Origin of the sequence: Aeromonas sp. FDAARGOS 1404, from assembly GCF_019047085.1 — a bacterium.
GTDB lineage: Bacteria > Pseudomonadota > Gammaproteobacteria > Enterobacterales > Aeromonadaceae > Aeromonas > Aeromonas veronii.
In genome coordinates, this window is sequence record NZ_CP077237.1 from 690764 (window position 1) to 748434 (window position 57671).

45 protein-coding genes (2 of these 45 running past the window's edge) are annotated in these 57671 nt (G+C 60.2%); 25 read left to right on the forward strand and 20 right to left on the reverse strand.

From position 1 onward, the window contains the following. The 7 genes from I6L34_RS03060 to I6L34_RS03090 all read left to right on the forward strand — a co-directional run. Positions 1-1033, forward strand: partial view of an MATE family efflux transporter gene (locus I6L34_RS03060; RefSeq protein ID WP_216955609.1) — the 3' portion only. The gene continues 329 nt to the left of window position 1, outside the view; 1033 of the gene's 1362 nt are visible here — the last part of the coding sequence; its start codon lies beyond the left edge, outside the window; its stop codon occupies positions 1031-1033. Then, on the forward strand, positions 1030-1641 hold the full coding sequence (locus I6L34_RS03065) for a hypothetical protein (RefSeq protein ID WP_058058846.1): 612 nt from the start codon (positions 1030-1032) through the stop codon (positions 1639-1641). Before I6L34_RS03060 ends, I6L34_RS03065 begins: the two co-directional genes overlap by 4 nt. Before the next feature lie 275 nt (positions 1642-1916). Beyond that, entirely contained in the window at positions 1917-2132 is a 216-nt protein-coding gene (locus tag I6L34_RS03070) for a YdcH family protein (RefSeq protein ID WP_005337763.1), read from the forward strand. A 162-nt stretch (positions 2133-2294) separates the two neighbouring features. Then, complete coding sequence (locus I6L34_RS03075) at positions 2295-3488, forward strand: extracellular solute-binding protein (RefSeq protein WP_075115230.1); 1194 nt, start codon at positions 2295-2297, stop codon at positions 3486-3488. Continuing rightward, entirely contained in the window at positions 3485-5623 is a 2139-nt protein-coding gene (locus tag I6L34_RS03080; RefSeq protein WP_058058844.1) for a diguanylate cyclase, read from the forward strand. The genes I6L34_RS03075 and I6L34_RS03080 overlap by 4 nt, the downstream gene beginning before the upstream one ends. A gap of 138 nt (positions 5624-5761) precedes the next feature. After that, positions 5762-6421: a YceH family protein gene (locus I6L34_RS03085; RefSeq protein ID WP_005337766.1), complete on the forward strand. Its 660-nt coding sequence runs from the start codon at positions 5762-5764 to the stop codon at positions 6419-6421. A gap of 85 nt (positions 6422-6506) precedes the next feature. Then, positions 6507-7064, forward strand: a complete 558-nt coding sequence (locus tag I6L34_RS03090; protein ID WP_058058843.1) for a HutD family protein — start codon at positions 6507-6509, stop codon at positions 7062-7064. Between the two features lie 116 nt (positions 7065-7180). On the opposite strand, the gene azu is transcribed toward I6L34_RS03090, so the two are convergent. Then, the gene (gene azu, locus I6L34_RS03095; protein WP_058058842.1) at positions 7181-7621 is read right to left on the reverse strand and encodes an azurin; all 441 of its coding nucleotides are present in this window, start codon (positions 7619-7621) and stop codon (positions 7181-7183) included. A 335-nt stretch (positions 7622-7956) separates the two neighbouring features. Between azu and I6L34_RS03100 the strand changes: the two genes are divergently transcribed. From I6L34_RS03100 to I6L34_RS03150, 11 genes are all read left to right on the forward strand, one after another. Beyond that, positions 7957-9003, forward strand: coding sequence for an FAD:protein FMN transferase (locus tag I6L34_RS03100; protein WP_216955611.1), 1047 nt, complete (start codon positions 7957-7959; stop codon positions 9001-9003). 159 nt (positions 9004-9162) lie between these two features. Further along, positions 9163-10809 (forward strand): tetratricopeptide repeat-containing response regulator, encoded by a 1647-nt coding sequence (locus I6L34_RS03105; RefSeq protein WP_005361691.1) that lies wholly within the window; start codon positions 9163-9165, stop codon positions 10807-10809. A 66-nt stretch (positions 10810-10875) separates the two neighbouring features. Further along, positions 10876-11838, forward strand: a complete 963-nt coding sequence (locus I6L34_RS03110) for an ion channel (protein ID WP_058055878.1) — start codon at positions 10876-10878, stop codon at positions 11836-11838. A 251-nt stretch (positions 11839-12089) separates the two neighbouring features. Next, positions 12090-12896 (forward strand): exodeoxyribonuclease III, encoded by an 807-nt coding sequence (gene xthA, locus I6L34_RS03115; protein WP_005337776.1) that lies wholly within the window; start codon positions 12090-12092, stop codon positions 12894-12896. A 399-nt stretch (positions 12897-13295) separates the two neighbouring features. Beyond that, a complete protein-coding gene (locus I6L34_RS03120) occupies positions 13296-14495 on the forward strand; it encodes an efflux RND transporter periplasmic adaptor subunit (RefSeq protein ID WP_216956862.1) in 1200 nt (399 codons plus the stop codon). A gap of 9 nt (positions 14496-14504) precedes the next feature. Further along, on the forward strand, positions 14505-17615 hold the full coding sequence (locus I6L34_RS03125; protein WP_216955612.1) for an efflux RND transporter permease subunit: 3111 nt from the start codon (positions 14505-14507) through the stop codon (positions 17613-17615). 116 nt (positions 17616-17731) lie between these two features. Then, positions 17732-18484 (forward strand): ABC transporter substrate-binding protein, encoded by a 753-nt coding sequence (locus tag I6L34_RS03130; RefSeq protein ID WP_075115236.1) that lies wholly within the window; start codon positions 17732-17734, stop codon positions 18482-18484. A gap of 57 nt (positions 18485-18541) precedes the next feature. Beyond that, the gene (locus I6L34_RS03135) at positions 18542-19042 is read left to right on the forward strand and encodes a hypothetical protein (protein ID WP_058058838.1); all 501 of its coding nucleotides are present in this window, start codon (positions 18542-18544) and stop codon (positions 19040-19042) included. Positions 19043-19338: 296 nt separating this feature from the next. After that, the gene (locus I6L34_RS03140; protein ID WP_216955614.1) at positions 19339-20862 is read left to right on the forward strand and encodes an efflux RND transporter periplasmic adaptor subunit; all 1524 of its coding nucleotides are present in this window, start codon (positions 19339-19341) and stop codon (positions 20860-20862) included. Between the two features lie 76 nt (positions 20863-20938). After that, positions 20939-24067, forward strand: a complete 3129-nt coding sequence (locus I6L34_RS03145; RefSeq protein WP_216955616.1) for an efflux RND transporter permease subunit — start codon at positions 20939-20941, stop codon at positions 24065-24067. A gap of 44 nt (positions 24068-24111) precedes the next feature. Further along, the gene (locus I6L34_RS03150; RefSeq protein WP_040067936.1) at positions 24112-24465 is read left to right on the forward strand and encodes a copper-binding protein; all 354 of its coding nucleotides are present in this window, start codon (positions 24112-24114) and stop codon (positions 24463-24465) included. 118 nt (positions 24466-24583) lie between these two features. On the opposite strand, the gene I6L34_RS03155 is transcribed toward I6L34_RS03150, so the two are convergent. The 5 genes from I6L34_RS03155 to I6L34_RS03175 all read right to left on the reverse strand — a co-directional run bounded on the left by I6L34_RS03155 (position 24584) and on the right by I6L34_RS03175 (position 29429). Beyond that, a complete protein-coding gene (locus I6L34_RS03155; RefSeq protein WP_058055872.1) occupies positions 24584-25501 on the reverse strand; it encodes an iron-siderophore ABC transporter substrate-binding protein in 918 nt (305 codons plus the stop codon). An 83-nt stretch (positions 25502-25584) separates the two neighbouring features. Next, the gene (locus I6L34_RS03160) at positions 25585-26388 is read right to left on the reverse strand and encodes an ABC transporter ATP-binding protein (RefSeq protein WP_216955618.1); all 804 of its coding nucleotides are present in this window, start codon (positions 26386-26388) and stop codon (positions 25585-25587) included. Continuing rightward, positions 26388-27425, reverse strand: coding sequence for an iron chelate uptake ABC transporter family permease subunit (locus tag I6L34_RS03165; protein ID WP_216955622.1), 1038 nt, complete (start codon positions 27423-27425; stop codon positions 26388-26390). Before I6L34_RS03165 ends, I6L34_RS03160 begins: the two co-directional genes overlap by 1 nt. Before the next feature lie 7 nt (positions 27426-27432). Further along, positions 27433-28449 (reverse strand): iron ABC transporter permease, encoded by a 1017-nt coding sequence (locus I6L34_RS03170; protein WP_216955625.1) that lies wholly within the window; start codon positions 28447-28449, stop codon positions 27433-27435. Between the two features lie 176 nt (positions 28450-28625). Continuing rightward, a complete protein-coding gene (locus I6L34_RS03175; RefSeq protein ID WP_216955626.1) occupies positions 28626-29429 on the reverse strand; it encodes a siderophore-interacting protein in 804 nt (267 codons plus the stop codon). Positions 29430-29751: 322 nt separating this feature from the next. Between I6L34_RS03175 and I6L34_RS03180 the strand changes: the two genes are divergently transcribed. Then, the gene (locus I6L34_RS03180; protein ID WP_216956864.1) at positions 29752-31269 is read left to right on the forward strand and encodes an HD domain-containing phosphohydrolase; all 1518 of its coding nucleotides are present in this window, start codon (positions 29752-29754) and stop codon (positions 31267-31269) included. Between the two features lie 94 nt (positions 31270-31363). Here the strand turns inward: I6L34_RS03180 and I6L34_RS03185 are convergent, their stop codons facing one another. Both I6L34_RS03185 and dnaQ read right to left on the reverse strand, forming a co-directional pair. Further along, on the reverse strand, positions 31364-32629 hold the full coding sequence (locus I6L34_RS03185) for a TIGR03503 family protein (RefSeq protein ID WP_216955628.1): 1266 nt from the start codon (positions 32627-32629) through the stop codon (positions 31364-31366). Beyond that, a complete protein-coding gene (gene dnaQ, locus I6L34_RS03190) occupies positions 32626-33360 on the reverse strand; it encodes a DNA polymerase III subunit epsilon (protein WP_088869726.1) in 735 nt (244 codons plus the stop codon). Before dnaQ ends, I6L34_RS03185 begins: the two co-directional genes overlap by 4 nt. Positions 33361-33439: 79 nt before the next feature. On the opposite strand from dnaQ, the gene rnhA reads away from it, so the two are divergent. After that, a complete protein-coding gene (gene rnhA / locus I6L34_RS03195; RefSeq protein ID WP_021231230.1) occupies positions 33440-33904 on the forward strand; it encodes a ribonuclease HI in 465 nt (154 codons plus the stop codon). Here rnhA and I6L34_RS03200 read toward each other — a convergent pair. Then, positions 33892-34614: a methyltransferase domain-containing protein gene (locus I6L34_RS03200; protein WP_216955630.1), complete on the reverse strand. Its 723-nt coding sequence runs from the start codon at positions 34612-34614 to the stop codon at positions 33892-33894. The two genes, rnhA and I6L34_RS03200, sit on opposite strands and share 13 nt — an antisense overlap. Before the next feature lie 72 nt (positions 34615-34686). Here I6L34_RS03200 and gloB point away from each other — a divergent pair, with 72 nt between their 5' ends. Beyond that, entirely contained in the window at positions 34687-35451 is a 765-nt protein-coding gene (gene gloB, locus I6L34_RS03205; RefSeq protein ID WP_216955632.1) for a hydroxyacylglutathione hydrolase, read from the forward strand. Between the two features lie 70 nt (positions 35452-35521). Then, on the forward strand, positions 35522-37075 hold the full coding sequence (locus I6L34_RS03210) for a LysM peptidoglycan-binding domain-containing protein (protein WP_216955634.1): 1554 nt from the start codon (positions 35522-35524) through the stop codon (positions 37073-37075). A gap of 149 nt (positions 37076-37224) precedes the next feature. Here the strand turns inward: I6L34_RS03210 and astE are convergent, their stop codons facing one another. Together astE and I6L34_RS03220 are read right to left on the reverse strand one after the other, a co-directional pair. Beyond that, on the reverse strand, positions 37225-38250 hold the full coding sequence (astE, locus tag I6L34_RS03215; RefSeq protein ID WP_216955636.1) for a succinylglutamate desuccinylase: 1026 nt from the start codon (positions 38248-38250) through the stop codon (positions 37225-37227). 295 nt (positions 38251-38545) lie between these two features. Next, a complete protein-coding gene (locus tag I6L34_RS03220) occupies positions 38546-38755 on the reverse strand; it encodes a DUF1127 domain-containing protein (protein WP_113739172.1) in 210 nt (69 codons plus the stop codon). A 525-nt stretch (positions 38756-39280) separates the two neighbouring features. Between I6L34_RS03220 and I6L34_RS03225 the strand changes: the two genes are divergently transcribed. Next, positions 39281-40174: a DNA replication terminus site-binding protein gene (locus I6L34_RS03225; protein ID WP_213388934.1), complete on the forward strand. Its 894-nt coding sequence runs from the start codon at positions 39281-39283 to the stop codon at positions 40172-40174. 140 nt (positions 40175-40314) lie between these two features. Here I6L34_RS03225 and I6L34_RS03230 read toward each other — a convergent pair whose 3' ends face one another. From I6L34_RS03230 to I6L34_RS03240, 3 genes are all read right to left on the reverse strand, one after another. Beyond that, positions 40315-44190, reverse strand: a complete 3876-nt coding sequence (locus tag I6L34_RS03230; RefSeq protein ID WP_216955637.1) for a DEAD/DEAH box helicase — start codon at positions 44188-44190, stop codon at positions 40315-40317. 423 nt (positions 44191-44613) lie between these two features. Beyond that, positions 44614-45699: an ATP-binding protein gene (locus I6L34_RS03235; RefSeq protein ID WP_216955638.1), complete on the reverse strand. Its 1086-nt coding sequence runs from the start codon at positions 45697-45699 to the stop codon at positions 44614-44616. Beyond that, on the reverse strand, positions 45696-46424 hold the full coding sequence (locus I6L34_RS03240; protein ID WP_139428363.1) for a response regulator: 729 nt from the start codon (positions 46422-46424) through the stop codon (positions 45696-45698). Before I6L34_RS03240 ends, I6L34_RS03235 begins: the two co-directional genes overlap by 4 nt. Before the next feature lie 157 nt (positions 46425-46581). Here I6L34_RS03240 and I6L34_RS03245 point away from each other — a divergent pair, with 157 nt between their 5' ends. Further along, on the forward strand, positions 46582-47739 hold the full coding sequence (locus I6L34_RS03245) for an efflux RND transporter periplasmic adaptor subunit (RefSeq protein ID WP_216955639.1): 1158 nt from the start codon (positions 46582-46584) through the stop codon (positions 47737-47739). A 15-nt stretch (positions 47740-47754) separates the two neighbouring features. Further along, positions 47755-50889, forward strand: coding sequence for an efflux RND transporter permease subunit (locus I6L34_RS03250; RefSeq protein WP_216955640.1), 3135 nt, complete (start codon positions 47755-47757; stop codon positions 50887-50889). Positions 50890-51282: 393 nt separating this feature from the next. On the opposite strand, the gene I6L34_RS03255 is transcribed toward I6L34_RS03250, so the two are convergent. The 6 genes from I6L34_RS03255 to galU all read right to left on the reverse strand — a co-directional run. Further along, on the reverse strand, positions 51283-51786 hold the full coding sequence (locus tag I6L34_RS03255) for a hypothetical protein (RefSeq protein WP_139460329.1): 504 nt from the start codon (positions 51784-51786) through the stop codon (positions 51283-51285). 113 nt (positions 51787-51899) lie between these two features. Further along, positions 51900-53144 carry a capsule biosynthesis protein gene (locus tag I6L34_RS03260; protein ID WP_216955641.1) on the reverse strand — a complete coding sequence of 415 codons (1245 nt, stop codon included), beginning with the start codon at positions 53142-53144 and terminating at the stop codon, positions 51900-51902. A gap of 14 nt (positions 53145-53158) precedes the next feature. Next, on the reverse strand, positions 53159-55261 hold the full coding sequence (locus I6L34_RS03265; protein ID WP_216955642.1) for a capsular polysaccharide biosynthesis protein: 2103 nt from the start codon (positions 55259-55261) through the stop codon (positions 53159-53161). Positions 55262-55351: 90 nt separating this feature from the next. Then, complete coding sequence (locus tag I6L34_RS03270) at positions 55352-55645, reverse strand: hypothetical protein (protein WP_152564621.1); 294 nt, start codon at positions 55643-55645, stop codon at positions 55352-55354. A 160-nt stretch (positions 55646-55805) separates the two neighbouring features. Next, positions 55806-56621 carry a galactosyltransferase-related protein gene (locus I6L34_RS03275; RefSeq protein ID WP_254202962.1) on the reverse strand — a complete coding sequence of 272 codons (816 nt, stop codon included), beginning with the start codon at positions 56619-56621 and terminating at the stop codon, positions 55806-55808. 251 nt (positions 56622-56872) lie between these two features. Then, positions 56873-57671: the 3' portion of a UTP--glucose-1-phosphate uridylyltransferase GalU gene (galU, locus tag I6L34_RS03280; protein WP_302054758.1), read on the reverse strand. The gene runs 38 nt beyond the window's last position; only the last 799 of its 837 coding nucleotides appear in the window; its start codon lies off the right edge, out of view; the stop codon is at positions 56873-56875.

A 57671-nucleotide genomic window follows, 5' to 3' on the forward strand; every position in this document is an offset into this window, starting at 1 on the left:
GGCCAGCACCATGCTGGCGCTGATGAACCTGCCTGCCAATCTGATGAGCGACGGGACGCTTTACTTGCAGATCATCGGTCTCTGCCTGTTACCGGAGGCCGCGGCCCTCTGTCTGGCTGCCACCCTGCGCGCTCACGGCCACACCCGTCAGGCGATGTATGTGACCCTCATCGTCAACCTCATCACCTTCGTCGGCAACCTGCTGCTGCTCTACGGCTGGTTCGGCCTGCCCCAGCTTGGCGTCGCCGGTGTCGCCATCAGCACAGTTGCCGGGCGTCTGGTGGGCGTGGTGCTGCTGGTGTGGCTGGTAGCCCGCAAGACCGGCATTCGACTGGTGGTGCGCGATATCGTCCACCCCAGCCGGGAGATGCTGGGCAAGGTGCTCCATATCGGCCTGCCGGCGGCAGGGGAGAACCTCTCCTGGATGCTGCAGTTTATGGTGGTGACAGCCTTTGTCGGACTGCTGGGTGACAAGGCGCTGGCGACCCAATCCTACTTCTTCCAGATCTGCCTGTTTATCCTGTTGTTTGGCCTCTCCATCGGCCTTGGCAACGAGATCATCATCGGCCATCTGGCGGGAGCAAGACAGTTCGATCGCGCCTATCAGCAGCTGCTCAAGAGCCTCAAGCTGGGGCTGGCGGTCACCTGCGTCATCGCCGTGGCGGCGGCCCTCAATGGCCGCACCATCATCAGCCTCTTTACCGATGATGCCGACATCATCACCCAGGTGGCGCAACTGTTTCTCATCAGCCTTATCCTCGAACCCGGCCGCACCTTCAATCTGGTGGTGATCAACGCCCTGCGGGCCACCGGGGATGCCCGTTTCCCCCTCTACATGGCGTTGCTCTCCATGTGGGGAATTGCCGTGCCACTCTCCTATTTCCTCGGTATCATGCAGGGTTATGGACTGGTCGGTATCTGGCTGGCGCTGGCCTGCGACGAGTGGGTGCGCGGTCTGGCCATGTTCTGGCGCTGGCGCAGTCGTCGCTGGCAAAACAAAATTCTTGTTGAAACAAAAGCGGAATCACAATGAAGAAGATAGGACTCTTGCTGGCTGCCATCCTGCTCAGCCCCCTGGCCATGGCACAAACTGCCCCTGCCGCTCCCAAGGCTCAAGCCACCCAGACCTGGTATGTGGCCCCCATCGCCATCGATGAAACCAGCGACGCCCAGAAGGCGCTGACCAAGGACTTCATGGCCCAGATGATCAAGACCATCAAGATCAACGAGTACCAGACCGGCAAGGCGGTGGGCAACACCAAAAAGCCCAAGTGGCTGATCCGCACCAAGCTGATCCCCGCCAGCAACGAGCCGCTGGTCGGCAAGAAACACCCGCAGGGTCTCACCTACGGCAAGGGCAATCCGACCCAGGAGATCGTCGGCGAGCTGCTGATGAACGGCACCCTGGTGGCCCACATCGGCCAGGGCTGGCGCGAGCCTATCGTCCCGGGCACGCCGGTGGCTGACAAACTCTCCATCGCCAACTATCGCTACGCCATCGGGGATCAGGCCAAGTCGGCGGACCTGGAGGAGCTGGCCGCCCAGATTGGCTTTGAGGCGGGCAAGGTGATCCACCGCGAAGGCAAGCCGCTGCCCGAGAAGAAAAAGAAAAAAGAGCAGGCGGACGAAGAGAAAGAGTAACGTCGCTGCATCCATAAAAAGGGGCCAGTCGGCCCCTTTTTTGATCCTGCACCCTCACGCCAACACTGCCCCTGTTGTGACTTGTCGCACAGTTTGGCTCACCATTTAGATTGATAAATCACTTATCTTGTTTTGATTCAACAAGTTATAAATATCCCGCCGAATACTCCAAATCATTGCCCCCAAATCCGATCAGGATCACATTTATCCCCGGCACTAAGGGGTAGCTTTGGTCTTACAGGCACAATCAAACGAAACCAAGGAGGCTCCATTACATGTTCCCAGAGTACAGAGAACTCATCTCGAAACTGAAGAGCAGTGATGTCCATTTCCAGAAGAAGTTTGACTTGCACAACGACCTGGATGCGGAGATTAGAAAGTTGGAAAAGCATCACGCCAGCGACTATAGCGCCGAGGTGAGAGATCTGAAAAAACAGAAACTCAAACTGAAAGAGGAGATATACGACATCCTCAAACAACATCCACAATAGATGCCTCGAAGAATATGCGGATAAGCAATTTATCCCCCAGCCCGGCCCACGCGCCGGGCTTTTTGTTGTTTCAGTCAATTAGTTGACACCCGAGCCTACCGATCTTGCCGGTAGTTTGTTACATTTTTCCCTTGGAATTCAGGGAATAACGGTGATGATAACATGAGCAGAAAACGATCTTTTTATCATCTCTTGCTGCTTTGCCTGTTCGCATTGAGCCACCCCCTGCAGGCTCAGGAGCCTGAACTGGAGCTGTGGCACTCCCAGCAAGCCGGTTACGTGATCGACGACGTGATCGCCCGCTTCAATCAGGAGGGGAACCACAGAGTGCGGGTCACCCAGATTGAGCCGGGCAAGATCAAGGCGGATCTCCTGCTGGCGGCTCAGGCCAGGGGGCTGCCCGATCTGATGCTGATCCCCTCCGATTTTATCGGCCTCTATCGCCAGATGACCCTCGCCCCGCTCCCGGCAGAGTGGTTTTCCCCCACGCTGATGGCCAGCGCCTTGCGTTATGTCACCCTGGATCGGCAACGCTGGGGCATGCCCATGATGCAGGGCAACCATCTGATGCTGTTTTACAACAAGGCGCTGGTCTCGACTCCGGTGACCCAATGGCAGCAACTGACTGCTATCACCCCGGCCCTCAAGGCCAAGGGGGTCTACCCCGTCAGCTGGCCCTATCACGACATGTACTACTTCGCCGCCTTTTTACACACCTTTGGCGGCTCGCCGGTGACCGAAGGGCGCATAACCCTCGACAACCCGGCCATGGTGCAGGCACTGGAGGCCTACCGCACCGTCGCCAGCGAACAGTGGGTCGATCCCGAGTGCGACTATGACACCGCCCTCGCCCGCTTCAATGAGGGCAAGAGCGCCTACCTCATCAATGGGGACTGGGCCTTCAACGATCTGGTGAAGAACATGGGGGATAAGCTGGGCGTTGCCCTGCTGCCTCGCTGGCAAAGCCATCCCATGCACTCCATGAGCGGCGCCTACGTGATGGGAGCCTCCCGCTGGGCGATGGATGATGAGGATCGGCAACCCGTCATCAAAGCACTGATGGCCTTTATCCAGCGTCAGGATATTCAGCAGTTCATCTATCATCAGGGGGCGCTGCTGCCGGTCAATCAGCAGGCTTTTACCGCCATCAGCCGCCGTCCCACGCCTCAGGAAAAAGTGCTGCTGGAGCAGTTCACCCTCAGTACCCCCATGCCCTCCGACAGCGCCATGTCCATCGCCTGGCAAGCGATGGAGAAAGGGTTCGAGCGCTTTAAAGAAGGGATCAGTGCCGCCGACACCGCCCGCTATATGCAGCTGTTGGCCGATCAGCAGTACCGGCAGGTCAAAGCACCATGAAACATCGCACCTTTCGGCTCGGCCCGACCCTGATCATCATCCTGTTCACCGTCGCCCTGCTGCCGGCGCTGCTGGCTAGCACTGTGCTGCTGATCCGCCAGCACCAGATCATCGCCCAGAGCGAGCAGTCGCAGCTGGAGCGAGCCCTCACCAGCATGACCCGCGAGGCCCGCTTTCGCAGCGAGCTGATCGGCACCCAGCTCAATCAGCTCAGCCAGGATCGGGTACTCCATCAGGCCCTCGACAACTTCCTCTTCTCCAGCCATGCCCGGCTGGCGCTGGCCACCTTTGTCAAATCCAACAGCCTGATCACCTCGGCCTACCTCATCGATGACAAGGGGTTGGTGGTGGAGTACATCAATGGCCAGGCCTCCCACCTCGAGTCGGGCAACCTGATGCCGCAGCTGATGGCCTGGGGCAAGACCCGCGAGGCAAAACAGGGCAAGCATCTGCTGCTCCCCGTCGATGATCCCGTGCTGGTCGACGACATGGAGCAAAACCGCAGCGGCGGGCTGGCGCTGGTAGCCCCCATCTATCGCAACCACCAGCGCGCTGGGGTGATGCAGACCCCTTCCGGCTTCGTGATGGCCATTCTCCCCTGGCGGCAGATGGCCCAGTTGCTGGAACCCTATCTCAAGGGGAGCGAATATCTGGTGATCTCCCAGGGCGAGAACCGTCTCTACGAAGGGGCTCACCAGAGCGCCAACGCCATGGATGACAGGGAGCCAAGCAAGATGGCGCAGCCCCTGGCTATTGGCTGGCCCCAGCTGGAGCAGGAGATCACCCCCACCATCACCCTCTACAGCTACAGCAATGACAGGGTCAGCGAGCTCAATAAATCCCAACAGCTGCTGACCGTCAGCATCGCCGTCATGTTGCTGCTGGTAGCCATCGGCTGCGTCTGGCTCACCCGCTGGCTCACCCGACCGCTGCGATCGCTGGCCGCGCTGGTGCGCAGCTATGGCAAGGGCAACTACCAGCAACGGCAGGCACCGCTGCGCTTTGTGGAGTACGACGAGGTGCGCCAGCTGCTGCAAGAGATGGCCAGCACCATCTCGGATCAGGTGCGGGCGCTCTATCAGCAAAATGAACAGCTGCAGCAGGCCAATAGCGAGAAAGAGGCCTTCAACCAGCGGCTGCTCGGCTTCAACGACGAACTGGAGCAAGAGGTTGCCTCGCAAACGACCGCCCTGCGCTCGGCCCTGAGCCGGGAGGAGCGCAGCCGCCATATCCTGCAATCCTGGCTGCAGTTCGGTCTGCACCAGCAGCTGGATATCGATATTGCCGAGCTGGCCAGCTCCGCCCTGCTGCAGCTCTCGCAGCTCTATCCCGGCCACCGCTGGGGACTGGTGATCCGCCGCGATGGCCAGCCCCACTACTCCCTGACCCAGGGGGTCGATGCCCCCTTGCGGGATGCCCTGCAGGAGAAACTGGTTCAACTGATGGATGAGGAGGTCAAACACTCCGAATGCCAGTGGGATAACGCACTCTGGAAGATCATGACCCTGCCCGGTAGCCAGAGCGGCGTGCTGTTTGGCTATCTGATGGTGAGCGCCGAAGGGCTGGAGTCCGAAGACAGGGCCATCTTGCGGCTGTTTGCCAAGCAGTTGGCGGTGGGCATCGAGGGGCGCCTCTTCACCGACGAGCTGGCGCGGGTCGCCCGCACCGACAACCTCACCGGGCTGCCCAACCGGCAGGCGTTCGAAGAGACCTTCCACCACTATCAAGCGGTGCTGGCACGCCATCCCGAACGTCACCTCGCCCTCTTCATGCTCGATCTCAACGGCCTCAAGCGCACCAACGACCAGTATGGGCACGAGGCGGGCGACGCCCTGCTGATCCAGATGGCTCGCCAACTGCGCACCCTCTGCCGTCAGGATGAGAAGATTTTCCGCATCGGCGGCGACGAGTTCGTGCTGCTGGCGGAGGCGGATCACCTCGCCAGTCAGCTGCTGGCAGGCAGGTTGGAGGCAAGCCAGCAGCACGCCATTGTGCAGCATGGGGAGCACAGCTTCCCGCTGCGTTTTGCCATCGGCTGGAGCAGCAGCGACCAGACCCCGCTAGCGGAGCTGAGCCGGGTGGCTGACGACGCCATGTATGCCAATAAGGCGCGCTTCTATCAGGGGCAGCGCTAAAAGCGGAGACCTCTGGCGTTGGCGAGCCTTTCGCCAACGCCCTGATCAGCTCGCAAAAATGGCGCGCAACGCTAGACGCGGCGCGGACCATGACTAAGATAGGGGCTCTTGATGCCTCGATTTGGAAGGGAGTAGGAAATGGAGTTAGTACTTGGCCCGCTGGAAGCCCGCGTCATCGGCTGTCTGATTGAAAAAGAGATCTGCACCCCGGATCAATATCCCCTCTCCCTTAATGCACTGGTCAACGCCTGCAACCAGAAGAGCAACCGCGAGCCGGTGCTGGAGCTCTCCGAGCTCGATATCCGCGCCGTGGTGGACGAGCTGATCCGCAAGCGGCTGGTGGTCAACACCGCCGGCTTCAACGCCCGGGTGCCCCGCTATCAGCACAGATTCTGCAACACCGAATTTGGCGAGCTGAAATTCAGTGCCCAGGAGCTTGGCATCGTCTGCGAACTGCTGCTGCGCGGCCCGCAAACCCCTGGGGAGCTGCGCTCGCGCACCAACCGCCTCTGCAGCTTCGATGATGTCACCGAGGTGGATGCGGTGCTGACCCAACTCATCGAGCGTGGCCCCTACGTGGTCAAGCTGCCGCGCGAGCCGGGCAAGCGCGAATCCCGCTACGCCCACCTGTTTAGCGGGGAGGTGGATATTCAGGCGATGATGGATGCCGCTCCCGCCGCGGCCTATGCCTCCCCTGCCGCCGACCGTCTGAGCGAGCTGGAGCTGGAAGTGAGCGAGCTCAAGAGCCGTCTCGCCGCCATGGAAGCGCGGCTGGCAGCACTGGATGGTCAGGGCTGATCGCCTTTACCATCGCTACTCTCTATCAGGGAGCCGGGGCTGATGTCCCCGGCTCCCTGCGTTTTTTCATCGTAAGGAAGTGCCCGTGATCTCCCTGATTAAAGAGTCTGACCACCAGAAGATGCCCTGGAAAAACCAGCAGGGCACCACCAGCCAGATCCTCATCTCCCCCAAGGGGAGCAGCCTTGCCAAACTCGACTTTGACTATCGACTGAGCTCGGCCCCCATCAAGAGCGCGGGCCCCTTCTCCCCCTTTCCCGGCTATCAGCGCATTTTGCTGCCGGTGAGCGGGGCTGGCTTTGTGCTCAACGGTCACCCCTACGCCACCTTCGAGGCGGCGCACTTTAGCGGCGATGAGGAGACCCACTGCGAGTTGCTGAAAAAAGAGGTGACCGATCTGGGGCTTATCTACCATCCGGATCGCATCAGCGCCAACGTGCGGGTACTGAACCTCCCCTTCCCGCTGACCCTTACCCTCGAGCCAGAGAAGACCTACCTCTGTCACCTGCTGAGCGGCCAGCTGGCCGTGCAGGGCAAAGAGGTGGCCATCAACGAGACGCTGGTGGTGACCGGTGAAGAGAGCATTCACTTCGAATGCCAGAAGAAGACCGCCATCGCCTTCTTTACCCTGCAGGCCAAATAGCACTGGCGTGGGCTCGCAGCCATGCCACCCCACGCCAAACGCAAGCAACAGAGATGAAAAAGCCGGGAAATCCCGGCTTTTGCTATTGAGGCAACCGGCTCGTGCCGGTCAGCACCTTAGTTGACCTTGAAGGAGCCCTTCATCATGGCGAAGTGGCCGGGGAAGGAGCAGAAGAAGGTGAGATCCTTGCCCGCCAGACCGTCGGTCTTGAAGGTCACGCTGCTGCTCTCGCCGCCGCCGATCAGCTTGGTGTGAGCCAGTACACGGGCATCGTCCTTGGGCAGATAGCCGTTCTCGGCCCCGGCGCTCATCCCGGCAGTCGCCACGATCTGATAGTCGGCGGTGCTGGCCAGCACCCAGTTGTGACCCATGGCGGTCACAGGCAGCTTGCCGGTGTGGTTCAGGGTGACCGTCACCTCCTTGCAGGTGGCCGGCACGCTCATCTCTTTGAGGTTGTACTGCATGGCATCATTGCCTTCGATGACCAGTGCACACTCATCCGCCAGCACGGGGGCAGCCAGGGTACTCAGAAACAGCAGGGTAATCGCCTTTTTCATCATCTTCTCCTTTGATTGGCAATGGATGGCAACGACTTGGCGGATGCGGTGAACGCTTCGCAAAGATGCCGTCTAAATCGACCTTCATTTTACTCAATTGTCTTCAATCGGCTATGGCTTTTGGCCAAAGCTGCGGGCCAGGTCACCAGACGGTGCTCTACTCGCCACTCTCTCCCTCACGGATGGACGATACGACCCGCTCCCGCCACAGGTTCAAAACTGTTTAATTTTTTCTGCCCTTTCCCCTCCGATTCCCCCCATCAGGGCTCGCCCGGCGGGCGCCCCTTGGCTAAGCTAGCGCCCCGATATGAACCTTCTCCAGATGAGAGCGCCGGATGATTGCGATAACCCCCGTGGCGGCCCTGCGCTGCCTGCTGCTAACCCTGCTGCTGGCGCTGGCCGGCTGCCAGCCAACCCCGCCTGCCCAGACCCGTATTCAGGGCAAGACCATGGGCACCTACTATGTGGTGACCCTGAGCGATAGCTACCCCGGTGGGGAGCCCGCCCTCAAAAGCGACGTAGAGAGCCTGCTGGCCCGGATGAACAAGGAGATCTCCACCTACGATCCGGGCTCGCTCATCTCCCGTTTCAATCAGGGGCCCGCCAATACCCCGTTTGCCATCCCGTCCGCCATGGCCATCATAGTCCAGCAGGGGATTGATGCCGGTAAGCTGACCGACGGCAAGCTGGATGTGACCGTGGGGCCTCTGGTCAATCTGTGGGGCTTTGGCCCGGACAAACGGCCTGTCAAGCGGCCCGATGAGGCAGCCATCGCCGCCGCCCGCCACAAGGTGGGCATCGACAAGCTGAGCATGACCCCGCAGGGGGATCACTTCCTGCTCGAAAAAACGATCCCGGATCTCTATCTCGACCTCTCCACCCTCGGCGAGGGGGCTGCCTCTGACGAGATTGCCGCCCTGCTCGAAGGCAAGGGGGTACACAACTACCTGATCGAAGTGGCCGGTGCGGTGCGCAGCAAGGGCAACAACAGCAAGGGCTCGCCATGGAAAGTGGCCATCGTCGAACCCTCCGATCAGCCGGGGGCGTTTTCCGATATCGTTATCCCCAACGGCATGGCGCTCAGCACCGCGGGCAGCTATCGCAACTACTACGAGATGGATGGCCAGCGTTACTCCCATATCATCGACCCCGCCACCGGCCAGCCGGTCACCCACAAGCTGGTCTCCGCCAGCGTCATCACCCCGACCGCGCTGGAGGCCGATGCTCTCGATACCGCGCTGATGGTGATGGGGCCTGAAGCGGGGATGGCATTTGCCAAACAGCACCAGCTGGCGGTCTATCTCATCATCAAGACCGAACAGGGGTTCAAGGCCGAGTACACGCCGCAATTTGCTCCCTATCTGGCAGAGAAAAAACGGTGAGTTCAAGGCCCTGGCAACAGGGCCTTTTTCTTTCACTCATCGCGGACAAAAGGCGGACAAACGGAGATGGTTCGCAATCGACAACTTGGCTAATTGCCTCTTCGGGCGCTTTGGTGGCACACTTTCTCCCATCAGCCCGCAGCGCCTCGACCCAGACAGATGCAGACACCTGAACAAGAGCCAGAAAAAAAGAGCCCAGCCAAGCCACAACGCATTCTGATGGTCAATGAGCAGCGCTCGTTTCAGGTGATGATGAAGGCGATGCTGCTCAATCTGGGGATCAGCAACATCACCTACTCCAATACCGCCGAGGATGCGCGGCGCCGCTGCCAGAAGGGCAGTTTCGACATCTATCTCATCGATTACGATCTCGGGGTTGGCGAGAATGGCCGCCAGTTGCTCGAGAGCCTGCGCGACAAAGACCTGATCCCTCCCCAGAGCGTGGTGATCATGGTGAGTGGCGACAGCTCCCGCGCCATGGTACTGAGCGCGCTGGAGGCCGAGCCCGACGAATACCTGATGAAGCCCTTCTCCCAGGAGCAGTTCTCGTTTCGCTTGAAGCGTGCCCTCGCCCGGCGCAATGCGCTGGCCAGCGTCTTTACCGCACTGGCCGATGACAATCTGGCAGCGCTCATTACCGCCTGTGCCGAACGGGCCGATGCGGTGCCCCGTTTTGCCAACTACTGCCGCTGCCTGCAGGCCGATACCCACCTCAAGCTGGGTCAGGCGCAGGAGGCGCGCGCCCTGATGCGCCAGCTGCTGGCCGGGCAGGAGAACAGCTGGGCCCGCCTGACGCTGGGCAAGGCGTGCAACACCCTGGGGCTCCACGAAGAGGCGGTCAGCCATCTGCAGGCGACCCTCAAAAATACCCCGCTGATGGTGGAGGCTCACCTCTGGCTGGCAGAATCCCTGCTGGCCCTTGGCAATGACGAGCAGGCGCAGCAGGAGCTTAGACGGGCGGTGGATATCTCCCCCCAGTCGGTGCAACTCTCCCGTCGGCTGGCGGAGGTGTGCCTGCAGCGTCACGACTACGCCCAGGCCAAGGATGTGCTGATGTCGCTGATCGACCTGTCGCGCAACTCCATCCATCGTACGCCCCATTATCTGGGGGCCTATATCCAGACCCTGACCCTCTACGCCCTTAACAGCAACGACAGCTACCACATCGCCAACCTGCAAAAGCAGGTCAATTCTGCCCTGTCGCGCATCCGCGATTCGCTGATGATGTCGGAGTTCAACTACCCGGTGTTCGAGCAGATCTGTCAGGCCCGGGTGCAGATTGCGCTGGGCGAGCTGCTCAAGGGCAAGAAGATGCTCTATCGCGCCAATCAGAACTGGCTCGATGAACCGGCCACCATGCCCCCCGCCCTGCTTGGCGAGACCATCCTTGCCCTCTACCAGCTCGGCGAGTTTGAATATGCCGAAAGCCTGCAAGGGCTGCTGGCGGAGGACGAAGATCGGCTGCTCACCACCTGCATTCAGGCAACCCGCGATGACAAGACGGTGCTGGAGCGGCGTCAGCGCTACCAGCAGCTCAACGATCTGGGGATCAAGGCCTATCAGAGCGGCGAGCTGGAGCAGGCCCTCGGCCATTTTCGCGAGGCCCTGCGCCGCGCCCCCGCCAATACCGGTGCGGCTCTCAACAAGATCCAGGTGCTGCTGCAACTGATGCAGAAAAACCGCAAGAGTCCGGAATTTGGTGCCGAGTGCAAAGACACCCTGGACGTGCTCGACGGCATCCCCCTCAACCCGGCCCAGCAGGAGCGTTTTCGCAAGCTGCGTCAGGAGTTCAACCAGTTCAGCTAAGACGCCGCCGCGCCCCCCTTTCCCCGCCTATGCTGAAACCAGTTCGGCAATGCGAGGGAAACGAAGATGGCGATGTGTCGTTATCTGGTGGCCGATGGCCGCCACTGCAGTGAAGAGGCTGGCGAGCACGATCTCTGCCACTGGCATGATCCCCACCATACCCATCAGGAAGCCCGCAGCGCCGAGGCGCTTGAACAGTACGTTCGCGCAGGCGGACTCTGCCACGGCCTGCAGCTGTCACGGGCCAATCTGGCGGGTCTCAATCTGGTCAACAAGGAGTCCGATCAGGGATTTTTGCTGGAGCAGTGCAACCTCTATCGTGCCAACCTGCGCGGTGGTCACCTCTACGGCCTGCGCATGAAGGGCGGCAGCCTGATGAAGGCTGATCTGAGTGATGCCAACCTCCAGTGCGCTACCCTCGATGACGTCAACCTGCTCGGCATCCGCTGGCACAACACCCGGCTCGACAACATGCAGACCGGCAAACGGGTGATGCAGGATCGCAAGGGGCGCCGCGAACAGGATCCCAAACAGGCGCGCATCTGGTTCAAGGAGGCGGAAGAGACCTACCGGGATCTGCGCAAAGCCTCCGAGGCGCAGGGGATCTTCACCATGTCCGGCAACTATATCCAGCAGGAGCTCACCATGCGCCGCCTGCAACTGCCGTTCTGGTCGACCCAGCGCTTCACCTCCTGGGTGGTCGATCTCTTCTGCGGCTATGGCGAGGCCCCGATGCGGGTGGTGCTCTTCTCGTTGCTGCTCATCTTTATCTGCAGCATTTTTTACTTCTTCTGCGGACTGCATTTTCAGGGCGAGCACCTCATCTACCAGCCCGGTGCCCCGCTCGAGCAAAATGCCATCTTCCTGCTCGAATGCCTCTACTACAGCGTGGTCACCTTCACCACGTTGGGGTACGGCGACTTCACTCCGGTCGGCCTCTCCAGGATCTTCGCCGCCTTCGAGGCCTTCACCGGCAGCTTTACGCTGGCGCTGTTTGTGGTGGTTTTCGTCAAGAAGATGACCCGCTAAAAACCTGTCCACGATCCTACTGCGAGGCTGTGATCAAGGCTCATGTGCTGCTCGCTTTTTTGTAACCAAGAGTGCTCATGTATACATATACAATCCGGTTCCTGCGCTGCGCTTCACCTTGCTGACAGCCTCTCGCGACGGATCGTGAACAGGTTACCAAGCCGCTGCACCAGTCACAGCCCCCGAACTTGCATCCACCGCCGATTCCTAGTCCAATAGCCACTTATAAAAATGACATGAGCATCCTGGACATGAAGATCATCTCTTTCAATATCAACGGCCTGCGCGCCCGTCTGCACCAGCTGCAAGCCATCATCGACAAGCACCAGCCCGATGTGATCGGCCTGCAGGAGATCAAGGTGCACGATGAAGCCTTCCCGCTGGCCGATGTGGAGGCCATGGGCTATCACGTGGAGTTTCACGGCCAGAAGGCCCACTACGGGGTCGCCATCATGAGCAAGCAGAAGCCGGTCAAGGTGGAGAAAGGCTTCCCCACCGATGATGAAGAAGCCCAGCGCCGGATGATCATGGCCACCTTCGAGCGCGAAGACGGCTCCCTCATCAAGGTGATGAACGGCTACTTCCCGCAGGGTGAAAGTCAGGATCACGAGACCAAGTTCCCGGCCAAGCAGAAGTTCTACGAGGATCTGCAGCACTACCTCGAGACCAACCACACCCCGGACGACCAGCTGGTGCTGATCGGGGATATGAATATCTCCCCCACCGATCTCGACATCGGCATCGGCGAGGCAAACCGCAAGCGCTGGCTGCGGGATGGCAAATGCTCCTTCCTGCCCATCGAGCGCGAATGGATGGAGCGCCTGAAAGGGTTTGGCCTGACCGACACCTTCCGCGCCGCCAACCCCACCGAGTGCGAGCGTTTCTCCTGGTTTGACTACCGCTCCAAGGGCTTTGACGAGAACCGCGGCCTGCGCATCGACCTCATCATGGCCTCCGACGCCCTCAAGGACAAGGTGACCGAGACCGGTATCGACTACGAGCTGCGCGGCATCGAGAAACCCTCCGACCACGCCCCCATCTGGGCCTGCTTCGCCTGATACGGCGCAAGATTAACCGATGAGCCGCGACGAATTCGTAAACTGTGAAGCGGCTCGCGGTTGCCGGCGATAAAAGGGCGTAAAAAACCCATCCAGACAAGGTGCCTTATGGCACCTTATTTTTTTTGCAGCAAGGAGTGGCTGGCGTGATACGGTTGCGAAGAGCCCTGGCCCGGGATGAACATCCCCGAAGCCCCCCGCCCATATCGGAAAAGTCAGACTTTTTTCGTCAATCGGCAACCCTAATTGCCACTTTGAGAAGGTTGTGTTCAAGGTTGCCGCCCTATCATCTCCCATTCCAATCATAAAGAAGTTGTTTTTTTAATCATGAAGTTAATGATGTGTATGGAGAAACATGCTGAACGCAGCAGCCGAAATCGATCCAACAGGAGTGTGATGATGAAGGTGTCCAATGCCGGAAGAGAGGTTTACAAACGCAGCTTGCTGACCCTGGCGCTGATCAGCGGTCTGAGCGCCTGTGGCGGCGAGACGACCCAGACGGCACAGAGCATGCCCGCCGTCCCTGTGGTGGTCGCCGAGGTCAAGCTGACCGATGTGCCGCTCACCACCGAGATGGTGGGAGAGACCGCCGGTTTTCGCGAGATCGATGTGCGCTCCCGGGTCAGTGGCATCCTGCTCAAGCGCACTTATGTGGAAGGCCAGCCGGTTACCGCCGGTCAGGAGCTGTTTCTGATTGACCCTGAGCCCTACAAGGTGGCACTGGAGCAGGCCAAAGGGACTTTGGCTCAGGAGCAGGCCCGTCTCAACAAGGCCCGTGCCGACCGGGATCGCATCATTCCCCTCTTCAAGCGTCAGGTGGTGAGTCGCAAGGACTATGACGACACCATCGCCAACTACGAAGCGGCCATCGCCAGCCATCAGGCCGCTCAGGCCAAGGTGAAAGAGGCGGAGCTCAACCTCAGCTACACCCAGGTGACCGCCCCTATCAACGGCATGGCGAGCAAGAGCTCCCAGTCCGAAGGGAGCCTTATCTCCACCAGCGGCGACAACGGCCTGCTCACTACCATCACCCAGTTTGATCCGCTCTACGTTAACTTCTCCTACTCGGAGCAGGATCGCCTCAACTTCGAAAACTCGGTAAAGAAAGGGGTGATTGAGGCTAAGGATGCCACCACCTGGCGCACCCATATTCGTCTGGCCGATGGCTCCCTCTATCCGGAGGCGGGCAAGCTCAACTTCTCCGACAACCGGGTCGATCCCCAGACCGGCACCATCCGTGCCCGTGCCATCTTCGACAACAAGGACGGCGTACTGCTGCCCGGCCAGTTTGTCCGTATGACCATCGATCTGGGCACCCGCAAAAACGCCATCGTGGTGCCGCCGCGCGCCATCGTCCAGTCCCAGGCTGACCGCATGGTGATGGTGGTCGATGCCGACAACAAGGTAGTGCCCCGTCCGGTGACCCTGGGCGCGGCAGTCGACTCCGGCGTGCTGATCGAGAGCGGCCTGCAGGCAGGTGAGCGCTATATCGTCGAAGGCTTGATGAAGGCTCGCCCCGGCGCCGTGGTAAAACCTGTCTCTGCCGACGAGATGAAGGCGATCACCGGCAAGGTGGTCAGCCAGTCTGCGGCCAAGTAAGGAGCCCGTATGTTTTCCAAGTTCTTCATAGAACGCCCCATCTTCGCCAGCGTGATTTCGATCATTATCGTGCTGGGCGGTTTGGCGGCGATGCGGGCGCTCCCCATCGAGCAATATCCCCAGATCACCCCGCCGGTGGTCTCGGTCACGGCGTTTTATCCGGGCGCAACCCCGGAGGTGATCTCCCAGACCGTGGCTGCGCCGCTGGAGCAGCAGATCAACGGCGTCGAGCGGATGATCTACATGCAGTCGGGGTCGGCCTCCAACGGCCAGATGAACCTCAACGTCTACTTCGAGATCGGCACCGATCCGGATCAGGCCACCATCAACGTCAACAACCGGGTCTCGGCCGCCATGGCCCAGCTGCCGGAAGAGGTGAAAAAGCAGGGGGTGACGGTCAAGAAGAAATCGACCTCCATCCTGCAGGTGGTTACCCTCCAGTCACCGAACGGCTCGTTTGATACCACCTATCTGTCGAACTACGCCCTGCTCAACATCATCGACGAGCTCAAGCGGATTCCCGGCATCGGTGATACCACCTTGTTTGGCGGTACCGACTATGCGATGCGTATCTGGCTCAGGCCGGATCGACTGGCTCAGCTCGAGCTCACCCCGAGCGACGTGATCGGCGCCATTCGCGAGCAGAACACCCAGTTCGCAGCAGGCAAGATCGGTGCTCAGCCCACCACGGCCCCCATCGACTTCACCTACACGGTGCAGACCAAGGGGCGCCTTGAGGATGTGAAGGAGTTCCAGAACATCATCGTCCGCTCCATGCCCGATGGTTCCAAGATCCGGGTCCGCGATGTCGCCCGGGTCGAGCTGGGGGGCAAGGATTATGATCTGGTCGCCCGCGCCAACGGCAAACCGGCCATCGGTATTGCCACCTATCTGCAACCGGGCGCCAACGCCGTCGCGGTTGCCGATGCGGTACATGCCACCATGGAGCGACTCAAGGAGCGCTTCCCGCAGGATATCGAGTACCAGATCCCCTATGACACCACCGAGTTCGTGAAGATCTCCATCGAAGAGGTGGTACACACCCTGTTCGAGGCGATCGTACTGGTGTTCGTGGTGGTCTATCTGTTCCTGCAGAACTTACGCGCCACCCTGATCCCCTGTATCGCGGTGCCGGTGTCGCTCATCGGGACCTTCGCCGGCATGCTGGTGCTCGGTTTCTCCATCAACCTGCTGACCCTGTTCGGCATGGTGCTTGCCATCGGTATCGTGGTGGATGACGCCATCGTGGTGCTGGAGAACGTCGAGCGGATCATGAGCGAGAAGAAGTGCTCCGCCAAAGAGGCTGCCATCCTCGCCATGCAGGAGGTCTCCGGTCCGGTGGTCGCCATCGTGCTGGTGCTCTGCGCCGTGTTCCTGCCGGTCGCCTTTATGGGTGGCATGACCGGGGTGATGTACAAACAGTTCGCCATCACGGTCGCGGTCTCGGTCGCCATCTCCGGTCTGGTGGCACTGACTCTCTCCCCGGCTCTCTGCGCCGTGTTGCTGAAAGAGGGGCACCACAAACCGGCCCGCTTCTTCGTCTGGTTCAACGAAAAATTTGACCAGCTGACCCGCGGCTATGTACGGGGTGTGGCCTTCCTGAACCGTCGGGTGGGGGTCGCCTTTGCCATCATCGCCGTGCTGATCCTCTCCATCTACGGCCTCTTCCTGAAAGTGCCGGGCGAACTGGTACCGAACGAAGATCAGGGCTACCTCATCTCCGCCGTCATGCTGCCGGATGCGGCCGCGATGAGCCGGACCCAGGCGGTAGCGGATCAGTTCGACAAGATCGCCATGGCCAACCCCCATGTGAAGGATGTGATCACCTTCTCGGGCTTTGATATTCTCTCCAATGCCATCATCAGCAACAGCGGCATGACCTTCATTACCCTGAAGGACTGGAGCGAGCGTCAGGGGGCCGGACAGGACTCCTTCTCGCTGGCCAAGACCTTCCAGGGCTTGAGCCTGATGGGGCTGGCGGATGGCTTTGTCGCCTCCTTCAACCCGCCTCCCATTCAGGGGATGTCCACCACAGGTGGCCTTGAGGCCTATCTGCAAAACCGTGGCACCGGCAACGCCCAGGCCTTCTCAGGCGAAGTGCAACGCTTCCTCGAAGCGGCCAAGGCGCGCCCGGAGTTTGCCAGCGTCACCAGCACCTACCGCGCCAACGTGCCGCAGGTCTATCTGGATCTGGACCGCGAAAAAGCCAAGGCGCTTGGGCTGCCGATCAACGCGGTGTTCGACACCATGCAGGCCACCTTCGGCCAGGTCTATGTCAACGACTTCAACCAGTTCGGCCGTACCTACCGGGTGCAGTTGCAATCCGAGGCAGACTATCGCGCCAAGAAGAGCGACATCCGCAACGTCTATGTCCGCTCCGACAAGGGGGAGATGATCCCGCTCAGCAGTCTGGTGACGGTGCGTGATGCCACCGGCCCCGAACTGGTCGAACGCTTCAACATCTTCCAGGCCGCCAAGATCATGGCACAGCCTGCCCCTGGCTACAGCTCGGGTCAGGCCATCGCCGCGCTGGAAGAGGTTGCTAATGAAGCTCTTGGCAACGACGCCAAGCTGGAATGGACCGGCTCCGCCTATCAGGAGAAAGCGGCCGCAGGCAGCGCTGGCATGGCCTTTGGTTTCGGTATCGTGATGATCTTCCTCATTCTGGCCGCCCAGTATGAGCGCTGGAGCCTGCCGTTTGCGGTGATCACCGCCGTACCGTTCGCCCTGTTCGGTGCCCTGCTCGCCACCTGGCTGGTGGGGCTGACCAACAACGTCTACTTCCAGATCGGGCTGGTGACCCTGGTCGGCCTTGCCGCCAAGAACGCCATCCTGATCGTGGAGTTCGCGGTGATGAAGCACGAAGAGGGGATGAGCCTCATCGAGTCGGCACTGGAGGCGGCGCGCCTGCGTTTCCGTCCCATCGTGATGACCTCGCTCGCCTTCATCCTCGGCTGTGTGCCGCTGGTCACCTCCAGCGGGGCCGGTGCGGCAAGCCGTCACGCCCTCGGCTGGCCGGTCATCGGCGGCATGCTGGCGGCCACCTTTATCGCCATCTTCTTTATCCCGCTCTTCTTCCGCCTCATCATGAGAGGATCGGAAAAGCGCGCCAAGCAGTAACGCTCTCCCCAGGCGTTCCACCGATAACAAAATACCCCCGCCCGTGCGGGGGTATTTTTTTGTCTGCGGTGTGCTTCAATGACACACATCGAGACTTTTTTGCACAGGATCCGGATATGCTGGCTCAGCTCTGGCTCGCGACGACCTTGACGACCACTACCCTCTCCGCCTGTGGTCATCACGATTATCCCCCCTGGAACTGGCTGAGCGATGGCAAGATTATCGGCGTTTGTGCCGAAGTAGCCAGTACCCTCTATCAACGGTTGGGTTTCAATGTGGATCTCGCCTATGTGGGCCCCTGGGCCCGCTGTCAGCAGAAAGTGGCGAAAGGAGAGGTCGACATCAATATCTGTGCGCTGCGCAACGAAGAGAGAGCGCACTACTCCCGCTTTACCCGAACCCCCATGGCCATCAATGACATGGCGGTGTTCGTGCGCCAACCCGGCAGCCGCTTGTTGCAACGACGGGAGGACCTGACCGGACTGCGGGGCGCCATGATGATAGGCGTTAGCCTTGGCAGCGAAATGGATGATTTTTTGCAAGAGAATACCCGCATCTACAGGGTCAACTCCCTCAAGCAGGTATTTGGCCTGCTGGCCAGTGACCGGGTCGACTTCGTTCCTTATGGCCGCTCTTCCGGTCGCCTGTTTCTGAGCGACAATTACCCGGACAGCGGGCTGGCTGATCTGCAGTGGCCACTGCAGCGCGGTGAGCTCTATATTTCTGTTTCACTGCAATCCACCCATCTTGACACCCTCGAACAACTGGAGCCCATGTTGCAAGCGCCCGGCATGAGTCAATGGATAGACCAGTTGCTGGAAAAGTACAGTGACCTCTACCTGCAACAGCAGCGCCAGCAGAAGCCTTGACCTTCTCCTGCGAGCAAGGTTTAGAGTTTGGCAACTTATTCCCGAAGGATGCTCGGATTGTCACTCACCCAGCTTGCTGCAAGATTGCCCTGTGTTGCTCTGGCCCGGCTATTGCTGGCGCTGCTGCTCGTCTGCAATCTGACCCTCTGCATCAGCTGGCATGGTTCTCCCCCCGCCTCCGAGCCGACCCCAAACAGCGCCCAGTCGATGGTGATGTTCGATTCATCCATGGCGGTTGCGGATGACGATATCTCTCATGCAATGCTCGCTATGGATCACTCGGGCGATGTCATGCCTCTCTCCTGCCATCAGGGAGACGAGGGGTCAGCCATGGGCGATGAGTGCCAGATGCAGACCGGCGTCAATGCTCTCTCCTTCGGCGCGATGGCTCTGCTGGGTGTATTGGTCGCCCTGCTGATCTTCCCCCTGCTGCTTGGCAACAACGTCGCAGCGTCACTGCTTGATAACTGGTTGCGGGATCCCTTCCTGCGCTCCCGCGGTACTCACCCTCCTTCCTGGCCGCGCCGACATCTGATGCTGTCGGTGTTACGCCACTAGAAAGTCCTTCTCTTGCGGCAGCGACAAGCCTTGGCTTGTCAGTTTTCTGCAGCCTTGCCTGACCCTGCGCCCCGGCCAAACCGGTCCGCTCACAGGGAGCCGTGCGCACTGATACAGCTGCGCCCCGTTTGCCGCCAGCCCCTTGGGTGATGCCTTGCACCTCACCCGACCGGCGGCCTGCAAAAGAGAAGACGTATTATGTCACCAGCCCACTTTTCACCGTCCAAGGTTGCTGCCTTCGCGGGCGCCTTATCCTCCTGCACTTTCTGCATGCAGATCCGCGCCGGAGGCCAGTCATGAACAAGATCATCCTGATGTCGGCCCTGCTGCTCGCCCTTGGTGCCGGTGGCGGCTACTGGGCCGCCAAACAGACCTCCGATGGCGCCAGTGTCAAAGAGAAGACGCCCCTTTACTGGGTCAACCCCATGGATCCCCGCGACAAGCGCGACGGCCCGGCCAAGGACAACATGGGGATGGACTTTATCCCCGTCTATGAGGAACAAAAAAACGGCTCGCCGGGCACCGTCACCATCAGCCCCGAGATCCAGCAGAACCTGGGGGTGCGCCTTGCTAAGGTGGAAAAATTGCCCATCCACCAGCAGATCGAAACGGTGGGCTACGTCGGCTATGACGAAGACCGACTGGAGGCGGTCAACGCCCGCATGGCGGGCTGGATCCGCACCCTCGCCATCAAGAGCGAGGGGCAGCAGGTGAGTAAGGGGAGCCTGATTTACGAGCTCTACGCCCCGGATCTGGTCAACGCCCAGCACGAGTACCTGCTGGCACTCAACACCGCCAATCCGCTGCTGCTGCGCGCCGCCGAGGGCAAGCTCAAGTCCCTGCAGGTGCCGGCAGATCAGATTGCGGCCCTCAAGCGCAGCCGTCAGGTGCAGGAGACGGTGCGTATCTATGCCCCAAGCAGCGGTTATGTCTCCGAGCTGAAAGTGCGCGAAGGCCAGTATGTGGAGCCCGCTGCGGCGCTGTTTAACATCAGCACCCTCAAGCAGGTGTGGGTCAGTGCCGAGGTATTCGAGCGCCAGGCAGCCCAGCTGAAGGTGGGGGATCCGGTCACCATGACTCTCGACTATGCCCCCGGTCGCAGTTGGCAAGGTAAGGTGGATTACCTCTACCCGACACTGGACGCAGCTACTCGCACCCTCAAGGTGCGACTGCGCTTTGACAACCCGGACGAGTTTTTGAAACCCAATATGTTTGCCAAGGTGAGCATTCGCACCGGGCAGGGAGAGCCGCAATTGGTGGTGCCGAGCGAAGCTGTGATCCGCACCGGCAGTCAGGATCGGCTGGTGCTGGCGCTGGGGGATGGCAACTTCAAGTCGGTCGCCATCACTCTCGGCCCCCAGTTTGGCGACAAGGTTGCCATCAAGGCAGGGGTGGAAGCGGGTGACAGCATAGTCAGCTCGACCCAGTTCCTGCTCGACTCCGAGTCGGCCATCGATTCAGACTTCCAGCGTATGACTGCAGTGCGCCCCGCCCAGGTGTGGACCCAGGGCGAGGTTGAAAGCATCGATCTGGCCAACCGCACCCTGATGGTCTCCCACCAGCCCATCCCCGAGTGGCAGTGGCCCGCCATGGAGATGGAATTCACCGTCGCCGAAGGGGTCGACATCAGCCAGCTGGCCGAGGGGCAGACCCTCCATCTGCAGGTGATGCAGGATGGGGATGAGTACCGCATCACCAACATCCATCAGGAGAAGGCAACCGCTACTGACGGCGAAGCCAAGCCTGCGTCGGATGAGATGGAAGGCATGGACCATAGCCAGCATCAGATGGCGATGCCCGAGATGGAGAAGAAGTCATGATCCCGTCGATCTCTTGCCGCTTTACTAGCAACCATGTCCTGCCGTTCACGCCATGCCAAGAGGGAGGAGCCAGATCATGATCCCTTCCATCATTCGCTGGTCCATCGGCAACCGCTTTCTGGTGCTGCTATTGACCCTCATGCTCACCGCCTGGGGGCTCTGGTCGGTCAAACAGACCCCGGTGGACGCCCTGCCGGATCTCTCCGACGTACAGGTGATCATCAAGACGGCCTATCCGGGCCAGGCGCCCCAGGTGGTGGAGGATCAGGTGACTTACCCGCTCACCACCGCCATGCTGGCGGTGCCGGGGGCCACCACGGTGCGCGGCTACTCCTTCTTCGGCGACTCCTTCGTCTATGTGCTGTTTGACGACAACACCGACCTCTACTGGGCCCGCGCCCGGGTGCTGGAGTATTTGAGCCAGGTTGCCCCCAACCTACCCGCCTCTGCCCGTCCCCAGCTCGGCCCCGATGCCACCGGGGTGGGCTGGGTCTATCAGTACGCGCTGGTGGACAGAACCGGCAAGCATGACCTCAGCCAGCTCACCTCGCTGCAGAACTGGTTCCTCAAGTACGAGTTGCAGACGGTTGAGGGGGTCTCCGAGGTCGCTACAGTCGGTGGCATGGTGCGCCAGTATCAGGTGCGGGTCGATCCGGACAAGCTGCGCGCCTACGGCATTCCGCTCTCCCTTATCGAGACCGCCATCAAACAGGGCAATCAGGAGACCGGCGCCTCCGTCATCGAGATGGCGGAAGCGGAGTACATGGTGCGCTCCAACGGCTATCTGAAGAGTGTCGAGGATCTGAAGCAGATCCCGCTCGGCACCACGGTACGCGGCGCCCCGCTGCTGCTGGGTGACGTGGCGGATGTAGTCACCGGCCCCCAGAGCCGGCGCGGTCTGGCCGAGCTCAACGGCGAAGGGGAAGTGGTGGGCGGCATCATAGTGATGCGCTACGGCGAGAATGCCCAGCACACCATCAACGGGGTCAAGACGCGGCTCGCCCAGCTGAAGAGCAGCCTGCCGGAGGGGGTGGAGGTGGTCACCGTCTACGATCGCTCCGACCTTATCCAGCGCGCCATCGATAACCTCTCCGGCAAGCTGGTGGAGGAGTTCGCAGTGGTGGTGCTGGTCTGTCTGGCCTTCCTGTTCCACCTGCGCTCGTCGCTGGTGGTGGTCATCACCCTGCCCATCGCCATCCTGACCGCCTTTATCGTCATGCACCTGCAGGGGATCAACGCCAACATCATGTCGCTCGGGGGCATCGCCATCGCCATCGGCGCCATGGTGGATGGCGCCATCGTGATGATCGAGAACGTCCACAAACACATGGAGCGGGAGGCGCTCACCGACAAGAACCGCTGGCGCATCATCACGGAGGCGAGCATCGAGGTGGGGCCCGCCATCTTCTTCTCCCTGCTGATCATCACCATCAGCTTCCTGCCAGTGTTCGCGCTGGAGGCGCAGGAGGGGCGGATGTTCCACCCGCTCGCCTACACCAAGACCTACGCCATGGCGGCGGCGGCCGGGCTCGCCATCACTCTCGTTCCGGTGATCATGGGTTACTTCATCCGTGGCAAGGTGCTGGCGGAGCAGGCCAACCCGCTGAACCGCTGGCTAAGCCAGGGCTATGTGCCGCTGCTCAAAGCCGTCTTGGCCCGTCCGAAAACCACTCTGGCTGTCGCCGCCGTGGTGACGGTGGCGGGCTTCTGGCCGCTCAAGTACCTGGGCTCCGAGTTTATTCCGCCGCTCGATGAGGGGGACATCATGTATATGCCCACCACCGCGGCCAATATCTCGGTGGGCAAGGCGCGGGAGATTTTGCAGCAGACCGACAAGCTCATTCGCACCGTGCCCGAGGTGCAGAACGTGTTCGGCAAGGCGGGGCGCGCCGAAACCGCCACCGACCCTGCCGATCTGGTGATGATGGAGACCAGCATCCAGCTCAAGCCCCGGGATCAGTGGCGCCCCGGCATGACCCCGGAGAAGCTGAAAGAGGAGCTCGACTCCCTCATCCGCTTCCCCGGCCTCACCAACGCCTGGGTGCCCCCCATCAAGACCCGCATCGACATGCTTGCCACCGGTATCAAGACCCCGGTCGGCATCAAGATAGCGGGGCCGGATCTCAAGGTGATCCAGCAACTCGGCCAACAGCTCGAACAGATCGTTGGCAAGGTGGAGGGCGCCTCATCGGTCTACGCCGAGCGGGTGGCGGGTGGCCGCTACGTGAAGGTGGATATCGACCGGCTCAAAGCGGCCCGCTATGGCCTCAACATCGCCGATGTACAGGCGGTGCTCGCCACCGCAGTGGGCGGCATGGAGGTGGGCCAAACCATCGAGGGGCGCGAACGCTATCCCATCAACCTGCGCTACCCCCAGAGCTATCGCGATTCTGTAGCCAGCTTGGAGCTGCTGCCGGTGGTCACTCCAAGTGGCGCTCGCATCGCGCTGGCGGATGTAGCCCGGGTCTACATCAGCGATGAAGCCCCCATGCTGCGCAGTGAAAACGCGCGGCTCAACGGCTGGGTCTACGTCGATATTCGCGGCCGCGATATCGGCTCCTTCGTCGATGAGGCCAAAGCCGAGGTGGGCAAGCAGCTGGTGCTGCCGGCGGGCTACGCCCTCACCTGGTCTGGCCAATACGAGTACATGGAACGGGCCAAGGCGCGCCTCGCCTACGTGGTGCCGCTGACGGTCGCCATTATCGTGCTGCTGCTCTATCTGGCGTTTCGCCGCGTTCAGGAGGTGCTGCTCATTCTCACCACCTTGCCGCTGGCGGTGGTGGGGGGGATCTGGACCCTCTGGCTGCTCGACTTCAACCTCTCGGTGGCGGTCGGGGTGGGCTTTATCGCTCTGGCGGGGGTGGCGGTAGAGACCGGCGTCTTGATGCTGGTCTACCTCAACCATGCCTGGGATGACCTGGTGGCCAGTGGCAAGCCGGACAAGGCGGGTCTGCACCGGGCGGTGATCCAGGGCGCCGCCCTGCGCCTACGCCCCAAGATGATGACGGTGGTCACCATCATCGCTGGCCTCTTGCCCATCATGTGGAGCCACGGCACCGGATCCGAGGTGATGCAGCGCATCGCCGCCCCCATGATCGGCGGCATGGTGAGCGCGCTGGTGCTAACCCTCTTGGTGCTGCCCGCCGCCTACTACCTGTGGCGCAGTCGCAGCCTTGGCAAGAGCGCGTACCCGCAATCCGAATAACCCGATTTCACGATCCATATTGACTGAACGATAAGGAAACCATCATGAACTACAAAACGCTGACCCTGACCCTGCTGCTTGGCCTTGCCACCCAGACCAACCTGCAAGCCGAAGAGATGATGCACCATGAAGGGCACGATATGAGTCAGACGGGTGAGATGAGCGAACAGGCCGCAATGGTGATGACCAAGGGGGTCATTACCCGCCTCGATGAGGGGAGCGGCAAGGTCGGCATCAAGCACGAGGCGATCGAGAATCTCAAGATGCCCGCCATGACCATGGTCTTTCGAGTGGCAGATCCGGCCCAGCTCAAGGGGCTGAAGGTGGGGGATGCCATCCACTTTCATGCCGAAAGCCAGAGCGGCAAGCTCACAGTGACAGCCATCCAGCCGCAATAAACGGCTCTGGCTCGCCAAGAGGTCACGATAGACAGTGACAACGCAAGAGGGAGCCATCAGCCTCCCTCTTCTTTTGATCAACCTGTTCGTGTGGTCAACCTCTGGCACGCGATAGCACTCAGCTGCGGGTTGACAGCAACTGCTCCACATCCTCGATCACCTTGAGAGCCGCCTGCGGGCCGCCGCTGGAGGTCCAGAGCGACCCATCCACAGCGCCAAAGCGCTTGGCTTTGATCACCGGCAACTGCTGGAACGCTGGGGTCTGCTCCGCCTGACGCATGGCATCCACCGCATCACCGGTGGCGCTCAGGGTGCCGACCACCAGCCAGTCGGCATCCAGCAGGTTGAGGGACTCCAGACTCAGCGCCGGTGAGTGGGGTGCGCCAGTACCCTGCTGCTTGCTTGGGCGTACCAGCCCCATCGACTCCACTACGCTGCTGGCAAAGGTGCCCTGATACATAAAGCTCGGCCCCTTGGGGTTCCAGCGCACTATGCTGATGCTCTCCCCCTGATGATTGGCAAGCTTGCTGCGGGCCTGAGTCAACCGCTCGGCATACTGCAGCAAGAAAGTATCCCCTTGCTGGTCGCGGTTAAGGGTGTGGGCGGTGCGGCGGAAGCTATCCTGCCACGGCTCCCCCCACTTGCTGGTCACCACGGTCGGCGCGATCTCCCCCAGCAAGGTAAGCAGTTCGGGACGGGTCTGGCCGGTCAGGATAAGGTCGGGCTCCAGCGCAATCAGCGACTCCAGATTGGGGCTGTCGAGATCGCCGATCACCTGGATCCCCATACCCGCCTTGTTAAGCAAATAGCGAGGCAAGGTGGGTTGACCACGGCCATTGACGGCGCCGATGGGGGTCAGTCCCAGGGTCAGGGTGCTGTCGAGTTCGAGCTCGCTCAGCACCACCACCCGCGTTGGCTGGACTGGCACCTGCACCTTCTGGCCAAACGCATCGGTCACTTCACGCATCTCCTGCGCCTGAACCAGCGGCGCAGCCAGCATCAGGATGGCTGCTGCCAGGGCGGCAAAACGCTTCATCATCTCACTCCTTCTCGTTGCACGGCACGGATAATCGGCCGCGTGAATACACTCGGTGGACCAATAGAGCAGTCCCATATGACTCAACTCGCCGAACGCAGGGTGCGGCCATGTTCGTGGCGACGGGGTACGATAATGGGCGCCCCGTCACCGGGGGCATGCAGAATGTCGACACTGGTCTGGTAGAGCTGGTCGATCAGGGATTTGGTCACCACCTCCCAGGCCGGGCCCATGGCGGCAATGGTCCCCTCGCCGATGGCGATCAGCTCGTCACAGTAGCGGGCCGCCATCGCCAGATCGTGGATCACCAGCAGCACGGTTTTGCCCTCGGCGGTGATGCGATGAATCGCCTCCATCACCTCGGTCTGGTGACCGATATCGAGGGCACTGGTGGGCTCGTCAAGCAGCACCATGTCGCTGTCCTGCGCCAGGATCATCGCCAGCCACGCCCGCTGTGCCTGCCCGCCGGAGAGGGACGCGGCGCTCTGCTGCCAGATCCCCTCAAGCTGCATTCGCTCGCAGGCAATACGCACCATGCGGGCATCCTCCTCACCCCACTGATTGAACCAGCCCTGATGGGGGTGGCGGCCATACTGCACCAGCTGCTCAACCAGAATGCCGGCAGGCAGGGTCGGCCGCTGGGGTAGATAAGCGAGCTCCCGCGCCAGCCCCTTCATGGGGTAGCTGGCAAGCGGCTTGCCCTTGAGCAGGATCTCGCCGCGTTGGGCTTTCATCTGGCCGGATAACAGCTTGAGCAGGGTCGATTTGCCGCAGCCGTTGGGGCCGACGATCCCCACCAGCTTGCCTCTCGGCACGCTGAAGGAGATATCCCGCAGGATGGGCGTCTGCTGATAGGCGAAGTGGAGGCGATTTACGGTGAGCGTCATCAGTCAGCCCTCTGGCGATCATTAACAAGAAGAAACAGCAGCAACAGGCCGCCGAGAATGCGGGTCATGATGCCGGTCGCCACCTCGTGGGGGCTGGCCAGCACCCGGACCAAGGTATCGCTGGCAAGCAGCAGCAGGGCGCCGCTAAGCGCCGCCAGCCAGAGCGGCACCACCCGGTCTTTCACCAGCCAGGAGGCAAGAATGGGGGCCGCCATGGCGATAAAGACCACGGGGCCGCCGATGGCGGTGCCGAGCGCTGCCACCAGAATGGCCTGCGCCAGAACGCCCAACTGCACCCGATCGCCGTTGACGCCAAGCCCTCTGGCCATCTCGGGGCCAAAGCGCAGCACCGCCAGCGAGCGGGAGAGATAGACGATCCAGGGGCAGAGCAGCAGCAACAGGATGGCGATGGGGGTGATGGTGCTGTAACCCACGGCGATAAAGCTGCCCATATTCCACAGATAGAGAGAGCTCAGGTGCAGCAAGGCCTGGGTGGACATCACAAACTGGCCGAGCGCCTCGAACAGCTCGGAGAGGCCGATGCCGATCACCACGAACAGATAGCCCTGCTCACCCGGCTTGCGGCAGAGAGCATAGAGCACCAGCGCCGCGAAGATAGCGCCGATGGGGGCAGCCCACCAGGGCCAGCTGCCCACGGTCAGGTAGAGGGAAAAGATGATGATGGCCAGAGAGGCGCCGTTGTTGACCCCCACCATGTCGGGGGTGGCCAGCCGGTTGCGAACCAGCGTCTGCACCAGACAGCCGGAAAGCCCCATGGCGGCCCCTGCCACCACGACCCCAAGGATGCGCGGCAGCCGGATCTTGAAGAGGGTGAGCTGCTCAAGCCGCGTCCCCTCCCCCAGCAGGGTGTTGACCACCCCGGCAAAGCCGAGCTTGCCGCCGCCAACGCTCAGGGCCAGCAGAGCCAGCGCCAGCAGCGCCATGGCCAGCAGTACCAGCCAGCGCCAGCTCGGCAGATGGATCAGCAAAGAGCGGTTGCCGGCCCGCAGGCAGAGCATATCGGTAGGTGTACGCATCAGCCCCTCACTTGACGGTCAGCAGGGTACGAAAGCCCCCGCGATGGACGATGGCGATCAGCACTGGTGCGCCAATCAGGGCCAGAATAACCCCGTTGGGCAACTCGAACGGCTGGATCAGCCAGCGCGCCAGAATGTCGGCCAACAGCAGAAACAGCATGCCGAACAGGGCGGAGAAACAGACCTGCACCGACAGTTTCACCGGCTCCACCAGTCGGCCACAGTAGGCGGCCAGAAAGCCGACAAAGCCGATGGGGCCAGCGATAGCAATGGCACTGGCGGTAAACAGGGTTGCGGCCAGCAGCACGCCAATCCGCACCCGGTTGGGGCGGATCCCCAGCGCTTGGGCCTGACTGTCCCCCATCTGCATCAGGGTCAGCTGGCGACAGAGCAGCAAGGTGATGACAAACGCCGCCAGCACGAAGGGCAGCACGGCAATGATGGCATCGAGATTGGCCGCCGACAGGGAGCCGAGGTTCCAGAAGCGGTACTGCTCCAGCACCATCTTGTTGGAGAGCAGCAGAAAGCTGGAGAGACCGCCGAAGGTGGCGGAGAGCGCCACCCCGACCAGAATGAGCTTGAGGGGGTTGGAGCGGCCAATCATCATGCCAAGCCCCAGCACAATCACGTTGCCCAACAGCGCGCCGAGTCCGGCCCAGAGCAGATAGCCGTAGGCGGACTCCACCCCGAACCAGGTAAGCCCCACTACCAGCGCAAAGACGGCCCCGGCGTTGACCCCCAGCAGGCCGGGTTCCGCCAGCGGGTTGCGGGTCGCGCTCTGCAACAAGGAGGCCGCCAGAGATAAAGAGGCGCCGACCACCATGGCACAGAGAGTGCGCGGCAGCCGCAAGGTATTGAGCACCATGGCAAGTTTCTCGTCACTGACCCACAGGGGATTGTGCGTCAGATACCCGAACACCTCGCGGGCACCATAGACGCCGGCCCCGGTGGCCAGCGAGAGGCAAAACAGCGTGCAGAGAAGGAGCAATGCCAGCCAGAACAGACGGGTCTGGTACTTAACCACCCTTTACAACTCCTTGCGTTGGGGTCTGACAACATCCAGCCAAACCGACATGAAAACAGGGCACTCTTGTGTCAACGGAAATAAAAACGCCGCCCGGACGAATACCCGGACGGCGCAATACTAAATGCAAATCATTTTTATTTGCAAGCTTTGATGTGTGGCTGGCTCTCTTCTGCTCAGCTGTCCATCACATCATGGCGAGTCTGATGATAGGCCTCTTCACTCTTGCCTCTGCGCCAGTAAGGAACCGCATAGAGCGACTGGCGATCCACCTCGAGCACGGAACGAAAATGGCGACGCAGCGGCAGCACCAGCGCCTCCTCCCCACCGAGCCAGAAGAAACCGCCATCCCGAGAGAGAGGCAAGGCCTGCACATGCTCCAGAATACCGCTGGTTGCGGGCTCTCCCACAAACCAGTGGCAGTGTACGCCGACCGGCAGTGTCAGCGGCTGGGCATCCGCCTGATCCGGCAACAGGATGGCAATCTCCCCGCAGGCATCGGCAGGCATCACTTCGCACATCGCCATGATGGCGGGCAAGGCGGTGAGATCGCCCACCAGACAGTAGTGCTCTGCCGGTTGCAGCATGGGGTTGGGGCCACCCGGCCCGGAGAGAATCACCTTATCCCCCAGCTTGGCATGGGCAGCAAAAGCACTGGCTGGCCCGCTATCGCCATGCAGAACAAAGTCGATATCGAGCTCCAGCTCATCACGGCGAAACGCGCGGATGGTGTAGGTGCGGATCACCGGCTTGTCCGCCGGATTGCTCCAGCGCGGGCCGCCCGCCGTCATGGCTGGCATGACGGGTTCGCTCTGGTGAGGCTGGGCCAGCATCACCTTGATATGGGCACCACCGCAGGTAAAGGGATAATCGGCCAGTTCACGGCCGCCAAACGTGATGCGCCGCAGATGAGGGGTAAGTTGTTGCACTCGCTTGACCGTCACCGGACGGGGGCGATTGGGAGGCAGGCTCTGGGTCACGAATAAACTCCTCTTCGAATCAACCTGCATGCTACCCTTAAATAGGAATAATTATCAAATAAGATCTATTCTCGTCTTTATCCTTGATCCGAGCCGGACTGGCTTTTTCCCTCTTGCGGCTCAACCGGGTGAGGGACACAAGGTGGTGCATTGGGACACCTTGATTCACAACAGAAAGCCCGCACCTCACCTGGATTGGCCAAAGGGTTCCATTTGCTTATTTCGACCATAGTTTTGCGAGATCAAATTTTATTTCTCAATAAGTTTCCTATCCTTAGTTGAGCAGTTAATGTAAGCACAGGATGCCAAACAGGATTGTATGATGGATGACGAAATCCTGATTATTGATGACGACGATCTTGCTCTCACCGATGTGCAGCAAGCGGGCTGGAAAGTGATGATCGTTGACGATGAACCCGAGGTTCATCGCATCACCAAGATCACCCTGAACAAGTTCGAGTTTGACAATCGCCCCATCGACTTTCTGCACGCCTATTCCGCAGCACAAGCCAAGGAGCTGCTGGCGACTACGCCGGATGTCGCCCTGCTGCTGCTGGATGTGGTGATGGAAGTCGACCATGCCGGTCTCGACGTCGTCAAATACGTCCGCGAAGATCTGCAAAACAAGATGGTGCGCATCGTGTTGCGTACCGGCCAACCCGGCCAGGCGCCGGAAGATGACGTGGTCACCAACTACGACATCAACGACTACAAGGATAAAACCGAGCTCACCTCCCAAAAGCTGCGCACCCTGCTGCGGGCCAGCCTGCGATCCTATCGGGATATCCGCACCCTGGAGAGTAACCGTCAGGGGCTGGAAAAAGTCATCGAAGCCTCCAAGGGGATCTTTGAGAAACGGGCGTTGCGCCAGTTTGTCGAAGGCGCCCAGGAGCAGCTCAGCGCCCTGCTCCATCTGGGGGAAACCCAGATATACGACGTCAAGCAATACGCCTATGAGGTGAAGGATCAAATATTGGAGCCCCTGCTCCCCGGCCATCCCGCCATGCTCCTCACGGACGCGCCGGAGATCCTGCGCCAGGCTATGAGCAAGCGCAGCAACGTCTATAACGCCACCCAGATGGTGCTCTACTGCCAGAATCCGCGCCACCACCTGCTATTCCACATCGAGACCACCCGCCAGCTCAGCCAGATCGATACCAGTCTGCTGACGCTGTTTACCGAAAACATCATAGTGGCGCTGGAGAATATCCGGCTCAATGAGGTGATCGCCGACAACCAGCGGGAGATCATCTATCGCATCGGCGAACTGGTCGAAACCCGTTCAAAAGAGTCAGGGCTGCACGTCAAACGGGTCGCGCTCTATACCGAACAATTCTGCCACCTGATGGGCATGAGCGAAGAGCAGAGCGAGCTGGTGAAACGTGCCTCGCCGCTCCATGATATTGGCAAGGTGGGAATTCCCGATGCCATCTTGCACAAGCCGGGCAAGTTGACACCGGAAGAGTGGGAGATCATGAAAACCCACGCCCAGCTCGGGCAGGATATGCTCTCCGGCAGCGATCTGGCGCTGTTTCAGATTGGAGCCACCATCGCTGGCAATCACCATGAGAAGTGGAATGGCAGTGGCTATCCCCGCGGTTTGAAGGGGGCCGATATTCCGCTGGAGGGGCGGATTGTGGCGCTGGCTGACGTGTTCGATGCCCTGGGTTCGGATCGCTGCTACAAGAAGGCGTGGCCGCTGGACAAGGTGCTGGCCCTGATTGAAGAGGAGAAGGGGCAGCATTTCGACCCCCAGCTGGTCGAGCTGATGATGGCCAATCTGGACAAGTTCCTCGAGATCCGCGAGCAGAACAAGGATGTCTATATCGGCGAACACTGATAGCCAGCTTGTTCTGTTTATGAATTCAAAAAAACCGCCCTGCTCATCAGGGCGGTTTTTTTATCTCTGGCATCACGCCACTTCAGTACGAGGGTTACTGCTCTGGCAGATTGAGATCCAGCTTGGCGGCAGATTGTCCGGCTTGCTGATTCTCGGCCTGCGCAGCGGCCAGAGCACGCTTCAGGGCACGCCGTTTTTGTATCACCACAAACCCGACCCCACCCAATACAGCCAGCAGCACACCACCACCCGCCAATGCCCAGATCAGCCAGCCCATTTCCTCCTCTGCCGGAGCTTCATGGGTCGCCTCGGCACTGGAGGCCGGTGCGGCGGCCGACACCACCTCTACAGGAGGCGGCGGTGGCGGGAAGACATTGAAGGTTTTCACCGGCAACTCGATTTTCAGCTCACGGCCGAGGCGAGTGGTGCCATAGAGGGTTGCTTTCACCTCATGCTGACCGACCTCCTTGATGTTGGAGAGATCGATATCAAGCTTGGGGTCGCTGGCGGTCTCGCTGAACTCGTAGAGGCCGCCCACATTGCTGGTCACACTCCCCTTGACCACCACGGAAGCGGGATCCAGCTCATCACGGTCGATTAGCAGTGAGAGCTTGGCACCCAGCTCATCCGAAGGCGGCGCCAGGTTATAACTGAACGGATAGGGGTAAAGCAGCACATCCTGATAACGGGCACGGACAAACACCTGATTGCCCGTGCTGAACATGGCGCGGTACTTGCCACCGGGAATATCCTGCAGCGTCACTTCCGCCGTCATGATGCCATCGCCCGGCACTTCGTCGAGCCCCTTGCCATCATCGCGATAGTGGCCAAGTACTTGATCCAGCACGACCTCTTTCTTATCGGCATCGCTGAACGATTGCAGCTTGACGGTCATGCCAAGATCAGAGAGATAGTATTTATCTTTCGGCGGCTGACCATTGATCAGCAACCACGCCTTGAGCTTGACCACCTCCCCCTGATAGAGCTGCATCGGCAGGGCGGCGATATCGAGCCGGATATCGGAGAGAATGCGCACCCGGTTGTCGGGATCCACCTCGCCAATCGCCTGCCAGGGGCCCGGCATGGGATTGCGCAGGGTAATGAGATCGTGCTCCGGCAACGCCAGCCAACCCACATCGGCAGGTTTGACCTTGCCCACGTAAAGCTTGCTGCCATCGGGGCGAACCAGGATCACGGACGGGGTGCCCGGCTTGCGCTTGATGATGAAGGTGATCTCCTTAACCCCATAATCGATGCGAAAGCGGTTATCCAGCAGCGGGATATCGGAAGGGGCAAATACCTCGGTCGCCGTCGCCCCCAGCGAGAGCAATAGCAGCAGACCTGCACACCACTTGCTCATTGCCGCCACAGACAACTTCCTCCCTTTTTCTGTACCAGATCCAGTCTCGCTTCGTGCAGGGCCTGAACCTCGGCAGTGGCACGCACCACCTTGAGGGCGGGTCGGTTGCTCTCCAACCTGCGAATGCTGGTGTCCTGATTGCTCTCGTTTTCATTGCTTTCGGTGGCCAGATTGAGTTTGGTCTGACCACCGGTCATCAACAGATAGACGTCCGCCAGGATCTCCGCATCGAGCAAAGCCCCGTGCAGGGTACGGTGGGAGTTGTCGATACCGTAACGATCGCACAGCACATCCAGGTTGTTGCGCTTGCCGGGGAAGAGATCCCGCGCCATCGCCAGGGTATCTGTGATGGTGCAGATATCCGCCGTCTTGAAGTTGAGTCCGAGCTTGCTGAACTCGTAGTCCATGAAGCTCACGTCAAACGGTGCGTTGTGAGCGATCAGTTCGGCGCCGCGGATGAACTCGAGGAATTCGTCGGCAATCTGGCTGAACGACGGTTTGTCACGCAGGAACTCGTCGGTAATACCGTGCACCTGGATCGCTTCCGGGTCGACCAGACGATCAGGCTTGATATAGACGTGATAGTGGTTACCGGTCAGCTTGCGGTTGATCACCTCCACACAGCCGATTTCGATAATGCGGTGCCCCAGATAGACAGGGCCGCCCGCCGTATTCATACCTGTGGTTTCAGTATCCAGAATGATCTGGCGATTCAGTTGGGGTGTGTTCATGATCCAATCTATGTCAAACTTCGGCTTTACTTACTCGCTAGTTTACCCCAAGCCTCATGTTAAAACAGATTGATTGCTCATGTTAAAACAGATTGATGTCTATACCGACGGCTCCTGCCTCGGCAATCCGGGCCCGGGTGGTTACGGGGCCGTGATGGTCTACGGCAAGCACCGCAAAGAGATTTCCGCCGGATTCAGGTTGACCACCAATAACCGGATGGAGCTGATGGCCGCCATCATGGGGCTGCGTACCCTCAACGAACCGTGCAAGGTGCGCCTCACTACCGACAGCCAGTATGTCCGCCAGGGGATCACACAGTGGATCATCGGCTGGAAGAAGAAAGGGTGGATGACCGCCAACCGGCAACCGGTCAAGAACGTCGATCTCTGGAAGGAGCTGGATGCGGAAGTGGGTCGCCACCAGATTGAGTGGCTCTGGGTGAAGGGTCACTCCGGCCACCCGGAGAACGAACGGTGCGACGAGCTGGCCAGAGAGGCCGCCTGCGGCAAGGATCTGGCCGAGGATACCGGCTACCAGCCCTGACGGGCCATTCCCGGTGTAGCGAGTGACTTTGGCAGTTGCCAGCGCCGCCGCACCGGGATCAGTGGAAAGCGCCGTTTACGGGCCGCAATCACGTATACCGATGCAAATGCCCTGCAATAATCCCGCCCGATACTCTCCCGCCACCAACTGTGCCAGCTCTGTTTCCCCATAAACGAGTAACCGAAACGCTCCTCGAACATCACCTCGCATCCCAGCAGATGCAACCAGTCCGTCACCCGCCCCGGGGTGAACATCCGTGCCGACCAGGGCATTCTGCGCCGCAAGAACGGCACACAGTGACCGATCCCGACCAGACTCATGGGGTTATAGCCACTGATGATCAGCCAACCATCGTCGGTCAACACTCTTTCGGCTTCGCGCAACACTTGGTGGGGATCGGCGGAGAAATCAAGGCAGTGAGCCAGCAGGCAGGCATCGACGCTGCCGGTCCGCACCGGCAGATCGAGGGGATCGCCATACATGTCGAGCAACCGCCCGCCGGGGGCGACCCCGATCTGGTGACGAATGGAAGATCGTTTGCAGGAGAGTTCAGCGCTCAGAGCGCCAATTTTCAGCAGATGATACCCAAACAGATTGGGACACCAGTTGTCGAGCCGATCCTGGATCTCGGCCGCCACCCAGTCCCCCATAGGCAATGCAGACCAGCTGGTCGGGATCTCGATTTGTTGTTCGGTACGTGCCACCTGCATAATAGGGCTCAACTCGGGGTTTCGAACGCCATCCTGTTATATAAGATACCCTCCCTAAAGAGAAGCAGACTCATGTATCCAGTGATCACAGTTCCAGCCTTTAATGACAACTACATCTGGTTGATCCGTCACGAAAATCACTGTCTGGTGGTCGATCCGGGCGATGCCGCCCCCGTGCTGGAGCGGCTCGAGGCATTGGGGCTGGTGCTCGATGCAATCCTGCTGACCCATCACCATCACGACCATGTCGGGGGCGTCACCGACCTGCTTGCCCACTTCCCCCACGCCCGACTCTATGGCCCCAAACTTGACCCGATGCCGGATCACCACGGTCAGTGGCTGGAAGATGGCGATCAGATCAACTGGCACGGCCTCGCCCTCGAGGTGATCCATGTGCCCGGGCACACTCGCGGCCACATCGCCTACCACGGCAACGGCATGCTCTTTTGTGGCGATACCCTCTTCTCGGCCGGTTGTGGCCGCCTGTTTGAAGGGACGCCGGAGCAGATGTACCACTCGCTGCAACGACTCGCCGCCCTGCCCGATGAGACACTCATTTATTGTGCCCACGAGTACACCCTCTCCAACCTGCGTTTTGCCTATGCGGTCGAACCGGACAACCCGGCGATCCGCCGCCAGATCGGGCTGATCAGCAAACTGCGGCAACAAGGGCTGCCAAGCCTGCCAACCCGGCTGGGTGACGAACGCACTTTCAACATTTTTCTGCGATGCGAACAGGATTCAGTGAAATTTTCTGCTGAAAAACATGGGATAAAATGCGTGGAAAATCCGGTAGATACCTTCACCATCCTGCGTCAGTGGAAGGACGTTTTTTGAACAAACCTTGATCAGGGGGCCATTGCCCCTTATGATGCGAGCTGTTTTTCCTAAAAATGACCGGAACGAGATGAAGGTACGAACGGCCTTATTGGCAGCGCTGTTGCTCAGCGGCTGCCAAAACCTGAGCCATCAGGATGACCGGGCGCTAACGGCAATCGAGCCGATCAAGTCCCCCCAGGTCAAGAAAAAAGCGCATAAAAAACACTCTTCCCATTTCCTGTTTGGCGATGAACAGCTGGACGAAATGGAAGATACGGACAATCTGTGGGTGCGTATCAGCGATGATATGCAACTGGAAACTCCGGACAATGCGCGCATCCGCCAACAACGTGAGTGGCTGTTGCGCAATGATAAGCATCTGGCGACCATTGCCAGCCGGGCTGAACCCTACCTCTATCTGATGGTAGAGGAGATTGAACGGCGTGAGCTGCCAATGGAGCTTATTACTGTCCCGATGATCGAGAGCATGTTTGATCCGCATGCCCGATCCCGCAGCAATGCCGTCGGTTTGTGGCAGTTTGTGCCCGCCACCGGCAAGAACTTCGGTCTGCGCCACGACAACTGGTATGACGGACGGCGCGATGTGCTGGCCTCCACCAATGCGGCGCTCGACTATCTGGAATACCTGAACCGCTTCTTTGATGGTGACTGGCTGCAAACGCTGGCCGCCTACAATGCCGGTGAAGGACGGGTTCGCAACGCCATCCAGCGTAACCAGCGTGCCGGCAAGCCGACCGACTACTGGTCGCTCGACCTGCCCCGCGAAACCCGGATGTATGTGCCCAAGATCCTCGCCATGGCTGACATGATCAGCAATGCGGACAAGTACAATATCCAGTTGCCGGTGCTCGCCAACGAGCCGAAGCTGCGAGTGGTGGAGACCGGCAGCCAGATCGATCTGAATGTGGCCGCCCAACTGGCCGGTCTGCGCACGTCACAGCTCAAGGAGGTCAATCCGGCCCTGAGCCGTGGCGTGATGTCGCCCCGTGGCCCTTACCGCCTGCTGGTACCGGTAGAGTATGCCGATACCTTGGAGCTGGCACTGGCAGATCTGCCCAAGAGCGAGCGTATTCGTACCCGCTCCTATCAGGTCACCAGTGGCGATACCCTGTCGCGCATCGCCCAGAATCATGGCGTCAGCGTGAACGAGCTGAAGCTGGCCAACAATCTGCGCAGCAACAACCTGCGTCGCGGTCAGCAACTGGTGATCCCGACCCACGGTCAGGTCAGCAACAAGGCCAGCTCCGCCAGCAAACCGCAACAGCTGGCAAGCCGTGGCAGCAGCCAGAAGGCCAAAGTCAGTTACAAGGTGCGCTCGGGTGACAACCTGTGGAGCATCAGCCAGGCACACGGCGTCTCCCACGAAGAGCTCGCCAGGTGGAATGGTCTGAATGCCAAGTCGGCGCTCAAACCAGGCATGAAGCTGGTGGTCTATCCCAAGCAAGGGAAGAAGAGCGACAAATCGATGGTGTATCAGGTTCGCCGTGGCGACTCCATCTCCTCCATCGCGGCTCGCTTCCAGGTGGCCATCAATGATGTGATGCGCTGGAATCAGCTGGATAAAGGGGATTACCTCAAGCCCGGTCAGGAGCTGACCCTGTTTGTGAAGAACAACAGCTAAGCCTCACCGCTTGAACCCGATAAAAAATGGGGCCAGTCATCTGACTGGCCCCATTTTTATGCCTGCCACGCTGCACTTTATCTGAATGACAACGAGGCTCAGAGCCATATCAGAAAGCCTCATGAACCTCATAACAAAGTGCACAAGCGCTATTCCCAGAGCCTTGTCGGCACCACCATCAGCACGGTGCGCTGACCGATCGCCACATTGGCATTGGGGAAGACCACCGCCTCACGCGGCTTCTCGACTGTGTAACGCAGCTCACCATCCTCGGCCAGCACGAACCCTTGGGGGAATTCGGTGAAGTTGTCCACATCGCTGGCGAACAGGAAGCGAAAGTCCGCCGATTTTTTGGTGATCACCCGATCGATGGCAAACAGGGTGAAATCATCCGCCCGCCACGGCTCCAGCGCCACCTCATCCTGAGTGACCAGCTCCTGCAGCGCTTGGCGGGTTTCGATAAAGCGGGTCATATCGTTCTCGCCAAACGGGCGCACCTTGCCCAACTCCACCGTAAAGGCGTGGGCACCATGCTGGCGGGAGCTGTAGTAGCTGAAGGTCGTGGTCGGGCTGGCGGAGAGCAGAATGGTACGCACCCCGCAGGCGCCGAGGAACTGCACCTGCTCGCGGCAGTGGGGCCGCTCATGGGGAAAGGGGTAGACGGCAAACTTCTCGTGGCGCGAGCCGCGAATGGCGGTGTGCAGGTCGTAATGGTAGCGGGGGCGGGCCGGATCGGCAAAGAAGCGGCTCACATACTGCTCGAGGCGCATGGCGCGGATCCGCTCCCGATTGCAGAGCCCCTCCCCCTTGCTGTGTGCTCCGGAGAAGAGCCGGTTCATGTTCTCCTCCACCTCCCGCAGCCCCAGATTCATCGCCGCCGGATTGCCAAACAGGAACAGCACCCGATGACGGGCGCTCAGCTCGCCTGAGAGCAGACGACTCAGCAGCTGGTTGCAGATCTCGATGGGAGCGGTCTCGTTGCCGTGAATACCGCAGGAGAGGACGATATCCTTGCGTCCTCCCGGCTGGCCGCCCGCGCCATTGGCAGGCTCCAGACAGAGCACGCCCGTATCCCAGACGCTGACTTGCGTGCCATCCGGCAGCGCAAAATCAAAGGGATCGAGCTGCCACTCGTGGCTGCGGGTCATGGCCAAAAAATCGTGCTGGGGAATCATCCGTCTCACCCTCTTGCGCTGGAACACTATGGCCGGATTATACGCAAGGCATCGCGGCTTAAAATCGTTTTTTAAACAAATTCAAACATTAACAACACAATTGTGATAACAATCGAGCGACGACAGCGAGGTGCTATAGCAATGTGAAATAAGGAGAAGAGGAAAGAGGATCAACGCACAACAGGGGGAAAACGGGGGGAGATAAAACAGACTATTACCCGCCTGATGGCTGGGCGCCACAGGGGCAAAGCAGAAAACGGATCATCAGAAAAACGAGGCATCCATGCCCGGCTGATCAACCACGCCAGAACGGCTTGGTGGTCTCTTGATAACGGTCAGCTTCGTTCAGGCCGATGTCTTTGAGCAGGTACTCGGGCAGCTCGGAGAGCTGGCGACGGCTACGGCTGCGCTCCAGCCAGGTCAGAACGGTCATTTTAACGCGAGCAACCAGATTCAATTGGCTGGAATGCTGGTAACCGGCTTCGGTATAAGTCATGTTGGCCATGATGTGGCTCCTCTGAATATTTGTTTACGCACTGGGCTTTATTTGATGCGCAAAGCTTAGTCAGGGAGTCAGACCGACTCAATTGACGAATTTTGATACGTTACATTAGTAAATCTAATGTCTAAAAACGGCAGGATTTAATTTTAATCCTTTGATTTTAAACAAATAATTATTTTTACGGTTGGCCAGCAGAGTCGCACAGCATATTGTGCTGCATGGCACCCATCTATATATGCATTTTACTGCTTTACATATGCAGGGATGGACAGGGTGTGAACAGCTGGCAACAGCGGAGTTACACGTGATTGTTAATTTAATGATCTTGTGGCGATCTTTATTTAACACCATGAAACATAAATAAAACCATCACCACATCCCCATTCAGAGGCGCACATTGCCCCCTCCTCAAAGTGCCTCTTGGCACTCCAACCGCATGCTGGTATGTTTATTTATACAGTAGTTTTGCTACCCGCAGCGATGTCATACCTGATGTCGTCAACAGCGGGTCAGACCACAGGATCATCGATGGATACCTTTACCCCGACCGCCGCCCTGCGTCAACAGATGGCCGCCATTGAAGCCTCTCTCAACCAGCTGGCCGATCTGCTTTGCCAGCTCGACCTGCAGGAGGCTCATGTCTATCCCCTCCCCCCGGTTGCACAGGGGGAAGAACACGACCCGATCGAGCAAATTGAGGTGGGCTATCTCAACGGTGAAGCCGCGCTGGCAGCCACCCTCGCCGCCTATCAGGACCACAGCGCCCGCCCCGGCTGCTCCACCAAGGCAACTCATCGGCTGCCCGGCTGGTTGCGCTTTCCTGCCGCCGCCGCTCCGTTGATCCAGCCGCTGGTTGAGGAGATCAATCAGCGCAAGCTCGATTTCAAAGCGCTGGTGCAGCAGGCGGGGGGACGGGACGAGAAGTTCGAGCTGGTACATACCGCCCTGCCTGGGGTGATCACCCTGCAGGTCTACCGCAAGCTGACCCTGTTGGCGGGGGAGCTGCAATCCCTCGGCTTTACCTGGGCTGACAAGCAGACCATCAATCGCCTCAGTCGCGAACAGGTGCTTGAGATGCTGGAGCGCAGCCGCCGCTATATACCGGCCCTCTCCAACAACGAGGAGTGGAGCAAGATGGTGGATCAGGAGGTGTACGACATTCGCCGTCTGCCCGCCGATGCCGAGCTGCGGATCCGCCGCCCGGTCAAGACTCACCCGATGATCAACCTGCTCTGGCTGGAGCGCACCCCGCGCAAGCAGCAGATCAAGGCGAGCCTGCCTCTGCTGCTCTGCTCGGATACCCCGCCCGCGGTCACCCATCTGGGCAACTATCCCCCCAAGAGCCGACAGGCGCGGCGAGATCGCAAGATTGGCGGCGAGCCCATCATCGAGCGGCTACACCTCTATCTCTATCAGGGGTGACTGGATCAGGAATAGCTGGGCCGCCTTGCCGCGATAAACGAGTATCCCACATCTGCGTCCCAAACGAGAAAAGGGGAGAACATCCTGGATGTTCTCCCCTTTTCTGTATCGATAGACGGTATGTAAGGCGGCGTCGCCAATCAGCCCATCAGCAGGGCCCGCAAGCTCTCCACATCCAGCCCGCGCACTTCCGACTGGCCGCTCAGCAGACCATCGGCCAGCGCCCGCTTCTCGTCGTGCAGAGCGACGATCTTCTCCTCCACCGTCTGCTCGCACACCAGCCGGTACACTGTCACCGGCTGGGTCTGGCCCATCCGGTGCGCCCGATCGCTCGCCTGATCTTCCACCGCCGGGTTCCACCAGGGATCGAGGTGCAGCACGGTATCGGCCTGGGTGAGGTTGAGGCCGGTGCCCCCCGCCTTGAGGCTGATGAGAAACAGCGGCACCTCCTCATGACGAAAACGCAGGATGGAGTCCTGACGGGACTTGGCGGAGCAGCCCCCATCCAGATAGCAGTAGTCCCAGGACTTCTGCTCGATGCGGGCCCGCAACAGACTCAGCAGATCGACGAACTGGCTGAACACCAGCACCCGATGACCACCGTCAATAGCCTCCTCCAGCAGCGCCATCGCCTCGTCCAGCTTGCTGCTGGTTTGCGACCACTCGGGCATCACCAGCTCCGGTGAGCAGCAGAGGCGGCGAAGCCGGGTCAGGCCACTCAGCACATGCATCAGGGCGCGGCCATCGGCGCTTTGCACCTGCTGCACCACTTCCCGCCGGGTCGCCTCGTAGAGCTGACGTTCCTCAGGGGAGAGGCTGATGTGGTGAATGATCTCGGTCTTGTCCGGCAGCTCGGTCAGCACCTGCTGCTTGAGACGACGCAGGATAAAGGGGCTGATCACCGCCCGCAGCAGCGCCATGTGCTGGGGATCCTTGACCGCCTTGCCAAAGCGACGCTTGAACTCGCCAAGGCTGCCGAGCAGCCCCGGGTTGATAAAGGTAAAAAGGCTCCACAGCTCCCCCAGATGGTTTTCGATGGGGGTGCCGGAGAGGGCGAGGCGAAAATCGCCATCGAGCTGGAACAGCAGCTTGGCGCGCTGGGTGCCGGCGTTTTTGATCTGCTGCGCCTCATCGAGCACCATGGAGGACCAGCGGCGGGACTTGAGCGCCTCCGCCAGACTGCCGAGCATGCCGTAGTTGATGAGGATCACCTGACCGGCCTTGGCCTCGCGAATGATCCCCTCCCGCTCGGTCGGGTTCTCGAACACCACCACATCCAGTTCGGGGGCGAAGCGGGTCACCTCCTCCTGCCAGTTGGTGACCACTGACTTGGGCACCACCACCAGCGCAGGGCCAAGGTGCTGGCGCATGCGCAACACAATCAGCGCCTGCAGCGTCTTGCCCAGACCCATGTCATCGGCCAGACAGGCACCAAAACCGTGATGGGCCAGGGTCGCCATCCAGCGCACCCCCTCTTTCTGATAGTCCCGCAGGGAGGTGAGCAGCTCGTCCGGGCACTCGACCTCCTGCTGCCACTCCTGCTGAAGGGATTGCCACGCCGCATCCCCTTCGGTGGTAATGACCGAGAGCAGGCGAGTGAGCGGATAGGCCAGCTTGTTATTGATCCGCTGCTCTTCATCGAGCATGGCCCCCAGCATGGTGAGTCGTTCCACCAGCTTGTCGCTCAGCATCAGACTGGTCTTCTCGTCGAGCTGAACGGTGCGCTGCCCCGGGGTCATCTGGCGCAGAATAAGGCGCAGATCGAGGATCTGGTGCTCATCGAGCGCCAGTGCCCCTTCGACCTGGAACCAGTCCTGCCGCCGCTCGATACGCAGGCTCAGGGCCGCTTCATCAAGGCTCTTGAGGCGGGCACTGTCCTGATGCCAGTGAATGACCACACCGGCGTCCACCAGCTCGGGCAGGGCATTGACCAGCGCCAGCGCCTGTTCCCCCTGCAGCAGCCACTCGCTGCCGGGCAGGCCGATGGGCAATTGATTGCGCAGCAACTGGGCCTGCAGCTTCTCGGCCCCGAGATCCCGCTGCCAGTAGTGGTACGCCTTGATCCCCTGCCGCACGATCGCCTCCCCCTTGCCAAGGGGCTGGGGCGGCAGATCCTCAAAGCGGGTCACCAGCTTGACCGACAGCTGACCATCCTGCCAATCCAGTTGCACCGAAGGAATGCCCGGCCAGGGAGCCAGTTCGGCGTTGCCGCTCAGCCCCGCAACCTGACTGTGCCAGGGCAACTCGGGAATGGCGTCCAGGGTGCGTTGCAGCTCGGCCAGCCCCTCGGCGGGCAGCAGCGGGATGGATTCGAGCGCAGGCAAGCGGTCGAGCAGCGGCTGCGGGGTGAGGATCAGCTGCCACAGATCCTGTGCCAGCGGCATGATATGGGCCCCGCGAGCGGCCGCATCGGGGCAGAGCTGCGCGCTCATCCCCTGTTCGGTGGCAACTACCTGCAGCAGGGGGGCGCTGATGGCCAGTTGCAGCTTCTGCCCCTTGGCGTTGAACAAGCGGGGGTGATCGGCCAGCGGCGCCCAGACATCCCGCGGCAGTCGTCCCATCACCCGTGGCAGGGTGCGAACCAGTGCCCAGTCATGCTCGTCGAGCATGGCGGCATACTGGGTGGAGAGCAGGGCCGGATCGACCCGGCGACCGGCGGTCCACTCCCCCTTGGTGCTCAGTTTCTGGATCTTGCACTCCAGCTCGGGACCCTCGGCATGGAGCAGCCACACCAACCGCTCCTGCGGCTTGCGTACGCCACTGGCGCGCCCCAGCCCCTGCAACCAGTTGAGCCAGCTGGCAGAGGCCGCGGTTTTATCCTCGTCCCCGTCATCATCCTGCTCGTCACTGCCCTCTTGCGCACTCTCCTCACTGCCGCGCAGTTGGCACAAGGGCGCCCCTTTGGCCGCCTCGCCCAACAAGATGCGCAGCAGATCCTGACAAAAGGCCATCAGGCGATGATGGGGCTCGGCATCGAGCAGATGGGAGAGATCCCACTTGTGCAACATGGCCACCTGCGGGCTCTGGGCACCGTGACGGGCCAGCGCGCAGAGATCGAGCCAGAGATAGCCCCAGTGGAGCTCCTCCACCGGCAGCTGCAGGGTATCGAACAGGCCGACCGCCTGACCGTGGCGATCGCCCGCCCACTGGCTGAGCAAGTCGGCAAGCAGGGGGAACTGGCCAGTCAGACTGCGCTGCCACTTCTTGCGCTGTTCGCTGGCGATGACAGGGTCTGCCTGCTGCAACCAGCCAAGCCAGAGCAGGGCGCTGAATGAACGGGGCCATTGGCCCGCCTCGCCCTCATCGGTTGCCTGCCACTGGCCCAGCGCGGTGAGCAGTCGCTCGCCAAGCGGGCCGCTCTGGCTCTGCTGGGCCAACGCCTGCAGGGCTGGCCAGCCGGGGGCGGCATCCTTGTCCTCGCCGGTTGGCGATGTGCTCTCGCCATCCCCGCAGAGCCAGCGCCACTCCGCCTCGAACGCTTTGGCCCGGGCCTGCACCTCGGGGGCGCAGCGCACCAGCGCATTGGCCAGCGGCCAGCGCTCTTCATAGGGGGCATCAAGCAAGAGTTGCAGCGAGAAGTGCTCCAGCAACATTTGCTGCCAGGCGGGGCTGGAGCCCGCCAGCAACTGGTGAGCGTCCGGGGTATCGAGCAGGGTCAGCAGATCGCTGGCCGAGAAATAGGTGGGGATCTCCCCCGCCTTGCCGCGGCAGAGCTCGCGCACCACCGCATGGGTAAGATCCTGTCCGGTCAATGAGGGCAGCCGGCTCCAGTCCGGCGCCGGGCAGAGACCGGCACGCACTCCCAGGATCAGCGCCAGCGTCCCCTCGGCGGTCAGGCTCCACTGCTGCTCACCGCGCAATCTGACCAGCCCAGCATCCTGCAGTCGGGTCAGTTTATCGATCAGGGCATGGCCTATCGCCAGTTGTTCTTGCAGCAAACGGGTACTGGCAACGCGCTGCAATTGCAGGGTGGCGAGCAGGGCATAACTATCCGAAGAGAGGGTGGACGCAGACATCAAGACTCACGGGCAAGTGCAAAAGCGGAATTTTAACGGTAAAGCGCCAGCGGCTCGACCCTTTACCGTGAAATAACTCAAAAAAAAACGGCCATCCATGATGACCGTCGAAAGTAACGAAGGAAATAGCCGGATCATCCGGTTACCTCCCACAGCGGGAAAATCGGGAGCGCTAGCCCCTAATTCGTGGAGCCAATGCTAGAGGTTGGCGCCCGAAAAAGCTTTGAAGCGGATCACAGTTGAAAAGGATTTCTGAAAACGGTTTCAATTTTTAGCGGCAAAAAATCATGATTTCGCGCCAAATGAGCCATGTCCCAACCCCTCCTGCTCACCCGGCACAAGCGGTAGAAAACCCTATGACGTCGCTTGTCGCCCCCCTGTGCGGGCAGCTGTATAGCTTCACCATACCCCGCCGCCCGCAGGCTAGGTTTCAGGGCAACCGGACATGGCCGAGATGGGCCAGGAGAGCACGAATCTGCTCCCTCCCCGTCCGGTAGCTTGGCAAACCGCGCTGCCACCGTGCGCCTCGGCAATCGCCTTGACCACGGCGAGTCCGAGTCCGCTGCCGCCGCTCTTGCGCGAGCGTGACGGATCTACGCGACGAAACGCATCGAAGATACAGGCGGCGACCTCCTCGCTGATGCCTGGTCCCTCATCTTCCACACTCAGGACGCACACACTCTCCGAGCGATACAGCCGCACGGTCAGCATGCCCGGCAGCGCGTGCTTCTGGGCATTTTCCAACAGCGCCATCAGGGCCTGACGGATACGAAACAGATCGCAGCAGACATGAAGTTCGCTATCCAGCTCCCGCTGCAACACAAATCCGCTCGCCGCCAGAGGGCTGGCAAATGCCTCAAGCACCACGGCAAGCTCGTCGGCCAGCCTGACCTCGGTCCGCTGCAACTCCAGATGGCCGCTGTCGTTGAGGCTCAATACCCGCAAATCCTCGATCAGGTGATTGAGCCCCTCAACCTGACGCAGCAACCCCTCGAAGAGTTCGCTGCTGGGAGGAAATACCCCTTCGGCCAGCCCCTGCAAACGGCCGCGCAAAATGGTCACCGGAGTGCGCAATTCGTGGGCGATGGCGGCATTCCAGAACTCCCGCTCGCGGGTCATGCTCTGCAGCCGCTCGGCCATGGCGTTGAAGTCGCGCACCAGTTGCGCCGTCTCCCCGATCGCCTGCTCATCCTCCGGCACGCGGGCATCGAGTTTGCCCTCGGCCACCTCGCGCAGGCTGGTTGCCACCGAGTTGAGGGGAGTCAGGATGCGGCGAGAGAGGCGAACCGCCACGTACAGCGCCATCCCCAATGCAATGAGAATGGTGGAGCCGATCCATAACATCTCGACTCTGGAGGGCACCCAGGTCTCGGAGATGCTGCCCGGCACAAACGCCACGGCGATACCATAAAACACATAGGTGCCGATCACCGCGAGGGAGATGATGCCAAGCGTCATCAAGCCCAGAGAGCGGATGATCTGCCTGCGAAGGCCGGGCGCCGATTTCATGCATCGCCCCCGAAGCGATAGCCAACGCCCCAGACACTGGCGGGGACCCCCTGAATGCCGTGTGTCTCCAGTTTTTTGCGCAACTTGCTGATGTGGCTATCCACAGTGCGCTCCTGGGTATCCCCCTCCGGCAGGCAGTGAGTCAACAGTTCGGCGCGACTGAACACCCGTTTCGGCGCCCGCATCAAAGAGGCGAGCAACTTGAACTCGGTCAGGGTCAGCTCCAGCACCTGCTGCTGGTCATCGCGGAAAATGCTGGCCTCGTGGCTCTCCAGATCGATCTGAAACTGGCCGACCCGCAACACGTTCGCCGTGGCAGGCTTTACGGCCCGGGTGCGCCTGAGCACGGCCTGCACTCGCGCCACCACTTCGGCCGGATTGAAGGGTTTGACCACATAGTCATCCGCCCCCATGCGCAGCCCCATCAGCTTGTCGAGATCCTGATCGAGGGCGGTCAACATGATCACCGGCGTATCGCCGCGCGCCCGGATCTCGCTGAGCACCTGCCAGCCATCCAGTTGCGGCATCTGCACATCCAGCAGCAGGAGATCGGGTTTGAATGCCTGATGCATGACCAGCGCTTCACGGCCATCGGCGGCGTGCAGGGAGCGCAAGCCATGACGTTGCAGGTAAGCGGCGAGGATGTCGGCGATCTCGGCTTCATCCTCTGCAATCAGTACCAGTGACTGGCCCGCCGGGCTGGCGGAAGCATTGAGATGGGACATAGTCGGACTCGAAAAAAGGTGGCGTTGAACTTTATCATCGCCTCCATGGATTCTCCACAAAGCCTCGAATCATTCGCAATAGCCCCTCGCCATAATGGCCGCTCGATGCACTCTTCGGTCACATCACACCGGAGAGACGGTTTAACGAGGTGAGTGGATGAGGTTTGTAAAACAGCGGTATGCGGGCGCCCTGCTCGCCGTCATTGCCGCATTCGGGTTGGCGGGTTGCGATGCCGCACCGCAAGAGCAGGAGGCACCCGCCCCTCCTCAGGTGTCGCTGCTAACTCTGACTGGTCGGGAGCTGGTCATCAGCGAGGATCTGCCCGCCCGGGTAGCGGCACTGCGCAGCGCCGACATTCGCGCCCAGATCAGCGGCATCGTACAGCGCCGCCTGTTCGAGCAGGGCGCCGAGATCAGCGCTGGCACTGTGCTGTTCCAGATAAACCCGGCCCCCTTCAAGGCCGATGTCGACAGCGCCGCCGCCGCATTGCAACGGGCCGAGGCCGTGCTGGCCCGCGCCCGCATCCAGATTGAGCGCCTGCAGCCGCTGCTGCGCACCGACGCCATCAGCCGCCAGACCTATGACGATGCGGTCTCCCAGCGGGATCAGGCGGCCGCCGATGTGGCCCAAGCCAGGGCGACCCTGGCCCGGCACCAGCTGAACCTGCAATTTGCCAGCGTGGAGGCCCCCATCGCCGGGCGCATCGATCAGGCGCTGGTGAGTGAAGGGGCCCTGGTGTCGCCCACCGATGCCACCCCCATGGCCCGGATCCAGCAGATTGATCAGGTCTACGTCGATGTGCGTCAACCGGCCTCGGTGCTGGAATCCCTGCGCCAGCAGGCTGGCTCAACGGCACCGGAACTGGCGGTGGAGATCCTCGGCAGCAATGGCACACCGCTGGGCATGCAGGGGCGCATCCTCTTCTCCGGCATAGAGGTCGATGCCGGGACCGGTGACGTGCTGCTGCGAGTGCTGGTGGACAATCCCGAGAGGCGGCTGTTGCCCGGTCTCTACGTGCAGGCGCGCATTCCCCGAGCCCGCTATGCCAACGCCCTGACCGTGCCCCAGCAGGCGGTAGTTCGCACCTCGGGTCAGACCAGCGTGTGGGTGGTGGATGGCCAGGGGCTGGCACAGCTGGTTCCGGTCAACACCGCTGAACTGGTGAATAGCCAGTACCGCATCGCGTCCGGGCTCAGTGCCGGGCAACAGGTGGTGATCGAAGGGATCGACCGTCTGACCCCGGGGGTTCAGGTCACAGCTTCCCCCTCGCAACCACCCGCTGTCAGCCAACCGGCTGACAGCGGCATTCGCTGAATCGGAGAGTTATCCATGCCGCAGTTTTTTATCCATCGCCCGGTGTTTGCCTGGGTGATCGCCCTGTTCATCGTGCTGGCAGGGGTCATTGCCATCCCCAAGCTCCCCATCTCCCGCTATCCCTCGGTGGCGCCGGTGTCGGTGACCCTCTATGCCACCTATCCGGGCGCCACGCCGCAGACACTGAATGATGCGGTGGTGAGCCTGATCGAGCGCGAGCTGTCGGGAGTGAAGAACCTGCTCTACTTCGAGTCCTCTGTGGACGCCTCGGGCAGCGCGCAGATCACTGCCACCTTCAAGCCGGGCACCGATCCGGAGCTGGCCCAGATGGACGTGCAAAACCGCATCAAGGCGGTCGAACCCCGTTTACCGCAAGCAGTGCGGCAAACCGGCCTGCAGGTAGAGTCAGCCTCATCCGGCTTTCTGATGATGGTCGGCATGACCTCACCGGATGGCCGCTTCGATGAAGTTGCCCTCAACGACTACATGGCACGCAATATTGTGCAGGAGCTGCGCCGCATCGACGGGGTAGGACGAGTGCAGCTGTTCGGCGCCGAGCAGGCCATGCGCATCTGGGTAGATCCGGCCAAACTCGCCGCCTACGGGCTGACCATCAGCGAGGTGGCACAGGCCATCGAGCAGCAGAACATCCAGATTGCACCGGGACGTCTCGGTGACGAGCCCGCCCTGCCTGGCCAGCGCCTGACGGTACCCCTCACGGTTCAAGGGCAGCTGACAACCCCCGAGGCGTTCGCCGCCATCGTGCTGCGAGCTGGTGGTGATGGCGCCAAGCTGGTGCTGGGTGATGTCGCCCGGGTCGAGCTGGGGGCGCAATCCTACGCCTTTTCCAACCGGGAGAATGGCGTGGCCGCCACCAGCGCCGCCATCCAGCTCTCCCCCGGCGCCAACGCCGTGCGTACCGCCGATGCGGTACGTACTCGTCTCGCCCAGCTCGCCCCCACCCTGCCGGCGGGCATGGCCTATTCGATCCCCTTTGACTCGGCCCCTTTCGTCAAGGTCTCCATCGAAAAGGTGATCCACACTCTGCTGGAAGCCATGGTGCTGGTGTTTCTGGTGATGTTTCTCTTCCTGCAGAACCTGCGCTACACCCTGATCCCGGCCATCGTCGCCCCCATCGCTCTGCTTGGCACCTTCGCGGTGATGCTGCTGGCCGGTTTTTCGATCAACTCCCTCACCATGTTCGGCATGGTGCTGGCCATCGGCATCATAGTCGACGACGCCATCGTGGTGGTGGAGAACGTCGAGCGCCTGATGGCCACCCGGGGGCTGTCGCCCCGAGAGGCGACGTCGCAAGCCATGAAGGAGATCACCGGGGCGGTGATCGGTATCACCCTGGTGCTCACGGCAGTGTTCCTCCCCATGGCGTTTGGCAGCGGCTCGGTGGGGGTCATCTACCAGCAGTTCACCCTGTCGATGGCGGTGTCGATCCTCATTTCGGCCTTCCTCGCCCTGACCCTGACGCCTGCGCTCTGCGCCACCTTGCTGCGTCCGGTCAGTCCGGATCATCATGAGAAGCACGGTTTTTTCGGTGCCTTCAACCGGGGTTTCGAGCGGTTCACGGCAGGCTACGGTGCGCGGGTAACCCGGCTGGTCGGGCGCAGCGGACGGATGATGGCAACCTTTGCCGCCCTCTGCGCCGTGCTAGCCATCGCCGCCGCCCAGCTGCCCTCCTCTTTCCTGCCGGACGAGGATCAGGGCTACTTCATGACCTCCATCCAGTTGCCAACCGGCGCCACCAGCGAGCGTACTCTTGAGGTGGTCAAGGCCTTCGAAGCTCACGTCGCCTCTCGCGAGGCGCTGGACACCAACCTGGTGGTGCAGGGCTTCAGCTTCTCCGGCGCAGGTCCCAATGCCGCCATGGCCTTCACCATGCTCAAAGATTGGGATCAGCGTCATGGCGCCACGGCAGCCGAAGAGGCAGATCTGGCCCAAGCAGCCATGGCAAATATTCCTGAAGGCACGGTAATGAGTCTGCTGCCGCCCGCCATCGACGAGCTGGGCACCGCCTCCGGCTTCACCCTGTTCCTGCAAGACAGGGCCAATCGGGGGGAAGCCGCGCTGCTGACCGCCCAGGCCCAACTGCTGGAACTAGCCGCCAACAGCCAGGTAGTCAGTGATGTGTATCCCGACAATCTGCCTCCCGGCGAGAGCATTCACCTCGAGATCAACCGACAGAAGGCCGAAGCCATGGGACTCTCGTTCGCCAGCGTAAGCAGTACCCTGTCGGCCGCAATGGGGTCGCTCTACGTCAACGACTTCCCCAACGGCGGGCACATGCAGCAGGTCATTCTGCAGGCCGACGCGTCGGCGCGCATGCAGCTCGATGACGTGCTCGGTCTGCGGGTGCGCAATGCCAGCGGCGGCATGGTCCCCTTGCGGGAGGTGGTGACACCGGAATGGCGCGAATCGCCGCAACAGATGATGCGCTTCGATGGCTTCCCTGCCGTGCGTATTGCCGGGGGGGCAGCGCCCGGCATCTCCAGCGGAGCGGCGATGGCGGAGATGGAGCGTCTGGTGGCGCAATTGCCGCCAGGCTTCGCATTGGCCTGGACGGGACAGTCGTTGCAAGAGCGCCAGTCAGCCGAGCAGGCCCCCCTGCTGATGCTGTTGTCGGCGCTGGTGGTCTTCCTGGTGCTGGCGGCACTCTATGAAAGCTGGTCGATCCCGCTCTCCGTGATGTTGGTGGTGCCGCTGGGCCTGCTCGGTGCCGTCGCGGCCGTGATGCTGCGCGGCATGCCCAACGACGTCTTCTTTAAAGTAGGCATGATCACCATCATCGGTCTGTCGGCCAAGAATGCCATCCTCATCGTGGAGTTTGCGCGCCAGTTGCACAGTGAAGGGCGCTCGCTGCTTGATGCGGCTGTCACTGCTGCCCGCCTGCGCCTGCGCCCCATTCTGATGACCTCGCTGGCCTTCACCCTCGGGGTGGTGCCCTTGATGCTCGCCAGTGGCGCCAGCGCGGAGACCCAGCACGCCATCGGCACCGGCGTGTTTGGCGGCATGATCAGCGGCACCCTGCTGGCCATCTTCTTCGTACCGGTCTTTTTTGTCTTCATCATCGGGACGCAGCAGCGCCTGCACTCTTGGCAGGCACGGCGAGCATCCAACAGCATTAACCCGGCTCGATGACCACAGATACACAGGCGGCCGGATAGTCCTTCTGCACATCACCAAAAGAAAAAGCCCAACCTGCTAAACAGGTTGGGCTTGGTATGGACAGAAAGACAACTCGCCACTGTATCAAATTCGAGGACAAGGAATTCATCGGTGAAGCTAATAGCTTGGCCAGCCATGGTTATATTTTTATAGTCATTAACCGTAAATTAATGACCAGAACGCTTAAGGATTATTCTTTATATATGGCCAGCAACCCTTGTTATTTCATTGCACCTAAAAATACAAATCTTATTAGATATGCATCCATAAAGACATTCGCAATGCACTTTACATAGTTTTAAATCACTATACGCATGTCAAATCTGAACGCCGACATATAACCCAATCATTAATGATGTTTTATAATCACAAGTTCCAGCGTAAAGAGAATGTCGTCACGGCAACATGCTTGCTACCCAATGCAAAATCAAGTTTTGGCGCATATCCCACTTCCAACGCCACTGACTTGTAGCCCAGCGTCACCATCGGCAAGGCAGCAAAGCCATCCAGGCCAGAACCATTGAGATAACCGGCCTGAAACCCCAGGCCAGCAAAGGCATGCTCGGTAAAATACCACTCCTTGCGATATGAGAGCGCACCGTATAAAGCCGTCTCGCTGAAAGAGTCCTTATATGCCCCTCCGCGCACCGCCAGCTTGCCAGTGTCGTTATCGCCCCAAAAAGCCCAGGCCAACCCTAATCCCGGATTGAAATTATTAAACTCACAACTCTTGCTTTTCTTTCCCTTTCCTTTGGTGCAATCACTATGAATTGCTGCGCCATGAATTAAAATTGAAAAATCATCCGCGGCACTCGAAACGACAGGCAAGCACAATAGCGGAATGGCCAACATATATGGCTTGGTTTTCATATCAGCATCCTTGATGGTTATTTATTTTTTTACGAAAGAGAATGAAATTCGTGGGTTGAAAATATCGTAGTCCCTATGGGGGAATGGCTCTGGTGATCTATTTCCCTGCTTATCTATGCTCCACGTGAACGAGTTGGCTCTCTGTGCAACGCAGCTTCATGAGTGACCGCCGTTTCGGCAAGCCGCATCCTTGCCATCACCGCCTTGGCTCCCATATCAAAATGGCGATAGAAGCTGGCATTAAGCTGGGTCAAATGCAGCAGGGAATTTCTGGCTCGCTGAAAGGTCACTTCACAGACCCGGCTCTGGCGTTGCCAGAAAGAGGAAAGAGAGCCACTGGTAGTCAACCCGGTGATGTCATAGAGCGCTCGACCCAAACAGATGGTGGGTACCAGATGCAGCAGGGCTGACAGCCCAACCGTGCTATTAATGGTGACCACCCCCTTGAGCAGTGGGTACAGGACCGGGAGCGGTAATTCGTAACCATAAAAGACCCGCCCCACCAAGCCATGCTCGACAACAAGCCGATCGATACAGTCACGGTAGCTGACATACCCCCGATCCATGGGGTGATGTTTGAACAGCAGCACATCATCCGAATTGGCGTAGTGGGCAAACGAACTGACCACCTCTGAGATCATCTCCTCCAGGTCACCAAACTCGGAGTGCTCTCTTATTTGAAAATCTTCACTCACCTGCAGCGGCACCAGGAAGATCTGTCCAGCATGTTCCTTGAGACGATTGAGTAGCGCCCGATCGCGATGCCGATGACCATATTTGATCCACCCGCTTCTCAACCACCCCCTCGCCTCCTGCCAGAGCGTCCAGGGACGGTGATCGACATAATGGGGATAACGTGACCGCTTGATTGCTTTGCTGATGTGATAGCGGCTGGCATACCAGGCTCTTGCCGCAAAAGTCTTGCCCACCTTGAGAGGTGCAATAAACTCGGCGGGCCAGTCTACTCGCGGCAATCTGGCGCGCTCTTCATACCAGGGGCTGAACGCATTGACGCCGCCCGGCTCAAGGGTCACAAAATCGGGACGCAGATACCCCTCCTCCAGTGCCCAAAATGACAATCCCTTGAGCTCACACACCTGACTCGCCACCTTGTGGTAATAACGACAATCGCCGTAACAAAGCACTGTATTGATTGAATATTCCTTCAACATCCGCCGCAGAAACGTATTCCAGCCATCTGGCTCACCGTGATAACTGATAGAGATCCCGGCACAGGGCCAGCACTCGTCGCCACCGTTGAAGTTGATCTTCACCACCTGATGGCCAGCCCGTACCAGATGTTGACTCAGGGTTTGATAAAAGGGGCCAAGCGGCCCCTGTAACAACAACACATTCATACAATGAGGATCCATCAGGAGAACAGAGAGCGAGTGGGTTTGAGGGTATCAACCAGAAAACGGAGCTTGAGGTGCCAGCGTCGCCAACGGCTCGCACCGGTCATGGCGAGGGGCGGCTTGTGTGCCGCCAGTTTGCGGATCAACTGTTCGGGGCTGCACCACAAGCCTGATTGCCAATCGATATAACGGGGATAAGCGGCAAGGGTCAGACAAACCAATGCCGCCAACGGCAAGGGACGCTCGCGTCTGGCAGGCGGATGGATGTCGTGGGTCAGGCCCCAACCGCTGTAAAAGGGTTGCCCCCAGGTTGTGACCTTGACCCCCTGCACCAGCGCCTCGAAGCCACTGAGTGAGGTCATGGTGTGCAGCTCGTCGATATGGGGATAGAGGGAGGCGAGATCGCACTGGATCACCTGACTATCAACACATTCGGCCAGGCAACTTGCCGAGATGGTCCCTTCCCGGTTGCCACACACCACATCCGGGTGGGGCTTGAACAGAATATGCGCCTGCGGTTTGGCGGCTCGCACCGCCCACAGCAACTGCTCGTTACTACGGATCACCGGGCTGCCGCAGAGAATGGAGGCATCGCCATCAACCTGCCCCACCACCAGCACCAACTCGCGGCCATCTTGTGGCGGCAGGAATGGCATGCTCGTCCCCACGTTGTATTTGCTGACCCGGGATCGGCGCAGCAACGCCAGCAGCCTGTTGCCCCGAGCCAACAGCGCCTCGTCGATTGACTCGTAATTGAGCAGCTGCTCAAGCGCACTGGGGCGGCGACTGTCGAAGTAGATCCCGACCGGATCGATAGAGAGTGACGACGGCCTACAGAGATTGGAGCCAAGGCCACTCGAGCGGATAAAACCATCCTCGACCCGGATGGCCGAGACCAGTTCGGGATAACGGCTACCCCATACCAGCACCTGTTCATCACCGGTCAACCGTCCGGGTGGGCGCCTGACAAACCGCAGCTCATCGGCCAGATGGGCACAAAAGGTGCGCATAAAGGCGCGCTTCCAGAGCGAAAAGCCCACCAGATAAAGTCGCCGCCAACGCGCTGGCGCCATCTGCTGGCGGGCCAGCAGCTCGACGACATCCTCGACTTCGCAACACTCTCCCAGCACAGGATCACAATAACGGGGATAACGAATAAGCGCCGCCGCTACCAGTTGTGGCAGCGAAACCGCCTCATCGGCCCTTGCCAGAACACGCCGCATGCAGAGCTTGCTGTCATGAGTCAATCCCCAACCAGCGTAGAAAGGCATGCCAAAGCAGTGGACCGGCTTGCCAAACAGCAACGCCTCGAACCCCAGTTGCGAAGAGACGGTATAGACCGCATCCACCCTCTTGAGCAGGAGATGGGGATGACAGGGCTCGCTCACTATCTCCAGATCTGCCAGCTCAGGGAGTTTTTGCGCCAATCGCGCCAGCACGCCGATCTTTTTACCCATACGCGTATCAGGATGGGTGCGCAGCAGCAGACGGGCACCGGGATGATTGCGCCGAGCGGCGGCCACCATCGCCAGAAAATCGGCATTACAAGCCAACGCCCCCGGGATGGAGAGATCCCCCGCCACCTGATCGACCAGCAATACCCTTGGCCTGCCATCTTGCAGCAACCCCTCAGCCAAAGAGACAGGCAACCCCTGCTCTTCACCATACGGCGCCTGGGTAGCAAGCGCATCGGGCCGCGTGGCATAACAGTTGTATTTGGTAATGCCAAGGCGCACCAGCTCTCCGATCAGCCGCTCGGCGCGCGCCAGCATCTCGACATCACAAGGGGTGGCGATCAGCTGCTCAAGCCAACTCGGCTGGCGGGCATCGTAATAGATACCGACAGGGTCAGCGATCAGCGACACCGCCTTGCCCCCCCTGGCGGGGTGGCCGATATAACCGATAAAGCCATCCTCCAGCTGCCAGTAGGGCAACCCCAGCGCCTGCGCTTGCTGTTTTATCTCTGCGGTATTGGCCTTCTGGCCCCAGCCGACCAGCACATCGCCCGCTTGTGGCACGCACTCAGAGGAGAGCTCAAGTCGGGCCAATGGCTGGCCGAGACAGGCAGAGATCTGCCGCCTGCGCGCCAGAATGCCGCTGGATTGTGTCCATAGAGTCATGAAAAATCTCGGATGTCAGTAAGGGGGATAAAAGAGGGAAGGTTTAAAACTATCGGTTAAAGCCAATGCCAGGGGGATTGCCAATCCGGGTCACTTCAACTGCACATTTCCCATCGGGATCCTGTCGAACTCCTCGCGCGAGAGATAACGGATCCCTTGTACGCTCGACAAGGGTGCCAGCAACTGTGGGCAGCGTGTCAGTGACCAGACAGACACATCCCGATCGGTAAAAGCCTCGCCACCCAAGGCGTAGTAGCGCCCCCGGCAACCCTCATCCCAATCATCCCCCACCACCTCGGGCGTACTCGGCACCAGAGAGCAGCCGCGGATCACCGCTACCACCATGCCCTGATAGACACCGACCACGGTATCAATATCAGGCACCCGAGCTGCGGCCACTCGCCACGAAGAGCGGGCACAGCTTTCAGGGTGGCGACCGGTTGGGTAGGTCGCTATCAGATTCACAACAAGAACAGGTTTCATGGGAGGTCCAAGCTGACGAGGCGAACAGCCTCTGAATGTTGAATAGTGATGAAGAGTCGGCTCAACGCATATCAGCAAAAAAAGCCCGAGGATTGAGATAGAGCTTGCGCAGCTTGCGCCACAGCGGTCGCTTGCGCTGCCCCCCCTCTTGCCAGCGCAGCAGACCCGGATATTCGCTCACCGGATAGCCAGCCTCCTCCTGCAAGCGGATCATCCACTCGCGAAAATCCGGCAGCTCCCCGCCAAGGTCGTTACAGGGCACCGCGGGCCCTTTCAACGGGCCTCGCTCTGCTTCACTGCGAGCCAGCATCTGCTCAAGCAACTGATCATTGTTAGCCCGCCGCTTATGGTAAGGGTGAGTCAGTGGGCGCGGATGCCACTGGTGAACCAGAAACCGGCCAGCAAAGAGGTGAGGCAATGCGTAATAGCTGAAATAGCGGCGAAAACCCTGATAATCCCCCGGATGTTGTGCCTTGATATTGAGGGCATAGTCATCCGGTCTCGGCCCAATGGGGTAATGACGGGTGAGCCTGTCAATCAGTTCGAGATCTTCGCCGCCATGGCCGACAAACTGCTCGTCAAAGCCCCCCAGCTGCAAAAACCACTCGCGATTGATCAGCAAGCAGCTGCTGGCCAGGGCAATCCCCTCCACCCTATGACTTTCACCACGCAAGAAGGATTCCAGGCAGCCCTGAAAATCCCCGTCAAAGCGCTCCGTCTCTTCCTTGGTCAGGTAGAGACAGGGGTACATCTCAAAAGAGGGTTGCCCTGTATGAGCATACAGTCGGCAGCGGTCAGGAAGTTGCTTTGCCAGTTGCGGGGAGCAAAGGAGATCCGCATCCATGATAAAGAGCGTGTGTGCGACACTGTGCTCAATACCATGACTGCGCGCCAGCCCTGGCGAGTAGATAGGGAAAGGTTGTGAGTCTTCCAAGATCCTGGCATCAAGCCGCTCTGTTAGCAGATTGCGTTGGTTGGTCGGAATCAAAATATCCAGATCGCCTGCGATATGAAGAGACTGGAGGCATGCCTCCAGTCTCTTCATCGCAGAATCCAGACTACCCCGCCCACTTTGCTGAAAGTGGAACGGTGTAATAACACTGAGATCTCGCGACATGGGCCCTACGCTCAGTGTGCCAGCAGTTCTTCGAGATAGGCTCGCAGCGTGTCCGACAACTCGGGATGGCGCAGGCCATATTCAATGTTGGCTTTCATATGGCCCAGTTTGCTGCCGCAGTCGTAGCGGATACCGTCAAACTCGTAAGCCATGACCTCTTGCTCCTTGAGCAAATCGGCAATGGCATCGGTCAACTGGATCTCGCCACCAGCTCCGCGTTGGGTCTGCTCAAGTAGCTCGAAAATGCGTGGCTGCAGTACATATCGGCCAACGATGGATAGGTTGGATGGCGCCTCCTCACGGGGCGGTTTCTCCACGACGCCATTGAGCTTATACAGGCGTTCGCTCACCGCTTGTGGCGCAATGACGCCATACTGGCTGACTTTTTCCATCGGAACGGCTTCCACAGCTACGACCGAACAATGGCTCTCGCTGGCGAGGTCAATCATGGTGTCGAGGCAAGGGGTCTTGTCGCAGTGGATCATGTCATCTGCCAGCAACACGGCAAACGGCTCGTTACCGACGATCTGCTTGGCACACAGTACGGCGTGGCCCAGCCCCAGGGCTTCGGTTTGACGAACATAGAAGCTGTTGACGCCGGCAGGAATGATATTCTTGACGGCATCGAGCAACGCCTTCTTACCGGCTTGCTCGAGCTTGTATTCAAGCTCGAAGTTGCTATCAAAGTGATCTTCGATGGCACGCTTGGTCCATGATGTAACAAAGATCAGGTCGGTAATACCTGCGGCAATGGCTTCCTCAACTGCATACTGGATCAGCGGCTTGTCGACCACTGGCAGCATCTCTTTC

Coding starts and splice junctions, on each gene's coding strand:
- I6L34_RS03065 (WP_058058846.1), top strand. CDS start 1,030: ATGAAGAAGATAGGACTCTTGCTGGCTGCCATCCTGCTCAGCCCCCTG.
- I6L34_RS03070 (WP_005337763.1), top strand. CDS start 1,917: ATGTTCCCAGAGTACAGAGAACTCATCTCGAAACTGAAGAGCAGTGAT.
- I6L34_RS03075 (WP_075115230.1), top strand. CDS start 2,295: ATGAGCAGAAAACGATCTTTTTATCATCTCTTGCTGCTTTGCCTGTTC.
- I6L34_RS03080 (WP_058058844.1), top strand. CDS start 3,485: ATGAAACATCGCACCTTTCGGCTCGGCCCGACCCTGATCATCATCCTG.
- I6L34_RS03085 (WP_005337766.1), top strand. CDS start 5,762: ATGGAGTTAGTACTTGGCCCGCTGGAAGCCCGCGTCATCGGCTGTCTG.
- azu (WP_058058842.1), bottom strand. CDS start 7,621: ATGAAAAAGGCGATTACCCTGCTGTTTCTGAGTACCCTGGCTGCCCCC.
- I6L34_RS03100 (WP_216955611.1), top strand. CDS start 7,957: ATGATTGCGATAACCCCCGTGGCGGCCCTGCGCTGCCTGCTGCTAACC.
- I6L34_RS03105 (WP_005361691.1), top strand. CDS start 9,163: ATGCAGACACCTGAACAAGAGCCAGAAAAAAAGAGCCCAGCCAAGCCA.
- I6L34_RS03110 (WP_058055878.1), top strand. CDS start 10,876: ATGGCGATGTGTCGTTATCTGGTGGCCGATGGCCGCCACTGCAGTGAA.
- xthA (WP_005337776.1), top strand. CDS start 12,090: ATGAAGATCATCTCTTTCAATATCAACGGCCTGCGCGCCCGTCTGCAC.
- I6L34_RS03120 (WP_216956862.1), top strand. CDS start 13,296: ATGAAGGTGTCCAATGCCGGAAGAGAGGTTTACAAACGCAGCTTGCTG.
- I6L34_RS03125 (WP_216955612.1), top strand. CDS start 14,505: ATGTTTTCCAAGTTCTTCATAGAACGCCCCATCTTCGCCAGCGTGATT.
- I6L34_RS03130 (WP_075115236.1), top strand. CDS start 17,732: ATGCTGGCTCAGCTCTGGCTCGCGACGACCTTGACGACCACTACCCTC.
- I6L34_RS03140 (WP_216955614.1), top strand. CDS start 19,339: ATGAACAAGATCATCCTGATGTCGGCCCTGCTGCTCGCCCTTGGTGCC.
- I6L34_RS03145 (WP_216955616.1), top strand. CDS start 20,939: ATGATCCCTTCCATCATTCGCTGGTCCATCGGCAACCGCTTTCTGGTG.
- I6L34_RS03150 (WP_040067936.1), top strand. CDS start 24,112: ATGAACTACAAAACGCTGACCCTGACCCTGCTGCTTGGCCTTGCCACC.
- I6L34_RS03155 (WP_058055872.1), bottom strand. CDS start 25,501: ATGAAGCGTTTTGCCGCCCTGGCAGCAGCCATCCTGATGCTGGCTGCG.
- I6L34_RS03160 (WP_216955618.1), bottom strand. CDS start 26,388: ATGACGCTCACCGTAAATCGCCTCCACTTCGCCTATCAGCAGACGCCC.
- I6L34_RS03165 (WP_216955622.1), bottom strand. CDS start 27,425: ATGCGTACACCTACCGATATGCTCTGCCTGCGGGCCGGCAACCGCTCT.
- I6L34_RS03180 (WP_216956864.1), top strand. CDS start 29,752: ATGGATGACGAAATCCTGATTATTGATGACGACGATCTTGCTCTCACC.
- I6L34_RS03185 (WP_216955628.1), bottom strand. CDS start 32,629: ATGAGCAAGTGGTGTGCAGGTCTGCTGCTATTGCTCTCGCTGGGGGCG.
- dnaQ (WP_088869726.1), bottom strand. CDS start 33,360: ATGAACACACCCCAACTGAATCGCCAGATCATTCTGGATACTGAAACC.
- rnhA (WP_021231230.1), top strand. CDS start 33,440: ATGTTAAAACAGATTGATGTCTATACCGACGGCTCCTGCCTCGGCAAT.
- I6L34_RS03200 (WP_216955630.1), bottom strand. CDS start 34,614: ATGCAGGTGGCACGTACCGAACAACAAATCGAGATCCCGACCAGCTGG.
- gloB (WP_216955632.1), top strand. CDS start 34,687: ATGTATCCAGTGATCACAGTTCCAGCCTTTAATGACAACTACATCTGG.
- I6L34_RS03210 (WP_216955634.1), top strand. CDS start 35,522: ATGAAGGTACGAACGGCCTTATTGGCAGCGCTGTTGCTCAGCGGCTGC.
- astE (WP_216955636.1), bottom strand. CDS start 38,250: ATGATTCCCCAGCACGATTTTTTGGCCATGACCCGCAGCCACGAGTGG.
- I6L34_RS03220 (WP_113739172.1), bottom strand. CDS start 38,755: ATGGCCAACATGACTTATACCGAAGCCGGTTACCAGCATTCCAGCCAA.
- I6L34_RS03225 (WP_213388934.1), top strand. CDS start 39,281: ATGGATACCTTTACCCCGACCGCCGCCCTGCGTCAACAGATGGCCGCC.
- I6L34_RS03230 (WP_216955637.1), bottom strand. CDS start 44,190: ATGTCTGCGTCCACCCTCTCTTCGGATAGTTATGCCCTGCTCGCCACC.
- I6L34_RS03235 (WP_216955638.1), bottom strand. CDS start 45,699: ATGAAATCGGCGCCCGGCCTTCGCAGGCAGATCATCCGCTCTCTGGGC.
- I6L34_RS03240 (WP_139428363.1), bottom strand. CDS start 46,424: ATGTCCCATCTCAATGCTTCCGCCAGCCCGGCGGGCCAGTCACTGGTA.
- I6L34_RS03245 (WP_216955639.1), top strand. CDS start 46,582: ATGAGGTTTGTAAAACAGCGGTATGCGGGCGCCCTGCTCGCCGTCATT.
- I6L34_RS03250 (WP_216955640.1), top strand. CDS start 47,755: ATGCCGCAGTTTTTTATCCATCGCCCGGTGTTTGCCTGGGTGATCGCC.
- I6L34_RS03255 (WP_139460329.1), bottom strand. CDS start 51,786: ATGAAAACCAAGCCATATATGTTGGCCATTCCGCTATTGTGCTTGCCT.
- I6L34_RS03260 (WP_216955641.1), bottom strand. CDS start 53,144: ATGAATGTGTTGTTGTTACAGGGGCCGCTTGGCCCCTTTTATCAAACC.
- I6L34_RS03265 (WP_216955642.1), bottom strand. CDS start 55,261: ATGACTCTATGGACACAATCCAGCGGCATTCTGGCGCGCAGGCGGCAG.